General features: G+C 73.5%; 52 protein-coding genes (1 of these 52 running past the window's edge). 33 read left to right on the top strand and 19 right to left on the bottom strand.

Annotation, left to right across the window (positions count from 1 at the left end):
* From ngcE (COO58_RS28125) to COO58_RS28095, 7 genes are all read left to right on the top strand, one after another.
* Nucleotides 1-1005, top strand: partial view of an N-acetylglucosamine/diacetylchitobiose ABC transporter substrate-binding protein gene (gene ngcE, locus COO58_RS28125; RefSeq protein ID WP_091573497.1) — the 3' portion only. The gene continues 411 nt to the left of window position 1, outside the view; 1005 of the gene's 1416 nt are visible here — the last part of the coding sequence; the start codon falls outside the window, past its left edge; its stop codon occupies nt 1003-1005.
* A gap of 7 nt (nt 1006-1012) precedes the next feature.
* Entirely contained in the window at nt 1013-1921 is a 909-nt protein-coding gene (locus COO58_RS28120) for a carbohydrate ABC transporter permease (protein WP_091573498.1), read from the top strand.
* Nucleotides 1918-2823 carry a carbohydrate ABC transporter permease gene (locus COO58_RS28115; RefSeq protein ID WP_369700227.1) on the top strand — a complete coding sequence of 302 codons (906 nt, stop codon included), beginning with the start codon at nt 1918-1920 and terminating at the stop codon, nt 2821-2823. Before COO58_RS28120 ends, COO58_RS28115 begins: the two co-directional genes overlap by 4 nt.
* An 86-nt stretch (nt 2824-2909) precedes the next feature.
* On the top strand, nt 2910-3488 hold the full coding sequence (locus COO58_RS28110; protein WP_098747946.1) for a hypothetical protein: 579 nt from the start codon (nt 2910-2912) through the stop codon (nt 3486-3488).
* Nucleotides 3489-3574: 86 nt separating this feature from the next.
* Nucleotides 3575-3949 carry a VOC family protein gene (locus COO58_RS28105; protein ID WP_176559000.1) on the top strand — a complete coding sequence of 125 codons (375 nt, stop codon included), beginning with the start codon at nt 3575-3577 and terminating at the stop codon, nt 3947-3949.
* Nucleotides 3942-4262 (top strand): helix-turn-helix transcriptional regulator, encoded by a 321-nt coding sequence (locus COO58_RS28100; protein ID WP_098747944.1) that lies wholly within the window; start codon nt 3942-3944, stop codon nt 4260-4262. The genes COO58_RS28105 and COO58_RS28100 overlap by 8 nt, the downstream gene beginning before the upstream one ends.
* On the top strand, nt 4255-4686 hold the full coding sequence (locus COO58_RS28095) for an SRPBCC domain-containing protein (protein ID WP_098747942.1): 432 nt from the start codon (nt 4255-4257) through the stop codon (nt 4684-4686). Before COO58_RS28100 ends, COO58_RS28095 begins: the two co-directional genes overlap by 8 nt.
* A gap of 473 nt (nt 4687-5159) precedes the next feature.
* Here the strand turns inward: COO58_RS28095 and COO58_RS28085 are convergent, their stop codons facing one another.
* Nucleotides 5160-6149: an N-acetylglucosamine kinase gene (locus tag COO58_RS28085; protein ID WP_098747940.1), complete on the bottom strand. Its 990-nt coding sequence runs from the start codon at nt 6147-6149 to the stop codon at nt 5160-5162.
* A gap of 153 nt (nt 6150-6302) precedes the next feature.
* Here COO58_RS28085 and COO58_RS28080 point away from each other — a divergent pair, with 153 nt between their 5' ends.
* The 10 genes from COO58_RS28080 to COO58_RS28035 all read left to right on the top strand — a co-directional run bounded on the left by COO58_RS28080 (nt 6303) and on the right by COO58_RS28035 (nt 15716).
* Complete coding sequence (locus COO58_RS28080; protein WP_098747939.1) at nt 6303-7265, top strand: MurR/RpiR family transcriptional regulator; 963 nt, start codon at nt 6303-6305, stop codon at nt 7263-7265.
* The gene (locus COO58_RS28075) at nt 7262-8011 is read left to right on the top strand and encodes a sugar isomerase domain-containing protein (RefSeq protein ID WP_098747937.1); all 750 of its coding nucleotides are present in this window, start codon (nt 7262-7264) and stop codon (nt 8009-8011) included. Before COO58_RS28080 ends, COO58_RS28075 begins: the two co-directional genes overlap by 4 nt.
* Before the next feature lie 24 nt (nt 8012-8035).
* Nucleotides 8036-9448: an N-acetylglucosamine/diacetylchitobiose ABC transporter substrate-binding protein gene (gene ngcE / locus COO58_RS28070; RefSeq protein ID WP_091573505.1), complete on the top strand. Its 1413-nt coding sequence runs from the start codon at nt 8036-8038 to the stop codon at nt 9446-9448.
* Between the two features lie 22 nt (nt 9449-9470).
* The gene (locus tag COO58_RS28065) at nt 9471-10412 is read left to right on the top strand and encodes a carbohydrate ABC transporter permease (RefSeq protein WP_091573506.1); all 942 of its coding nucleotides are present in this window, start codon (nt 9471-9473) and stop codon (nt 10410-10412) included.
* A gap of 13 nt (nt 10413-10425) precedes the next feature.
* Nucleotides 10426-11382 carry a carbohydrate ABC transporter permease gene (locus COO58_RS28060; RefSeq protein ID WP_091573507.1) on the top strand — a complete coding sequence of 319 codons (957 nt, stop codon included), beginning with the start codon at nt 10426-10428 and terminating at the stop codon, nt 11380-11382.
* A 118-nt stretch (nt 11383-11500) separates the two neighbouring features.
* On the top strand, nt 11501-13204 hold the full coding sequence (locus tag COO58_RS28055) for a bifunctional 3'-5' exonuclease/DNA polymerase (RefSeq protein WP_176558999.1): 1704 nt from the start codon (nt 11501-11503) through the stop codon (nt 13202-13204).
* Nucleotides 13205-13347: 143 nt separating this feature from the next.
* A complete protein-coding gene (locus COO58_RS28050) occupies nt 13348-13941 on the top strand; it encodes an NTP transferase domain-containing protein (protein WP_091573508.1) in 594 nt (197 codons plus the stop codon).
* A 103-nt stretch (nt 13942-14044) separates the two neighbouring features.
* Nucleotides 14045-14377, top strand: a complete 333-nt coding sequence (locus tag COO58_RS28045) for a TfoX/Sxy family protein (protein ID WP_098747995.1) — start codon at nt 14045-14047, stop codon at nt 14375-14377.
* Between the two features lie 95 nt (nt 14378-14472).
* Nucleotides 14473-15192 carry a VOC family protein gene (locus COO58_RS28040; protein WP_091577270.1) on the top strand — a complete coding sequence of 240 codons (720 nt, stop codon included), beginning with the start codon at nt 14473-14475 and terminating at the stop codon, nt 15190-15192.
* Nucleotides 15193-15254: 62 nt separating this feature from the next.
* On the top strand, nt 15255-15716 hold the full coding sequence (locus COO58_RS28035; protein WP_255292799.1) for a hypothetical protein: 462 nt from the start codon (nt 15255-15257) through the stop codon (nt 15714-15716).
* Nucleotides 15717-15725: 9 nt separating this feature from the next.
* On the opposite strand, the gene COO58_RS28030 is transcribed toward COO58_RS28035, so the two are convergent.
* From COO58_RS28030 to COO58_RS28010, 5 genes are all read right to left on the bottom strand, one after another.
* Complete coding sequence (locus COO58_RS28030; protein WP_098747936.1) at nt 15726-16628, bottom strand: amidohydrolase family protein; 903 nt, start codon at nt 16626-16628, stop codon at nt 15726-15728.
* A complete protein-coding gene (locus tag COO58_RS28025) occupies nt 16625-17434 on the bottom strand; it encodes a metal-dependent hydrolase (protein ID WP_091573510.1) in 810 nt (269 codons plus the stop codon). The genes COO58_RS28030 and COO58_RS28025 overlap by 4 nt, the downstream gene beginning before the upstream one ends.
* Nucleotides 17435-17633: 199 nt before the next feature.
* Complete coding sequence (locus COO58_RS28020; RefSeq protein ID WP_098747934.1) at nt 17634-20015, bottom strand: serine/threonine-protein kinase; 2382 nt, start codon at nt 20013-20015, stop codon at nt 17634-17636.
* A 77-nt stretch (nt 20016-20092) separates the two neighbouring features.
* On the bottom strand, nt 20093-21418 hold the full coding sequence (locus COO58_RS28015) for a glycosyltransferase family 4 protein (protein WP_176558998.1): 1326 nt from the start codon (nt 21416-21418) through the stop codon (nt 20093-20095).
* Between the two features lie 127 nt (nt 21419-21545).
* A complete protein-coding gene (locus tag COO58_RS28010) occupies nt 21546-23489 on the bottom strand; it encodes an amylo-alpha-1,6-glucosidase (RefSeq protein WP_098747931.1) in 1944 nt (647 codons plus the stop codon).
* Nucleotides 23490-23531: 42 nt separating this feature from the next.
* Here COO58_RS28010 and COO58_RS28005 point away from each other — a divergent pair, with 42 nt between their 5' ends.
* Nucleotides 23532-26234, top strand: a complete 2703-nt coding sequence (locus COO58_RS28005) for a glucosidase (protein ID WP_098747929.1) — start codon at nt 23532-23534, stop codon at nt 26232-26234.
* 37 nt (nt 26235-26271) lie between these two features.
* On the opposite strand, the gene COO58_RS28000 is transcribed toward COO58_RS28005, so the two are convergent.
* Nucleotides 26272-27603, bottom strand: coding sequence for a hypothetical protein (locus COO58_RS28000; RefSeq protein ID WP_255292798.1), 1332 nt, complete (start codon nt 27601-27603; stop codon nt 26272-26274).
* Nucleotides 27604-27802: 199 nt separating this feature from the next.
* Between COO58_RS28000 and COO58_RS27995 the strand changes: the two genes are divergently transcribed.
* The 3 genes from COO58_RS27995 to COO58_RS27985 all read left to right on the top strand — a co-directional run bounded on the left by COO58_RS27995 (nt 27803) and on the right by COO58_RS27985 (nt 30370).
* A complete protein-coding gene (locus COO58_RS27995) occupies nt 27803-28477 on the top strand; it encodes an HAD family hydrolase (RefSeq protein ID WP_176559005.1) in 675 nt (224 codons plus the stop codon).
* A gap of 22 nt (nt 28478-28499) precedes the next feature.
* The gene (locus tag COO58_RS27990) at nt 28500-29285 is read left to right on the top strand and encodes a DUF4184 family protein (RefSeq protein WP_091573517.1); all 786 of its coding nucleotides are present in this window, start codon (nt 28500-28502) and stop codon (nt 29283-29285) included.
* A gap of 377 nt (nt 29286-29662) precedes the next feature.
* Nucleotides 29663-30370 carry a hypothetical protein gene (locus COO58_RS27985; RefSeq protein WP_091573518.1) on the top strand — a complete coding sequence of 236 codons (708 nt, stop codon included), beginning with the start codon at nt 29663-29665 and terminating at the stop codon, nt 30368-30370.
* Between the two features lie 21 nt (nt 30371-30391).
* On the opposite strand, the gene COO58_RS27980 is transcribed toward COO58_RS27985, so the two are convergent.
* The 6 genes from COO58_RS27980 to COO58_RS27955 all read right to left on the bottom strand — a co-directional run bounded on the left by COO58_RS27980 (nt 30392) and on the right by COO58_RS27955 (nt 32878).
* On the bottom strand, nt 30392-30673 hold the full coding sequence (locus COO58_RS27980; protein WP_253866287.1) for an SCO0607 family lipoprotein: 282 nt from the start codon (nt 30671-30673) through the stop codon (nt 30392-30394).
* Between the two features lie 74 nt (nt 30674-30747).
* Nucleotides 30748-31023: a hypothetical protein gene (locus tag COO58_RS27975; RefSeq protein WP_091573520.1), complete on the bottom strand. Its 276-nt coding sequence runs from the start codon at nt 31021-31023 to the stop codon at nt 30748-30750.
* A 47-nt stretch (nt 31024-31070) separates the two neighbouring features.
* Complete coding sequence (locus tag COO58_RS27970; protein ID WP_091573521.1) at nt 31071-31502, bottom strand: hypothetical protein; 432 nt, start codon at nt 31500-31502, stop codon at nt 31071-31073.
* Nucleotides 31503-31706: 204 nt separating this feature from the next.
* Complete coding sequence (locus COO58_RS27965; protein ID WP_098747923.1) at nt 31707-31994, bottom strand: ribbon-helix-helix protein, CopG family; 288 nt, start codon at nt 31992-31994, stop codon at nt 31707-31709.
* On the bottom strand, nt 31991-32266 hold the full coding sequence (locus tag COO58_RS27960) for a hypothetical protein (RefSeq protein ID WP_098747921.1): 276 nt from the start codon (nt 32264-32266) through the stop codon (nt 31991-31993). Before COO58_RS27960 ends, COO58_RS27965 begins: the two co-directional genes overlap by 4 nt.
* A 33-nt stretch (nt 32267-32299) precedes the next feature.
* Nucleotides 32300-32878 carry a DsbA family protein gene (locus tag COO58_RS27955; protein WP_098747919.1) on the bottom strand — a complete coding sequence of 193 codons (579 nt, stop codon included), beginning with the start codon at nt 32876-32878 and terminating at the stop codon, nt 32300-32302.
* 207 nt (nt 32879-33085) lie between these two features.
* Between COO58_RS27955 and COO58_RS27950 the strand changes: the two genes are divergently transcribed.
* The 4 genes from COO58_RS27950 to COO58_RS27935 are packed head-to-tail and all read left to right on the top strand — an operon-like array spanning nt 33086 to nt 37417.
* Entirely contained in the window at nt 33086-34369 is a 1284-nt protein-coding gene (locus tag COO58_RS27950; protein WP_098747918.1) for an ABC transporter substrate-binding protein, read from the top strand.
* Complete coding sequence (locus tag COO58_RS27945; protein ID WP_098747916.1) at nt 34366-35361, top strand: carbohydrate ABC transporter permease; 996 nt, start codon at nt 34366-34368, stop codon at nt 35359-35361. Before COO58_RS27950 ends, COO58_RS27945 begins: the two co-directional genes overlap by 4 nt.
* 1 nt (nt 35362) lies before the next feature.
* The gene (locus COO58_RS27940) at nt 35363-36199 is read left to right on the top strand and encodes a carbohydrate ABC transporter permease (protein ID WP_098747914.1); all 837 of its coding nucleotides are present in this window, start codon (nt 35363-35365) and stop codon (nt 36197-36199) included.
* A gap of 9 nt (nt 36200-36208) precedes the next feature.
* Nucleotides 36209-37417: an ABC transporter ATP-binding protein gene (locus COO58_RS27935; RefSeq protein WP_098747912.1), complete on the top strand. Its 1209-nt coding sequence runs from the start codon at nt 36209-36211 to the stop codon at nt 37415-37417.
* A 71-nt stretch (nt 37418-37488) separates the two neighbouring features.
* Here COO58_RS27935 and COO58_RS27930 read toward each other — a convergent pair whose 3' ends face one another.
* Nucleotides 37489-38592: a winged helix DNA-binding domain-containing protein gene (locus COO58_RS27930; RefSeq protein ID WP_098747911.1), complete on the bottom strand. Its 1104-nt coding sequence runs from the start codon at nt 38590-38592 to the stop codon at nt 37489-37491.
* A 379-nt stretch (nt 38593-38971) separates the two neighbouring features.
* On the opposite strand from COO58_RS27930, the gene wrbA reads away from it, so the two are divergent.
* A complete protein-coding gene (wrbA, locus tag COO58_RS27925; protein ID WP_091573528.1) occupies nt 38972-39589 on the top strand; it encodes an NAD(P)H:quinone oxidoreductase in 618 nt (205 codons plus the stop codon).
* A gap of 72 nt (nt 39590-39661) precedes the next feature.
* Here the strand turns inward: wrbA and COO58_RS27920 are convergent, their stop codons facing one another.
* Nucleotides 39662-41581, bottom strand: coding sequence for a chorismate-binding protein (locus COO58_RS27920; protein ID WP_098747909.1), 1920 nt, complete (start codon nt 41579-41581; stop codon nt 39662-39664).
* A 258-nt stretch (nt 41582-41839) separates the two neighbouring features.
* Here COO58_RS27920 and COO58_RS27915 point away from each other — a divergent pair, with 258 nt between their 5' ends.
* The 3 genes from COO58_RS27915 to COO58_RS27905 all read left to right on the top strand — a co-directional run bounded on the left by COO58_RS27915 (nt 41840) and on the right by COO58_RS27905 (nt 46328).
* Nucleotides 41840-43222 carry an FGGY family carbohydrate kinase gene (locus tag COO58_RS27915; protein WP_091573530.1) on the top strand — a complete coding sequence of 461 codons (1383 nt, stop codon included), beginning with the start codon at nt 41840-41842 and terminating at the stop codon, nt 43220-43222.
* A 122-nt stretch (nt 43223-43344) separates the two neighbouring features.
* Nucleotides 43345-45909: an ATP-binding protein gene (locus COO58_RS27910; protein WP_255292797.1), complete on the top strand. Its 2565-nt coding sequence runs from the start codon at nt 43345-43347 to the stop codon at nt 45907-45909.
* A gap of 5 nt (nt 45910-45914) precedes the next feature.
* Nucleotides 45915-46328 (top strand): roadblock/LC7 domain-containing protein, encoded by a 414-nt coding sequence (locus COO58_RS27905; RefSeq protein ID WP_218012428.1) that lies wholly within the window; start codon nt 45915-45917, stop codon nt 46326-46328.
* A 95-nt stretch (nt 46329-46423) separates the two neighbouring features.
* Here the strand turns inward: COO58_RS27905 and COO58_RS27900 are convergent, their stop codons facing one another.
* Nucleotides 46424-47911 carry a GH1 family beta-glucosidase gene (locus COO58_RS27900; RefSeq protein ID WP_098747906.1) on the bottom strand — a complete coding sequence of 496 codons (1488 nt, stop codon included), beginning with the start codon at nt 47909-47911 and terminating at the stop codon, nt 46424-46426.
* Between the two features lie 838 nt (nt 47912-48749).
* Between COO58_RS27900 and COO58_RS27895 the strand changes: the two genes are divergently transcribed.
* Complete coding sequence (locus COO58_RS27895; RefSeq protein WP_176559002.1) at nt 48750-51647, top strand: glycoside hydrolase family 48 protein; 2898 nt, start codon at nt 48750-48752, stop codon at nt 51645-51647.
* A 288-nt stretch (nt 51648-51935) separates the two neighbouring features.
* On the opposite strand, the gene COO58_RS27890 is transcribed toward COO58_RS27895, so the two are convergent.
* Complete coding sequence (locus tag COO58_RS27890) at nt 51936-52631, bottom strand: DUF3159 domain-containing protein (protein WP_098747902.1); 696 nt, start codon at nt 52629-52631, stop codon at nt 51936-51938.
* A gap of 87 nt (nt 52632-52718) precedes the next feature.
* On the opposite strand from COO58_RS27890, the gene COO58_RS27885 reads away from it, so the two are divergent.
* Nucleotides 52719-53606 carry a phosphatase PAP2 family protein gene (locus COO58_RS27885; protein WP_176558997.1) on the top strand — a complete coding sequence of 296 codons (888 nt, stop codon included), beginning with the start codon at nt 52719-52721 and terminating at the stop codon, nt 53604-53606.
* 8 nt (nt 53607-53614) lie between these two features.
* The gene (locus COO58_RS27880) at nt 53615-54286 is read left to right on the top strand and encodes a maleylpyruvate isomerase N-terminal domain-containing protein (RefSeq protein WP_098747901.1); all 672 of its coding nucleotides are present in this window, start codon (nt 53615-53617) and stop codon (nt 54284-54286) included.
* Between the two features lie 6 nt (nt 54287-54292).
* Here the strand turns inward: COO58_RS27880 and COO58_RS27875 are convergent, their stop codons facing one another.
* Nucleotides 54293-55132 carry a DUF1028 domain-containing protein gene (locus COO58_RS27875; protein WP_098747899.1) on the bottom strand — a complete coding sequence of 280 codons (840 nt, stop codon included), beginning with the start codon at nt 55130-55132 and terminating at the stop codon, nt 54293-54295.
* Between the two features lie 63 nt (nt 55133-55195).
* Nucleotides 55196-56407 (bottom strand): low temperature requirement protein A, encoded by a 1212-nt coding sequence (locus COO58_RS27870; protein WP_098747897.1) that lies wholly within the window; start codon nt 56405-56407, stop codon nt 55196-55198.
* Between the two features lie 145 nt (nt 56408-56552).
* Here COO58_RS27870 and COO58_RS27865 point away from each other — a divergent pair, with 145 nt between their 5' ends.
* Nucleotides 56553-57533 (top strand): LLM class F420-dependent oxidoreductase, encoded by a 981-nt coding sequence (locus tag COO58_RS27865; protein ID WP_091573537.1) that lies wholly within the window; start codon nt 56553-56555, stop codon nt 57531-57533.
* Nucleotides 57534-57671 lie beyond the last annotated feature (138 nt).

Below are 57671 nucleotides of genomic sequence, written 5' to 3'. Positions count from 1 at the left end.
GAGCTGCTCGCCGCGCCCAGCCTCGACACGCCCGGCAAGACGGTGAAGGACACGCTGCTGCCCGGCACCGTCGAGGTCGGCTCCTACGACGGCCGGTTCCTGGTGCTCAACTACACCTACACGGTCTACGGCATCTGGCACTCGACCAAGCTCTTCGCCGACCGCGGCTGGACCTACGCCAAGACCTGGGACGAGCACATCGCGCTCTGCCGCCAGATCAAGGCCGCCGGCATCGCCCCCTGGACGTACGCCGGCGTGCACCCCCGCTACATGAGCTGGCCGCTGATCTCCACCGCGATCAAGCTGGGCGGTCCCTCGGTCGCGCTGGCCATCGACAACCTGGAGCCCAACGCCTGGAAGTCGGACGCCATGAAGACCGCCGCCGACGCCTGGCACCAGATCGTCAAGGACAAGTTCATCCTCGACGGTTCGCCGGGCCTGGACCACAAGCAGTCGCAGACCGCCTGGTGCCAGGGCAAGGCCGCGTTCATCTCCTGCGGCTCCTGGCTGGAGAGCGAGCAGAAGGACGTCACCCCGGCCGGCTTCAACATGACCGTCGCGCCGACGCCGAGCCTGGGCAGCGGCGACAAGCTGCCGTTCGAGGCGATCCGGGGCACCGCGGGCGAGCCGTTCATGGTGCCGGCGAAGGCGAAGAACGTGGCCGGCGGGCTGGAGTACTTCCGCACCATGCTGTCGCGCAAGGGCGCCCAGGACTTCACGAAGAAGGTCGCCAGCCTGCCCGTGGTCGCCGGCGCCACCGAGGGCATCGACCTGCCGTACGGGCTCAGCACCGTGGTCAAGGCGCTGGACGCGTCCGGCTCCAACGGCTTCAACTGGGTCTACAACAACTACTACCGCAAGCTGGAGCGCAACCTGGTCGACGCGGCCTGCGGCGAGTTCTTCAGCGGCCGGATCTCCCCGGCGGAGTTCCTCGACCAGTGCCAGAAGGGCGCCGACTCGATCGCGCAGGACAGCTCGGTGAAGAAGTACAAGCGGGCCGCGTGACGCTCCGATGCGACACGGCCGATACCCGCTGATCCTCAGCTTCCTGCTGCCACCGCTGGCGCTCTACGGCATCTTCGTGCTCTCGCCGTACCTTCAGGCGTTCCAGATCTCGACCACCGACTGGCTGGGCTACTCGGCGGAGGCCGACCCGGTCGGCCTGGCGAACTTCCGCACCCTGCTGCACGACGGGTACGTCTGGAACGCGTTGAAGAACAACGCGATCCTGCTCGCGGTGGTGCCGGTGGTGACCATCGCGCTGGGTCTCTTCTTCGCCAGCATGCTCACCATGGGCGGGCGCAAGGGCCGCGCCGGTGTCACCGGGGTACGCGGGACGGCCGTCTACCGGCTCGTCTACTTCTTCCCGCAGGTGCTCTCCGTGGTGATCATCGCGTTGCTGTGGAAGGAGATCTACAGCCCGACCAGTGGTCTGCTCAACGGCGGGCTGCGGGCGGTCGGGCTGGCCACCCCGGCCTGGCTCGGCGACCCGAGGTTCGCGTTCTGGTGCGTGCTGGCCGTGATGGTGTGGAGCAACGTCGGGTTCTACGTGGTGCTGTTCGGCGCCGCGATGCAGGCCATCCCGCGCGACATCTACGAGGCGGTGCTGCTCGACGGCGCCTCCCGCGCCACCATGCTGCGGAAGATCACCATTCCGCTGCTCTGGGACACCATCCAGGTGGCCTGGATCTACCTGGCCATCGCGGCGCTGGACGGTTTCATCCTGGTGCAGCTCATGACCAACGGCGGGCCGAACTTCTCCTCCGACGTGATCGGCCTGCGCATGTACGACACCTCGTTCGGCAGCGAGAACAAGTTCGGGTACGCCTCCGCGATCGGCGTGGCCATGTTCTTCCTGACCCTCTCGGTGGCGGTGCTGGCGCTGCGGACCGCCCGGCGTGATCGGATCGAGTACTCGTGACCACAGTGGAGACCGGCGCCCCGACCGCCGTCGCGACCGGCGCGGCCACCCCGGCCGACCGTCCGCCCCGGCGTGAGCTGGGCGTGGCGAACGTCTTCTCGCACGGCTTCCTGCTGCTCTGGGCGGCGATGACGATCCTGCCGCTGGCCTGGATGGTGCTCAGCTCGCTGAAGAGCAACGGGGAGATCATCGCCGACCCCTGGGGCCTGCCCGAGGCGCTGCGGTTCGACAACTGGGGGCGGGCCTGGACCAACGCCCACATCGGCCGGTTCTTCTTCAACAGCCTGGTGGTGGTGACCGGCTCGCTGACCCTGACCATGCTGCTCGGCGCCACCGCCGCGTACGTCTTCGCGCGCTACGAGTTCCGCGGCCGTCAGGTGGTCTACTACCTGTTCGTCGGCGGGATGATGTTCCCGGTGTTCCTGGCCCTGGTGCCGCTGTTCTTCGTGGTGCGCAGCGTCGGCCTGCTCGGCACCTGGCCGGGCCTGATCCTGGTCTACACCGCGTACTCGCTGCCGTTCACGGTGTTCTTCCTGACCGCCTTCTTCCGGACGCTGCCGACCTCGATCGCGGAGGCCGCCATGATCGACGGCTGCGGGCACTTCCGGCTCTTCTTCCGGGTGATGCTCCCGATGGCGCGACCGGGACTGATCAGCGTCGGCATCTTCAACTTCCTCAGTCACTGGAACCAGTTCCTGCTGCCCCAGGTGCTCATCCCCGGCGACGGGCAGGACCGGATGCTCGCCCAGGGACTCAGTTCGCTCGCGGTGAGCCAGGGATACGCCGGCGACTACGCCCAGCTCTTCGCCGGCCTGACCATCGCCGTGCTGCCGGTGCTCGTGGTCTACGTGGCGTTCCAGCGGCAGGTCCAGGCCGGCCTGACCGCCGGGCAGCTCAAGTGAGGTCGTTGCCACAGGCAACGGGGCAGTGCGGATGACCGTGCTCCCCTAGGGTGAGCCGGCACGCTCACCTCATCGACAGGAATTCCATGTTCTTCCTCATCTACACACTGCTGTTGCTGCTCGGCGGCATCGCCATGGTCGCCCTCGGCATCGCCGTCAAGGAGCAGGGGACCGGCTCCCGGATCCTCAACGTGGTCGTCGGGCTCGCCATGTTCGCCTACGGCTTCTATCTGTTCTTCCTCTTCGAGGGCGGCCGCTACCAGATCTTCTTCTACGTCTTCGTCCTGCCGATCCTGCTGGCCGTGCGGGCGGTGAAGGCCCGCAAGGAGGCCCGCGAGCAGGCCGCGGCGCACCAGTTCGCCGGCACGCCGCAGCCCGGGATGTTCGCCCCGTCCGCGCCCGGCCAGACGGCTCCCGGCTACCCGGCTCCGGGCTACCCGGCTCCGGGTCAGGCGGGCGCCGGCTACGGCGTGGCCGGTCAGGGGCATGCGGCGGCGCCGCACGGCCAGCCGGTGGCGCCGCACGGTCCGGGCCAGCAGGGGTACCCGACCGCGCCACACGCTCCGGGCCCGCAGGGGTACCCGACCGCGCCGCACGCTCCGGGCCCGCAGGGGTACCCGACCGCGCCGCACGCTCCGGGCCCGCAGGGGTACCCGAGCGCTTGAGCAGGTACGCAGGCCGGTCGCCCGTCGTGGCGGCCGGCCTCTCCTCCGCTTGACCGGTAGGAAATTTCCTACCTATGCTGGTGGGCATGTCCGTCAACCACGTGCAGATCGTCTCCGTACCCGTCAGCGACCAGGACCGGGCCCGCGACTTCTACGTCGACGTGCTCGGTCTGGACCTGGTGCGGGACAACCCGATGGGACCCGGCGGCCGCTGGGTGCAGGTGGCCCCGAAGGGAGCCGCGACCACGCTGACGCTGGTCACCTGGTTCGAGAGCATGCCCGCCGGCTCGCTACGAGGGTTGGTGCTGGAGAGCGACGACCTCGACGCCGACGTCGTCCGGCTGCGCGAGCGGGGAGTCGTGTTCGCCGAGGACGGGATCCAGGTCGCACCCTGGGGTCGGTACGTCACCTTCGCCGACCCGGACGGCAACGGCATCGCCTTGCAGGAGACCCGTGTCTGAGTCGGACGTCTTCGCGGCCCTGGCCAACCCCACCCGGCGCGAGCTTTTGCGGCTGCTCCGCGAGGAGGGGGAGCAGCCGGTGCAGCGGCTCGCCGACCGGTTCGACATGCGCCGACCCAGCCTGTCCGAGCACCTGCGGGTACTCAAGGACGCCGGGCTGGTGACCGAGCAGCCGGTCGGGCGGCAGCGGTTCTACGCGTTGCGCCCCGAGCCGCTGCGCGAGCTGGCCGACTGGCTCACCCCGTACGAGCGGTTCTGGCGCTCCCGCCTGGCCGGGCTGCGCGAGGTGCTGGACGAGCTGCCCGATGAGTGAGCCGGCACGTATCGCGGTGGACCAGTTCCTGCCTCACCCGCCGGCCAAGGTGTGGCGCGCCCTGACCGATTCCGATCTCCTCGAGCGGTGGCTCATGCCGAACGACTTCCGGCCGGCGCTGGGGCACCACTTCACCTTCCGCACGGTCGCGCGCCCCGGTCAGCGGTTCGACGGGGTGGTCCACTGCGAGGTGCTGGAACTCGACGAGCCACGGCGGCTGCGGTGGGCGTGGCGTGGTGGCTCGCTCGACACGGTGGTCACCTGGACGTTGGTCCCCGAGGGCAGGGGCACCCGGCTGTTCCTGGAGCACGCCGGTTTCGACCCGGACGACCCGCTGCAGCGGCGGACGTTCACCCTGCTCGACGGTGGCTGGCGTACCCGGGTCTGGACCCGTCTCGCCGCCACGCTGACCGCACTGCCCTGACCCGCTGTCCCGCCGCTGCGGTGCGCGGCGGACGTTCCGTCCCGCAGTGGCCGGGCTCTGCCGGCGGCGCGGTGGGTGGAACGTCGGGGGTGTGGGCGGGCCGGTGTGGCGCTTACGGCTCCTCCGAGCCGGTGGCGCTGCGTGCCCGGCGAGTGTGGGTCGTTCACGTCATCGGCTTCTCGGTCGCGGACGGGACGTGGTCTCTCCGTCGCCTGTCGAGCTGATAACACCAACGACTCAGCGGCTGTGGGTGAGGGTGAGTCGTTGGTGTTATCAGCTCGACAGGGTGTGCGGGGGCTTATCGTCCGTCGGCGCGGGGCGCGGGGCGCGGGGCGCGGGGCGCGGGGCGCGGGGCGCGGGGCGCGGGGCGCGGGGCGCGGGGCGCGGGGCGCGGGGCGCGGGGCGCGGGGCGCGGGGCGCGGGGCGCGGGGCGCGGGGCGCGGGGCGCGGGGCGCGGGGCGCGGGGCGCGGGGTCAGGCCGGTGGCGGGACGAGGCGGGCGTGCAGCGCGGCCGGGTCGGCCACCTCGGGCAGGTCCCGGGCGGCGAGCCAGGCCGCGGCGGCGGCGCCGTCCCCGGCGCTGTGCAGCGGGGCGTCCGGCCAGCGGACGGTCAGCTCGTACCGGACGGCGGCGGCCAACGGCGTGTCGCCGGTGAGCAGGCCGCCGCCGAGCACCACCGGATCGGTCGCGTCGGCCGGGCGGATCCGGGAGACACTCTCGGCCAGCAGCGCGGCGGCCTCGCCGATCAGGGCGGCGGCGGTCGGCTCGCCCTCCCGGGCCGCCGTGACGACCAGCGGTGCGAGGCGGGCCAGGTCCACCGGAGGCCGTCGGGTCACCGCCTGTACGACCGCATCGGCGGTCGCCCGGGGTCGGGCGGCCACCTCGGTCGTGCCGGTCAGCTCCGTGAGCACGCGGCGGGCGAGCACTCCCGGGGCGTCGGCCCGGTCCAGGTCGGTCAGGAGTCGGCGGACCGCCTCGCGGCCCAGCCAGAACCCGGAGCCGGCGTCGCCGAGCAGCCAGCCGTGGCCGTCGGCGGTTCGGTCCAGGCGCAGGTCACGCACCTGGGCGGCGATCGCGCCGGTGCCGGCGATGAGCACGGTGCCCTCAGGCGCGGCGGTCCCGGAGGCGTAGGCGACCAGGGCGTCACCGTGCACGGTGTACGGGCAGGCGAGCCCCGCCTCGGCCCAGGCCCGGTCGAAGGCGTCCCGGCCGTGCGGGTCGGCGAGGAGGCGGCCGGCGCCGGCGAGGCCGATCACGCCGGCGCGTACCCGGGTCGGGTCGACCTCGGCGAGCGCCGCGCGGAGGGCGGCGAGCAGTTCGGCGGCGGCCCGCTCGGCGCCGTGACTGGTCGGGTTGCCGCCGCCGGCGCGGCCGTCGCCCAGGCGTACGCCGTCGAGGCTCAGCGCGGTGGCGCGGGTGGACGTGCCTCCGACGTCGAGGCCGACCACGACGGTGTCCGACATGGCTCCCATGCTGGTCGGCCGCGTTCCCGGACGCAAGATCGCGGCTGTGCGTCAGGTAACAGTTTGAAAACTTCGCCCACGCTCTTGACACGGAGGGGCCTTCAGTAAGAACTTTTACCACTAACAGTTAACACTCTTTCCGAAAGGCGTCCGATGGTTGATCACGAGGTGGACACCCCCGCGGGGACCGCGGTGGTCGACGCCGACGCGGTCGACCGGCGGGGTGCGGTGACCGTCTCCTCGGACGGGGTGCTGGCCAGGGTCCGGGCCGGCGCGGGGGAGCTGACGGGGGCGTTGCGTCGGGTCGCCGAGCACGTGCTTAGCGACCCGGAGGCGGCGGCCCGGGCCACCATCGTCGAGCTGGCCGAGCGCAGCGGCACGTCACCGGCGACCATCACCCGGTTCTGCCGGGCGATGGGCTTCGAGGGCTACGCCGACCTGCGACTCGGCATCGCCGCCGAGACCGGCCGGGCCCGGTCCGCCGGCTGGACCGTCGACATCGGTCGTGAGATCCAGCCCGGCGACCCGCTGTCCCGGGTGCTCGACCAGATCATGGCCGCCGACACTCGGGCCATGCACGACACCGCGGCGCTGCTCGACCTGCACGAGGTGGAGCGGGCGGCGGTGGCCATCGCCGGGGCCAGCCGGGTGAACATCTTCGGTGCCAGCGGCAGCGCGCTGGTCGGCGAGGAGATGCAGTTCAGCCTGCACCGCATCGGCGTCGCCGCCTGGGCCTGGAGCGACGTGCACGAGGGGCTGGCCAGCGCCGCGCTGCTGGGCGCCGGGGACGTCGCGCTCGGCATCTCGCACACCGGTCAGACCCGCGAGACCATCGAGCTGCTCGCCGAGGCGGGCAGCCGCGGGGCGACCACCGTCGCGCTGACCGGCTTCCCCCGCTCGCCGCTGGCCGAGCTGGCCGACATCGTGCTGGTCACCGCCAGCCAGGCGACCACGTTCCGGCCGGACGCGCTCTCCGCCCGGCACCCTCAGCTCGTCGTGCTCGACCTGCTCTACATCGCGGTGGCGCAGCGCACCCACGACCGCGCCCACGCGGCCTTCCGGCGTACCGCCCAGGCCGTCGACGGGCACAAGGCCGCGAAGGGGTCCCACACATGATCAGTGCCCAGCGGTACGCGGACGCCGTCCGCCCGGTGCTCGACCGGCTGGTCGACAGCCAGGCCGCCGTGGTGGACCGGGCGGCCGACCTGATCGCCGGCGGCCTGCGCGCCGGCGGCGTCCTCCAGGCGTTCGGCGCCGGCCACTCGGAGGCGTTCGCCGCCGAACTGGTGGCCCGCGCCGGTGGTCTGGTCCCCACCAACCGACTCTCCCTGCACGATCTCGTGCTGCACGGCGACGCGCCCCGCGACGTGCTCGCCGACCCCAAGCTGGAACGCGACCCGGCGGTGGCGCACCAGCTCTACGCCTTGGCGGCGCCGCAGCCGGAGGACGTGTTCGTGGTCGCCTCGCAGTCCGGCATCAACGGCTCCGTGGTGGAGCTGGCGACGCTGGTCAAGCGGGGCGGTCATCCGTTGATCGCGGTCACCTCGGTCGAGCACACCGCCCGGGTCGCCCCTCGGCACCCGTCCGGGCAACGGCTCGCCGACCTCGCCGACGTCGTGCTGGACAACGGCGCGCCGTACGGCGACGCACTGCTGCCGCTCGAGGGCGGCGGCGCGGTCTGTGCGGTCTCGTCGGTCACCGCGGCGCTGTTGGCGCAGCTGCTGACCGCCGAGGTCGTACGACGGTTCCACCAGGCCGGAGAGGTACCCCCTGTCTACCTCTCCGCCAACGTCCCCGGTGGGGACGAGCACAACCTCGCCCTCGAGTCGCGGTACGCCGGGCGCCTCCGGCGGACCGCCTGACCCGACACCACAAGGAGAGACAAGATGTCGGTTACCCCCGAGAAGTCCGGCGACCTCAGCCGTCGGACCCTGTTGCAGCGCGCCGCCGCGGCCGGCCTGATCGCGGTCCCGGCCGCCGGTCTGCTCAGCGCCTGCGCCGGCAGCGAGCCGAGCAAGTCCGACGGCGGCGGCGCGGCCAAGAGCAAGGACAACCCGTTCGGCGTCAAGGACGGCAGCGCCGTCAAGGTGGTCGTCTTCAACGGTGGCCTGGGTGACCAGTGGGCCAAGGAAGACAAGGTCATCTTCAACGCCAAGCACGCGAACGTCACGGTCAACATGTCTTCCACTCAGAAGATCAAGACCGAAGAGCAGCCGAAGATGGCGACCCAGCCGAGCGACCTGGTGATGAACTCGGGCGCCGACATGATGGACCGCAGCACGCTGATCAACGAGGGCGCCATCGAGCCGCTCGACGACCTGCTCACCGCGCCGGCCTGGGACGGCGAGGGGACGGTGGCCGACTCGCTGCTGCCGGGCACCGTCGCCGACGGCACCCAGAACGGCAAGTTCTACGTGGTGAACGTGGCCTACACGGTCTGGGGCAACTGGTACAACGCCGCGCTCTTCAAGAAGGAGGGCTGGACCGCCCCGACCACCTGGGACGAGTTCTTCGCCCTGGCGCCGAAGATCAAGGCCAAGGGCATGGCGCCGTACGTGCACGACGCCGCACACGGCTACTACCCCCGCTGGGCGCTGTTCGCGAGCATCTGGAAGGCCGTCGGCAAGCAGGCCGTGGTCGACATCGACAACCTGAAGGACGGCGCCTGGAAGGCCGACGGCATCGTCGCCGCGCTGGAGCCGTGGGAGAAGCTGGTCAAGGACAAGCTGCTCCTGCCGGGCAAGCTGGACCACACCCAGTCGCAGCAGGCGTGGCTGGACGGCAAGGCGGCGTTCATCCAGGTCGGCACCTGGCTGAAGAACGAGATGTCGGCGACCATCCCGCCGGGCTTCGAGCTGACCATCTCCGACTACTGGAGCAAGCCGGGCGACAAGGCCGCCAAGGACGTCTTCGCCTCCTCCGGCGAGGGCTTCGTGGTGCCCAGCAAGGCGCCGAACAAGGAGGCCGCGAAGGAGTTCCTGCGGGCCATCCTGTCCAAGGCCGGTTCGGCGAAGTTCGCCGAGCTGACCAAGTCGCTGGCCTCCACCAAGGGCTCCGGTGACAACGTCCAGGACAGCGCGCTGGCCAGCGCGAACAACCTGGTCAAGGGTGGCAGCGGAGAGCTGATCTCGGTGAAGTTCCCGGACTTCTACGCCGACCTGGACAAGGAGAGCCAGAACCTCTCCGAGGAGCTGATGGCCGGCCGGCTCACCGCGCAGCAGTTCGTCGACAAGATGCAGGTGGCCGCGGACAAGGTCGCCAAGGACTCGTCGATCAAGAAGCAGACCCGCACCGCCTGACATCGTCGAGGAAGTGAGTCCAATGCGGCACGGAGTCGCGCGTTTCGTCACGGGCTTCCTGGCCCTGCCCGTCGCGCTGTACCTGTTCTACGTGGTGTGGCCGTTCGCCCAGGCGGCGGGCTACTCGCTGACCGACTGGGGCGGGTACTCGGATTCCCAGAACTTCGTCGGGCTGGACAACTACGTCCGACTGTTCTCCGACGAGCTGATCCGGAAGGCGTTCTGGCACAACGTGTTCTTCCTGGTCACCGTGCCGCTGTTCACGATCGCGCTGGCCCTGTTCCTCGCGTTCCTGCTCAACGTGGGCGGACGCGAGGACAGGGCCGGCATCCGCGGGGTGTTCGGCTCCGGGATCTACAAGGTGATCTTCTTCTTCCCGCAGGTGCTGTCGCTGGTCGTCATCGCGGTGATGTGGCAGCAGATCTACCGGACCGACGGGCAGGGTCTGATCAACGGCCTGCTGATCAAGATCGGACTGGTGGACGCGGACAACCCGATCGCGTTCACCGCCGACCCGGAGCCGTTCCTCGGCGTACCCGCGGTGCTCTGGTGGTTGCTGCTCATCGCGGTGTGGAGCGGCGCCGGCTTCTACATGGTGCTGTTCTCCGCCGCCATGCAGTCGATCCCGAAGGACATCTACGAGGCGGCGATCCTCGACGGCGCGGGTCGGTTCCACACCTTCTTCCGGGTGACCCTGCCGCTGCTGCGGGACAGCATCTCGGTCGCCTGGGTCTACCTCGGCTTCATCGCGCTGGACATGTACGCGCTGGTCTTCGTCATGACACCGAGCCAGGGCGGCCCGAACCACGCCAGCGAGATCTTCGCCTCGGTGATCCAGTTCAACGCGTTCCAGAAGGGCCAGTTCGGCTACGCCTGCGCCATCGCCGTCGCGCTGGCCATCTTCACCATCCTGCTGGCCGCGCTCCAGTTGCGGATCACCCGCCGTGAGCGGATCGAGTTCTGAGGAGGTTTGGACGATGAGCACGGTGACACACTCCTCCGGCCGGACCCGACCCGACACGGAGCCGCCGTCCGGCCCGCCGACGGGCCGGCGGGCCAAGGGCGCCGGCAACGGCCTCGGCGGCCGGTTCTTCAACGGCTTCTCCCACCTGTTCCTCGCGGTCTGGGCGATCATGGTGGTCTACCCGCTGCTGTGGGTGGTGATGTCGGCGCTCAAGACGGACTCGGAGGTGATCCGCGAGCCGCTGTCGCTGATCCCCGACGCGTTGCAGTGGGACAACTTCGCCCGGGCCTGGACGGCCGGGATCGACAGCTTCTTCCTCAACACGCTGCTCGTGCTCGTCTTCAGCGTGTCCCTGACGATGCTGCTCGGATCCATGGCCGCGTACGCCCTGGCGCGCTACGAGTTCCGCGGCAACCGGCTGATCTACTGGATGTTCCTGTCCGGGTTGACGCTGCCGATCTACCTGGCCGCGGTGCCGCTGTTCAAGGGCGTCTACAACACCGGGGTCAGCCTCCCGCTGCTCGGCCCGAACAAGCACCTCATGCTGATCCTCGTCTACGTGGCCTGGTCGCTGTCGTTCACGATCTTCTTCATGCACTCGTTCTTCCGGACGCTGCCCGACTCGATCGCCGAGGCGGCCCAGGTCGACGGGGCGTCGCACACCCGTACGTTCTTCAGCGTGATGCTGCCGATGGCCAAGCCCGGCCTGATCAGCATCGGCATCTTCAACGTGCTCGGCCAGTGGAACCAGTGGTACCTGCCGACGCTGCTGATGCAGTCGGTCGCCGGTGAGCCGAAGCACCAGGTCATCGCGCAGGGTCTGATCGAGCTGTCGGTCAACCAGGGCTACAAGTCCGACTGGTCCGGCTTGTTCGCCGGCGTCACGATGGCGATGCTGCCGGTGCTGATCGTGTACATCGTCTTCCAGCGCCAGGTGCAGTCCGGTCTCACCGCCGGCGTCAGCAAGTAGCACCCGCCCGCCCCCTCCCGCCGCGGGAAGGAAGGGCCCCTTCTTAACCGCCGTTGTTAAGAAGGGGCCCTTCCTCTACCGGAGGCGTTAAAAGGGGGCCCTTCCTTTCCCGCACAGCGTGTCGGTGGGGCGAGGCAGAATCACCGTCGTGCTGGTGGCGGTGGTGGCGGACGAGCGGGGCGGCGGCGTGCTGCAACCCCTCGACGCCGCCGGTCGCCCGGTCGGCCCGGCCGAGGAGGTCGTCGACCTGGCCGGCGCGGTGGCCGCCCGCGAGGCCGCCGACCGGCCCCGCTGGGTGTGGGCCACCGGCGGCGGCGTCTACCCGGGGTTGCTGCGTGCCGGCGTCCGGCTCGACCGCTGCCACGACGTGGAGCTGACCGAGGCGCTGCTGCTCGGGCACGCCGGCCGCTGGGGCGAGCCCCGGGCGCTGCCCGCCGCCTGGGCCCGGCTGACCGGCGCGCCGGTCCCGCCGGATCCGGCGCCGCGCCCGCCCGAGCCGCCCGGGCACGGCCAGGCCGCGCTCTTCGAGCCGCCGTCCGGCCCCGCGGGCCCGGGCGTCCCGGCCCTGACCCGGGTGTACGCCGACCAGCTCGCCCGGATCGCCGCGACCGCCCATCCCGGCCGGTTCCGGCTCCTGGTGGCCGCCGAGTCGGCCGGTGCGCTGGTCGCCGCCGAGATGGGCGCGGCCGGGCTGCCCTGGCGGGTCGACGTGCACGACGCGATCCTGGCGGAGCTGCTCGGCGAGGCGTCCCCGGTGGGTGGGCCACCTCGCCGGCTGGCCGAGCTGCAGGCGCGGATCGCCGCCGCGTTCGGCGTACGCCGGTTGCACGCCGACTCGCCGGCGGAGCTGTTGCGGGCGTTCGCCCGGGCGGGTGTGGAACTGCCCAACACGCGGGCCTGGGTGCTGCGGGGGGTGGAGCACCCGGCGGTGCCGCTGGTCCTCGAGTACAAGGAGCTCTACCGGATCTGGACGGCGCACGGCTGGGCCTGGCGCGACGCCTGGGTGTCCGGCGGCCGGTTCCACCCGGAGTACGTGCCGGGCGGCGTGGTGTCCGGCCGGTGGGCCACCCGGGGCGGCGGGGCGTTGCAGATCCCGAAGGTGATCCGCCGGGCCGTGGTGGCCGACCCGGGTTGGACGTTCGTGGTGGCCGACGCGGGCCAGCTCGAACCGCGGGTGCTCGCCGCGGTCTCCGGTGACGAGCGGCTGGCCGCCGCGGGCGGTGCCGGCGACCTCTACGCGGCGCTGGCCCGGGACGCCTTCGGCGGTGACCGGCCCCGGGCCAAGGTGGCGCTGCTCGGCGCGATGTACGGGCAGACCGGCGGCGCGGCGGTGCCGGCGCTGGCGGTGTTGCGGAAGAACTACCCGACCGCGTTCGGCTACGTCGAGGCGGCCGCCCGCACCGGCGAGGCCGGCGGGCTGGTCCGGTCGTGGCTGGGCCGCACCTGCCCGCCCGGTTCGGTCGGTTTCGCCGACGGGGACGACCCGACGCCGGACGGCGAGGCGGATCCACACAGCCCGTCGGCCCGGGCGGCCCGGTCGCGGGGGCGCTTCACCCGCAACTTCGTCATCCAGGCCACCGCCGCCGAGTGGGCCTCGACGCTGCTGGCCACGCTGCGCACCGAGCTTGCCGGCACCGCTGCCGAGCTGGTCTTCTTCCAGCACGACGAGGTGGTGGTGCACTGTCCGGACGGTCAGGCCGCCGCCGTCGCCGAGGCGGTGACCGCGGCCGGCGAGCGGGCCACCCGGCTGTTGTTCGGCGACACCCCGGTCCGCTTCCCGCTCGACCTGTCCACGGTGGACTGCTACGCCGACGCGGCATAGTCCCACAATTTTCCGATTTGCCCCGCTACCCGGCCCTGATCGTGCTCGTTGGGTCCGGTGTGCGTACGACGGGACGGACCGGGCGCGGCTGTGCCCGGTCCGTCCCCCTGGTCGAGGGGGCACCGCTGAACCGGATCGCTGCAATGATCATCGCCGCTGGTGGCGGCCGCCGCATCGGCGGCCCCGAGGCGTTGCTGCACCAGGGTGAGAAGCCGCTGGTGAGCCAGATGATCGACACGATGACCGAGGCGGGCTGCGCGGACGTCGTTGTCGTGCTGGGCGCGGCGGCCGAGCAGGTGCGGCAGACCACCGACCTCACCGGCGCCACCGTGGTGGTCAACCGGGCGTGGGGGACCGGCGTGGGCTCCTCGATCCGGGCCGGGCTGGCCGCGTTGACCGACGACGGCATCGAGGCGGTCGTCGTGGTGCCGGTGGACATGCCCGGGCTCACCGCGACGGCGGTCCGCCGGGTGACCGCCTTGCCGTACCCGGACGTGCTGGTCTGCGCGACCTACGACGGCCTGCGCGGCTACCCGATGCTCTTCGGCCGCCGACACTGGTCCGGCATCGCCACGCTGGCCAGCGCCGACGTCGGCGCCCGGCCCTACCTGCTGGCGCACAAGGACCAGATCGTGGACATCGCCTGCGACGCGGTGGCCGACGGCAGCCGGATCGACAGCCCGGAACTGATGGCGCTCTACGGGCTGTCGATACCCGAGCAGCGCGTCGGCGCCTGAGGGGTAAGGAAGGGCCCCTTCTTAACGCCTGCGGTAGAGGAAGGGCCCCTTCTTGACAAGCGCGCCCACGGTGGGTGTCGGACCTCGGTGCCAGGATGTGACGGTGGCCTACGACGAGGACCTGGCGAACCGGGTGCGGGAGCTGGTCGGGCGCGAGCCCGGCGTCACCGAACGGCGCATGTTCGGCGGCCTGGCGATGATGCTGCGCGGCAACATGTCGGTGGTGGTGCGCGGCGCCGGCGGCCTGATGGTGCGCGTCGATCCGGCCGACATCGAGGCGGCGCTGGCCGAGCCCGGCGCCGGGGCGACCGTGATGCGCGGGCGGCCGATGCGGGGCTGGGTCACCGTCGACCCCGCCGCGTGCGAGCGCGACGCCGACCTGGCCCGCTGGGTCGACCGCGGGGTCCGCTCCGCCCGGGCCCTGCCGGCGAAGTAGCCCGCCCGATATTCGGCTGCGGCCGGCCCCGCTCCGCCCTACGCTTCCGACCTGTCGACAGACACTCGGACGGCGGATCGGAGATGGGCACCGCGATGACGAGTCACCTCTACGCGATCAGCGTCGACGCGGCGGAGCCGCTGCGGCTCGCCCGGTTCTGGTCGGGGGTGCTGGGTCGGGAGATCGTCGACGACCCGCGCGAGGGGGTCGCGCTCCTGCCCGACGGCGACCCCGGCTTCCGCGTCCGCTTCCTCCCGAACCCACATCCGAAGGCCACGCAGAACCGGGTGCACTTCGACCTGACCAGCGGATCCCCGCAGGACCAGCGGGAGACGGTGGCCCGGGCGCTGGCCCTGGGCGGGCGGCACATCGACATCGGGCAGGGCCCCGACGACGGGCAGGTGGTGCTCGCCGACCCCGAGGGCAACGAGTTCTGCGTCATCGAGGCGGACAACACCTTCCTCGCCGGCTGCGGGCCGATCGGCGCGGTCAACTGCGACGGCACCCGGGCGGTCGGCTACTTCTGGCGCGCGGCGCTGGGCTGGCCCCTGGTCTGGGACCAGGACGAGGAGACCGCGATCCAGTCGCCGGGCGGCGGCGCGAAGGTCACCTGGAGTGGCCCGCCGCTGATGCCGAGCGACGGACGGGACCGGCTGCACCTCGACGTCGTCCCGGCGGGCGGCGACCGGGACGCGGAGGTCGACCGCCTGGTCGCGCTCGGCGCGACCCGGGTCGGCACGGGCCGGCACACGGCCGACGACGTGGTGCTCGCCGACCCCGACGGCACCGAGTTCTGCGTGCTGACGCCCCGCTGACGCGAGGTTCCTCGCATTCGCTACCGTCCGCGGGGGACGACACCCGACGGGGAGGGAGCGTCGTGTTCGCTCGTCATCTGGTGGGCATGGCCACCGCCTGGCTCGTGGTCCTCGCCGAGACGGTCGCCGGCTACCTCGGCCTGCTGTCGTACGCGCTGGTCACCGACGCCGACCCGGGCGGGCCGCTGGCCGGTCCGCTGCTGGTGCTGATCGCGGCGGTGCTCGGCCTGGTCCTGCTGCCGCTGCTCTTCCTGCCCGCCGTGGCCGTCGCGGAGGCGGCCGGCCGGTGCCGGGGAGTCGTCGCGACGTCGGCGCTCGCCGGAGCCGCCGCGATCGTCCTGGCCGTCGGGTACGTCGTCGCCGCGTCGGTCGCCACGGACGTTCCCGCCGCCCGGATCCCGGTCGTGGCGGGGTTCGCCGCGCTCGCGGTCCTTCCGCCGACGGTCGCGTACGCCCTCGCCGCCCGTGGCGTCGGGCGACTCCGGAGCCGCCTCGGGTGGGCGCGGCGCGCCGTCGCCCGGTGAGGTGTCGGCTCAGGCCAGGTCGAACAGCGCGGCCGCGTTGCCCCAGCAGACCGCGCGCAGCCAGTCGTCGCCCAGGTCCAGCCGGGCCAATCCGTCGAGCTGCTCGGCGTACGGGTAGGGGATGTTCGGGAAGTCGCTGCCCAGCAGCACCTTGCCGGCCAGGCCCAGCTCGCGCAGCCGGGGCCGCTGCGCCGGCGGGAACGGCACGAACCGGTCGAAGAACGAGGTGAAGGCCATGGTGGTGTCGAGCCGGACCTCGGCGTACCGGTCGGCCAGGTCGAGGAACGCGACATAGTCGGGCGCGCCGAGGTGGGCCACGACGGTGGCCAGCCGGGGGTGCCGGGCGAGCAGCGCGGCGAACGGTTCCGGCCCGGTGTGCGCGGTGCCCACCGGTGCGTGCCCGGCGTGCACGACCACCGGCACGCCGGCGTCCGCGAGCAGGCCCCACACCGCGTCCAGGGCCGGGTCGGTGGGTCGGAAGCCGCCCACCTGCACGTGCACCTTGAACACCCGGGCGCCGGCGGTGAGGGCGTCCGCGACGTACCGGGCGGCGTCCGGCTCGGGGAAGAACGTCGCCGACGGCAGACACCCCGGGGTACGCGCGGCGAAGTCCAGCGTCCACCGGTTCAGCGACTCGGCCATGCCGGGCCGGTGCGGGTACGCCAGCGCGGTGAACGCCCGCACGCCGAGCCGCCCGAGGTACGCGACCCGGGTGTCGTCGTCCCAGCGGTAGCGGATCGGCCACTCGGTGCCGACCAGCGGGCCGGCCGCGTCGAAGTAGGCCCACACCTTGGCCAGCAGGCGGGGCGGCAGGAAGTGGGTGTGCACGTCGGCCAGGCCGGGCAGCCCGAGCCGCTGCCAGAACGCCGGCACCGCCTCGTCCTCGGCCGGCGCCGGGAAGGCCCCGGTCACACCTGGATGTCGAAGCGTTGCAGCACCGACGGCGCGACCAGGCCCACCGCGGCGAGCACGGCCAGCACGGTCAGCGCGGCCCGCAGCACGACCGTCTCGGCCTTGCTGCCGGTGCGCAACGCGATCTTGTTGGGCAGCCCGATCATGGTCCACATCCGGCGTCTGATCGGGATCGGCCAGAGGATCGGCACGCCGGCCCGGGTGATCATGTCGCCGAGGATGTGCACGAAGCAGCCCACCCCCATGGCGAGGCCGATCATCGGATAGCCCCGGTCGCCGGGCAGGTTGGCGAACGTGAACCAGGCCGCGGCGGCCGACACCAGCGTGACCACGACCCAGCCGGCCCGTTCCGCCCACTCGTCGAAGAGCCCGCGCAGCGCCAGGCCGATCATGAAGAACAGGATGCCGACCACCGCCCACTTGCCGTAGTGGGCGCAGAGCGCGGTGGTGCCCCATCCGACCAGCACGGTGAACGGGATCGTGTGGGTCAGCGTGCGGTGCCCGTTGTTGCGGCGCGGGTCCTTGCTGAGCTTGGTGGCGTAGTAGACGCCGAGGGAGATCTTCTCCATCACCTCGGCGACGAAGAGGCTGAACACGCCGAACGTCCGGGCGACGGTGGCGCCGCCCTGGTTGCGGGTGACCTTGCCGGAGAGGTCGAGGTCGGGAAAGAGCGCCCCGCCCGCGCAGACCGCGGTGCCCACCGCCAGTGCCAGCGGCGTCTGGTGGTAGTCGGCGAACTGGTCCAGCGCCCAGGAGCCGGTCAGCCACACCGCCGCGCCGGACAGCGCGTGGGATGGTCCCATCATCTCGGCTCGCCCTCCCCAGAGATCTTGATCGAGAAAACTACGCCACTGTAGTCAGGCCGTGCGACGGCGGGGCATCATCCGGACGGTCCACTGGGGAGGGGCGCCGGGGCGTCCCGGTGACGCCCGCCGGATCACCAGGAAGTATGTCGCCCCGGCCCGGCCCGCCGGCCCCGACTGTCGGTGATGAGACGCCTGCCGGTCACCCCGCGGTACGGGTGGGCCGGATCGGCCGGATGCTCTCGCGGATCAGCGCGAACTGCGCGGCGGCGGCGGTCCAGTCGGCGTCGGAGGTGGTCCACCCCAGCGTCCAGCCGGCCTCCTCGCCGGGCAGCACCCGTAACGCGTGCATGCGCTCGCCGTACGGCGCGGTCCACCGGCACTCCCACTCCGCGCCGTCGCCGTCGGCGGCCAGCCGCACCTTCTGGTAGTGGGGTAGCCGGCCGGCGGACGTCAGGTCCCGCTCGGACGACCGCAGCCGACCGACCGGGTCCCCGCCCGGGTAGGGCTCGACGCCCAGGATGCGCCGGGTGGCCGGGTCCTGGAAGCAGGTGGTGTCGCCGGAGCGCAGTTGGAGCCAGCCGGCGGGCAGGGCGATGTGGAACCCGCCGGTGTCGGCCGGCCAGACCCAGCCGGCGGGCACGGTGATCGCCGGGTCGGCCGGTGGCGGGCCCTTCTGCACGGGGGTGCCCGCCACGTCGGGCCGGATGCAGGGGAATGGCGGGGCCGGCACGCCGCCGGGCCCGCCGGGTGGTCCGGGCGGGCGGTCCCAGGGCTGGGCGGAGCCCTCGCCGCGCCGGTCGTCGTCCGGCGGGTGCGCGTGGTCGTCGGTGACGGCGAGCGCGGTGCCGACCCCGGCGGCCACGGCCAGCGCCGCGGCCGCCGCCGCCAGGCCCCAGCGTCGGGCCGCCGCCGCGCCCGCGCCGCCGTCCGTCCGTCCGCCCTCGGGAGCACCGGGAGCGGTTCCGCCGGGCACGCCGCCGCCGAGGATCGGGTCGCCGGACGTGCCGCCGTGGCCGGCCTCGCCGCCGCGCGTGGGCACCCCGCCGAGGTCGTCGGGGCGTACGGGGAGCGCGCCGCTTCCCGTACGGCCACCGCGCAGCACGCCGGTGTCCACCGGGCCGCTGTGGGTGACCGGGGCGGGACCGGGTGGCGGCGACGTCTGCCCGCCGGTGTGCACCGGGCTGAGGGCGTCGGCGCGGGCCTGAGGGCCCTCCGGCCCGGTCGGGCTGCCCGGGTCCACGAAGCTGGTCAGGACCGTGGGACCGAGGCTGCCGCTCGGACGGTCGGTGGTCTCCCGGTGCGGTCCGCCACGACCCGTCCGGGCTGACCCGTCGGGCTGGCCCGGTTCGACCGGCCCGGCCGGTTCGACCGGTTCGGTCGCCGACTCGGTGGCGTCCGCCTCGCCGGGCGGCGCCCATTCGCTGCGCAGGGCCGCCCGACTCCAGGCGCGCGCGGCGGCGGCGGGCGGCATCAGGTCGGGATAGTCGACGGGCGGACCGGCCGCGGTGCCGGTGCTGTCCCAGCCGTCCGCGTCGGTCCGGCCCGGCTCGTGGGTCCGGCCCCGCTCGTGGGTCCGGCCCGGCTCGTGGGTCCGGCCCGGCGGGTGGGCTGCGCCGGCGGACCCGGTCCGCGCCGGCACGTCCGCGCCGGCCGACCGACCGGGCGCCTCGCCGGCCGAGCCGGCCGACCGCCCGGCGGCCGGCCGATCCGCCACGTCGGCGCCCTGCACGTCGGCGCCCGGCACGTCGGCGCCCGGCACGTCGGCGTCCGGCGCGGTGGCGGCGGTGAGCAGCCGGGCGGTCTCGTCGTGGCCGAGCCGGTTGCGGGGGTCGCGGCGCAGCAACCCGACCAGCACCGGCATCAACGGACCCGCGTGCGGGGCCGGGTCCGGGGGCTGGCTGGCCAGCGCGGCCAGCGTGGCCATCGCGGTGCTGCGGGCGTACGGCGAGCGGCCCTCCACGGCCGCGTGCAGCGTGGCGCCCAGCGACCACAGGTCCGCCTCCACGCTGGACGCGCCCTCGGCGGCGCGTTCCGGGGCCACGTACTGCGGGGAGCCCAGGACCAGCCCGGGACGGGTCATGGCCCCGTCGCCGCCCTCGAACACGGCCAGCCCGAAGTCGGTGAGCAGAACCCGGCCGTCGCGGGCCAGCAGCACGTTGGCGGGCTTCACGTCGCGGTGCAGCACCCCGGCCTCGTGCGCGGCGCGCAGCGCGGAGAGCACGGCCAGCCCGATCCCGGCGGCCCGCCGGGGCGGCAGCGGGCCGTCGCTCTCGATGATCTCCTGAAGCGAGCGGGACGGGACGTACTCCATGATCAGCCACGGGTCGCCCTGGACCCGGACCACGTCGTAGACCCGCACCACGTTGGGGTGGCTGAGCCGCGCGGCCGTCCGCGCCTCGCGCAGCGTGCGCGCGCGCAGCTCGTCCCGCTCGTGCTCGGCGAGCCAGTTCGGCGGCACCACCTGCTTCACCGCCACCTCGCGGTGCAGCTCCTCGTCCCGAGCGCGCCAGACCTGGCCCATCCCGCCGCGGCCGACCAGCTCGAGCAGGCGGTACCGCCCGGCGATCACTACCTCCCGCACCGCACTCCTCACCGCTGGTCGTGGTCCACAATAGCCAACGGATCGGACGGTACCTATCGTTCGTCGGGGCGGCGTCCCTAGCTCGCCGCGCCGGCCAGCAGATTTCCGTCCGGAATGGCGATGGCGGACCGGTTCCCGGCCAGCAGCGCGGCGGCCCGGCGGGCCTGGAACGTGTGGTGCTCCCGGCGGGCGACGGCGTAACTCCCGGCGGTGCGGGCGGCGATGGCCGACCAGGCGTAGCGCCGGGTCACCATGGTCCGCGCCCGGCGCGCCACCCGGCGGGCGAAGACCTCGTCGCCGAGCAGCCGGTCGACCGCGCCGGCCAGCGCGTCCGGGTCGCCGTGCGGGAAGGTCACCCCGGTCACGCCCGGTTCGACGATCTCGGCCAGCCCGCCGGTGCGCGCCACCGCGAGCGGCGCGCCGGCGGCGGCCGCCTCCAGCGCGATCATCCCGAACGGCTCGTAGAGGCTGGGGATCACCGTGGCGTCGGTGGCGGCGAGCACCGCCGGAAGCTGGGTGGCGTCCAGGAAGCCGGCGAACCGGACCGTGCCGCCCAGGCGCAGCCGGTCGACCTGGTCGACCAGCTCGTCCCGGTACGGGCCGTCCCCGGCGATCACCACCCGCAGCCCCGGGTGCCGGTCGGCCAGGTGCGGCACGGCGTGCACCAGGTGCTGCACGCCCTTCTCGTAGACCAGGCGGCCGGCGTACCCGATCAGCGGCCCGCCGGCGGCGAAGCGCGCCCGGGCCGAGGCGACCGCGTGCGGACGGGCCCGCCAGGCCCGGTCGTCCACACCGTTGGCGACCACGTCGATCCGGCCGGACGGCACGTCGAACAGCCGGGCCACCTGCTCCCGCATGTAGCCGGAGCAGGCGATCACCCGGGCCGAGGCGTTGCTCAGCCAGTGCTCGACACCGTGGATGGTGCGGTTCATCTCCGCCGGCAGCCAGCCCTGGTGCCGGCCGGCCTCGGTCGCGTGGATGGTGGTCACCAGCGGCACGTCGAGGTGCTCGGCCAGGGTGACGGCGGTGTGCGCGACCAGCCAGTCGTGGGCGTGGATCACGTCGTAGCCGCCGGAGCCGGCGGCGCGCAGGGCGGCCCGGGTGAGCGTGTGGTTGAACGCCATCGTCCAGGCCAGCAGGGAGTCGGTGGCCAGCGGGAACCGGACCGGGTCCTCGGCCGCGCGGACGATGCGGACGCCGTCGGCGTACTCCTCCAGCCCGACGCCCTCAGCGTGCCGGGTGACCACGGTGACCTCGTGCCCGGCGGCGGCCAGGGCGACGGAGAGCGCGTGCACGTGGCGGCCGAGCCCACCGACGAGCACGGGTGGGTACTCCCAGGAGAGCAGCAGCACCCGCAGGTGCCGGGCGGGCTGGATGTCGATCACTTCGGCGTCAGCTGACACGCGGCCCCCTTTGAGTTGTGGTGTCCCCGCCCCACGGCGTCGCCGCGGGGTTCCGGTGGGATCGCCACCCATCCTGCCCAGGGGTCGATAACCAGCGGCGACGCGCCGGTTGCCGGTCTGTAACGCGTTACCGGCGGGCGCGCCGCGCGCGCAGCAGCTCCGCCACCGACCACGCCTGGAACGGGCAACCGGTGGCGGCGTGCGGCGCGGCGCCGTCGGCGGTCTCGCTGACCGAGCCGAGGCCCACCTCGGCGAGGTGGCCCTCCAGGCCCACCAGCAGGTCGTCGGTGGGCAGGCCGGCCCGGCGGTACGCGTCCAGCAGCGGCCCGGTCAGCCAGGGCCAGACCGTGCCCTGGTGGTAGGCGGAGTCCCGCTCGGCCGGACCGCCCCGGTGCCGCCCGACGAAACCGGGGGAGTCGGGGGCGAGGCTGCGCGGCCCGAGCGGGGTGACCAGCGCCTCGGCGACGCGGCGCAGCGTGGCCTCGTCCGGCTCCAGCGGCGCGTACGGCAGGGACCAGGCGAGCAGCTGGTTGGGGCGCAGCAGGTCGTCGTCGTGGTGCGCCGCGCCGCCCAGCGGGTAGGCGGGCGCCGGGGCGTCCACCACGTCGTGCAGCCAGCCGGCCGGCGCGGGGAAGCGGGAGCGGAACGACGTGGTGGCCCGGGAGTGCAGGTCCCACAGCGCGCCGGCGTCCCGACCCGCCAGCTCGGTCAGCTCGGCGAGCCCGGCCAACCCGTTGACCCACAGCGCGTTGACCTCGACCGGCTTGCCGGTGCGCGGGGTCACCGGCACGCCGTACACCCGGGCGTCCATCCAGGTCAGCGCCACGTCCGGCGGGCCGCCCTGGGTGAGCAGCCCGTCGGCCGGGTCGACGCCGATGCCGTAGCGGGTGCCGGCCACGTGCGCCTCCACCACGCCGTGCAGCGCGGGCAGCAGCTCGTCGCCGAGGTCGGTGTCGCCGGTGACCGTCACGTGCCGGGCGACCGCGTGCAGGAACCACAACGTGCCGTCGACCGTGTTGTGCTCGACCCGGCCGGTGTCGGCGGTGTTCGCCAGCATGCCCTCCGACAGCGTGCCCGCGTACGCCCGCAGCAGCTCGCGGCCCTCGTCGGCGCGGCCGGTGCAGAGGAACAACCCCTCGTAGGAGATCATCGTGTCCCGCGACCAGGCCCCGAACCAGGGGTAGCCGGCCACCACGTCCGGGCCGGTGGCGGCGCGCACCACGAACGCGTCGGCGGCCAGCGCGAGCGTCGCCTCGACCGCGTCGTCGGGCTTCGCCGCGGCCACCACCGCGCGGTGGCGCCGCCGGGCCGCCTCGACGACGGCAGTGGCCGGCGGAGGCTCCTCGGCCAGGTCGTCCGCCCAGGCCAGCACCGTCACCGTCGCCCCCGGCTCGTCCAGCGCGCCGGAGAACCGACCGGCGTACCAGAGGTCCTCGTCCGGGTGCAGGCCGCGGACCGCCTCCTCGCGGTGGCGCACCCCGTGCCACCACTGGCCCTCCGGCGTCCAGTCCGGCCCGGCGAGCCGGAACGCGCCGTCGACCACCGCGCCGCCGGCCGCCGGCTCCAGCCGGGGCGCCGGCCCGTCGGCCCGCCGCTCGCCGTGGGCGTCCCGCCAGGTGCAGGCCGCGGCCAGGTCCAGCCGGACCGGGCCGCCGGAGACCAGCCGGTGCACCACGGCGACGCACGACCGGCCGTACGTCATGGCGATCTCCCGCTCGATCACCACCTCGCCGATCCGCCACCGCCAGCGCGGCAACCCGTCGGCCAGGTCGAAGCGTTCCAGCAGCTCGAAGCCGCGCGGGTCGACCACCCCGGAGGACCACTCGTGCGCGCCGAGCCGGACCTGCCGCCCCGACGGCAGGGTCACCGCCGGGTCGAGGCTGGCCAGTCCCACCTTGCGGGACGCCGGCGTTTCGCCCGCCACCACGAGCAGGCCGTGGTAGCGGCGGGTGCGCAGCCCGGCGACGGTGCCCATGGCGTAGCCGCCGCGCCCGTCCGTGACCAGCCATTCCCGGCCGGCGGACGCGGACAGGTCACCACAGACCTGCGGGCCGAAGCGGATGTCGATCAACTTTCCTCCACCGGCAGCGAGGTGTGACATGCCACGGCGACAATGGCCGCTGTGGAGAAGTACCCCGGAGGCGTCGAAGATGTGCGGGTGATCACCGACCGCCCGACCTCCGCGACCTCCGACCCCGAGCGGCACCGGCTCGCCCAGGCCGACGCCGGGGAGCAGGACTGGCGCGCATGGGGCCCCTATCTGTCCGAGCGGGCGTGGGGGACGGTACGGGAGGACTACAGCGAGCACGGCACGGCCTGGGACTACTTCCCCCACGATCATGCGCGGTCCCGAGCCTACCGGTGGAACGAGGACGGCATGGCGGGCGTCTGCGACGACCGGCAGACGTTCTGCTTCGCGCTGGCGCTGTGGAACGGGCGGGACCCGATCCTCAAGGAGCGCATGTTCGGCCTCGGCGGCGACGGCGGCAACCACGGCGAGGACGTCAAGGAGTACTGGTGGTACGAGGACTCCACCCCCACCCACTCCTTCATGCGGTGGCGCTACCACTACCCGCAGGCCGCCTTCCCATACGACGAGCTGGTCGCGGTGAACGCGCTGCGCGGCCGGGACGACACCGAGTACGAGCTGGTGGACACCGGCATCTTCGACGACGACCGGTACTGGGCGGTCACCGTCGACTACGCCAAGGCGTCGCCGACCGACATGTGCCTCCTGGTCACCGTCGCGAACCGCGCTGACGAGGACGCCACCCTGCACGTGCTGCCCACGCTCTGGTTCCGCAACACCTGGGCCTGGGGGCTGCCCGGCGGCGAGCGGGTCCCGCGGCTGGTCGGCTCCGGCTCCCGGCTGGTCGGCGAGCACTGGGTGCTCGGCCAGCTGCTGCTCGAGGGCGACGGCGACCCGACCCCGCTGCTCTGCGACAACGAGACCAACGCCGAGCGGCTGTGGGGGCTGGCCGGGCGGTCCGCGTACCCGAAGGACGGCATCAACGACCACGTGGTGGCCGGCGCCGCCACCGTCAACCCGGAGCGCACCGGCACCAAGGGCGCGCTGCACTACGTGCTCGACGTGCCGGCCGGCGGGCAGCGGCAGATCCGGCTGCGGCTGACCCGCACCGCGCCGCCGCCGGCCGGCGACCCGCCCGCCCCGGCCGACCTCGGCGACGGGTTCGACACCGTGCTCTGGGCCCGGCGGGCCGAGGCGAACCGGTTCTTCGACAGCGTGATCCCGGCCGCCGCCACCGCCGACGAGGCCCTGGTCGCCCGCCAGGCGATCGCCGGGCTGATGTGGGGCAAGCAGTTCTACCACTTCGACGTCAAGCGGTGGCTGGAGGGCGATCCCGGCTCGTCACCGCCGCCGGCCGGCCGCCGGCACGGGCGCAACAGCGCCTGGTGGCACATGAACAGCTTCGACGTGATCTCCATGCCGGACCCGTGGGAGTACCCCTGGTACGCGGCCTGGGACCTGGCCTTCCACTGCGTCACCATCGCCCGGGTGGACCCGGCCTTCGCCAAGGAGCAGCTGCTGCTCCTGCTCCGCGAGTGGTACCTGCACCCCAACGGCCAGATCCCGGCGTACGAATGGGCGTTCGGGGACGTGAACCCGCCGGTGCACGCCTGGGCCGCGCTGAAGGTGTTCGAGATCGACGGCTCCCGGGACCACGAGTTCCTCGCCCGGGTGATGCACAAGCTGCTGCTCAACTTCACCTGGTGGGTCAACCGGAAGGACACCGGCGGCAACAACGTCTTCGAGGGCGGCTTCCTCGGGCTGGACAACGTCGGCCCGTTCGACCGCTCGGCCGCGCTGCCGGTGGCCGGGGTGCTGGAGCAGTCCGACGGCACCGGCTGGATGGGCATGTACGCGCTCAACCTGCTCGACATGGCGATCGTGCTGGCCGAGCACGACCGGGCCTACGTCGACACCGCGACGAAGTTCTTCGAGCACTTCGCGTACATCGCCGCGGCCGCGTACGACCAGGGGCTGTGGGACGACGAGGACGCGTTCTTCTACGACGTGCTGCGGCTGGCCGACGGCACGCAGGTGCCGCTGAAGGTGCGCTCGGTGGTCGGGCTGCTGCCGCTGGCGGCGGTCACCCGGCTCACCGCCCGCACCATGCGCCGCCTGCCCGAGCTGGGCGCCCGGCTGCGCTGGTTCCTCACCAACCGCCCCGAGTACGCCGAGGTGATCGGCGCCCGCCGGCTCGGCCCGGACGGCCGTCAGCAGCGCCTGCTGTCGATGGTCGGCCCGGAGCAGGTGGTGCGGCTGCTGGCCCGGATGCTCGACACCGACGAGTTCCTCTCCGAGTACGGCCTGCGCACGCTCTCCCGCGCCCACCTGGACAAGCCGTTCACGGTCACGCTCGGCGGGCAGGAGTTCAGCGTCGGCTACGAACCGGCCGAGTCCACCAGCGGGCTGTTCGGCGGCAACTCCAACTGGCGCGGCCCGATCTGGATGCCGACGAACTTCCTGCTGATCAGCGCGCTGCGCGACTACGCCGCGTTCTTCGGTGACGACCTCCAGGTGGAGTATCCGACCCGGTCCGGGGTCAAGCGCACCCTCGACGAGATCGCCGACGACCTGTCGGCCCGGCTGATCTCGCTGTTCACCCGGGACGGGTGGGGCCGGCGGCCGATCTACGGCGCCGCGCAGCTGTTCCAGACCCACCCGGACTGGCGGGACCTGATCTGCTTCCCGGAGTACTTCCACGGCGACAACGGCGCCGGTCTGGGCGCCTGGCACCAGACCGGGTGGACGGCGTTGGTCGCCGACCTGATCCTCACGCTGCGCCGCTGAGCGCGGGACGCGCCGGCTCCGGCGCGCCCCGCACCGCCTAAGGCAGCGGGAGGAACGCCACCCGGGCGTGGTACTCGCGGGCGAACGTCTCGGTGTCGCTGCCCACCCACAGGCCCCGGTCGGTGGCGTACAGCTCGGCGGTGCCGACGCCCCGCGCCTTGGTCGGGTTCCACGGCAGCGCCCGGCCGGTGGTCGGGTGGATCGCGCCGATGCCGGGCCGGGACACCGCGCCGGCGCCGGCGGAGTTGCGGCCCAGGGGGTTGTCCAGCCAGCGCTGGTGCCCGCCCACGTAGACCGCGGCGCCGGTGACCGCCACCGAGAGCAGCGTGTCGCCGCCGGTGTAGTTGGCCCAGGTCGGCTGCTTGCCGGCGGTGGCGGCGCCGAACTCGAACCGGGCCGCGGTGTCGCAGAGCGTGCCGGGGAACGGCCCGCCGGTGGTGACCACGACGAACCAGCTGCCGTCCGGCGCGATGTCGACGCCGCGCAGGTAGGCGGGCATCGTCCTGGCGCACGGCGGCTGGTAGCGGTCGGTGGACCAGCCGGAGAGCGTGGCCCCGGCGGCGGTCAGGTCGGCCACCGCGAGCTGGTGCCGCGCCACGCCCGCCACGGTGCTGAAGTTGCCGGCGAGGACCAGCTTCCGGCCGTCGGGGGAGACGTCCAGCGCCTCGACCTTGACCGGCGCGGTCGCCCCGGAGCTGGTCACCCGGGGCCCGGCCAGGCGCAGGTCCACCGACGGGTCCGCGGCGCCGGTGGTGGCGTCCACCGCCGCCAGGCCACGCCGGGTCACCCCGCCGACGGTCTGGAACGCGCCGCCGACGACCAACCGGCCGCCGACCAGGCGTACGTCGTTGACCTGGTTGTTGAGGGCCGGCGGGGTGAACCCGGCGACCCGGGCGCCGGTGGCCGCGTCGATCCGGGCCAGCCGGGACGCGGCCACGCCGCCGACAGTGGTGAACGCGCCACCGACGTAGAGCGAGCGGCCGTCCGGGGCGGCGGCCAGCGCCCGCACCGCGCCGTTGACCCGCGGCCGGAACGTGGTGTCGATCCGGCCGGTGGTCGCGTCGAGGGCCACCAGCCGCGGCATCGCCAGCTGGGCCGACTGCCCGGCGTTGCGGACCGTGGTGAAGGTGCCGGCGAGGTAGACCCGGTTGCCGATCTGCAGGATCCGGTTCACCGTGCCGTCGAGCGCGTGCGGGGTCCAGTCGACCGGGTCGGCGCCGACCACGGTGGTGTGCGGCGCGTTGACGGCGAGGGCCGGGGCCGTCGGGAGCGCGCCGCCCACGGCGGCGATCGTGGCCGCCACGGCGACGACCGCGCGTCGCCGGCGACGGGTGCGGGACGGTGGTGCTGGGGCGGATGCGGTCGTCATCGCCGAAGCATGCCGCCCGAGCAGGCGTTCCGCAGTCGGGTAGCCGCCCCTGACCGGCCGCCGAACGGCCGGTCCGCGTGCCCGACCGGTGGTGGGGCGAGGCCCCGCTCAACTCGGGTGTGGCCCGGGGTGGGCCGGAGTAGGGTGTGCGGGTCCACGAGGGGAGGGTGGTGTGACGCGACCGCGCCGGGAGGCCGCCGTGCTGGTCTTCGACGCCGACGACACGCTCTGGGAGAACAACGTCCTCTTCGAGCGGGTGATCGACGACTTCCTCACCTGGCTCGACCACCCCACCCTGGACCGGACGCAGATCCGGGCGGTGCTCGACGACATCGAGCGGGCCAACGCCGTGGCGCACGGCTACGGCAGCAAGGTGTTCCTGCGCAGCCTGGGCGAGTGCCTGGAGAAGCTGCGCGAACGCCCGGCCACCGGGCCGGAACGCGCCGAGATCGAGCAGCTCGCGGCGGCGCTGGTCGGGCACCAGATCGAGCTGATGCCGGGCGTGGCGGAGACGCTGGACGACCTGGCGACCCGCCACGACCTGCTGCTGCTGACCAAGGGCGAGCGGGAGGAGCAGCAGCGCAAGCTCGACGCCTGCGGGCTACTGCACCACTTCCGGGCGGCGCACATCGTGGCGGAGAAGGACGCGGACACCTACCGGTGGCTGGCCCGCGAGCACGCGTTCGACCCGACGGCGGCGTGGATGATCGGCAACTCCCCGCGCTCGGACATCCTGCCCGCCCGGGCCGCCGGGATGAACGCGGTCTTCATCCCGAACGAGAACACCTGGGTGTTGGAGCACGAGGAACTCGACCCGACCGACCCCGGGGTGATTCGGCTGGCCGCGTTCGGAGACCTGGTCCGGCACTTCTGATCCGGCCGGTAACGTCCGACAGGTGCCGCTCACCTTCCCGTCGCACCTCGCGCCGGTGCTGCCGCTGAAGCGGTGGCGGCCGCACTGGTTCGACGGGGTGGCGCTGGCCACCGGCGCGGTGGCGCCGGACGTCGCCTACCTGTTCAGCGGCACCCGCCTCGACCTCGGCCTGCGTACGCACACGCTCGGCGGGCTTCTCTGGTGGTGCCTGCCGGTCGCGCTCGCGTACGCCTGGATCGTCCGCCGGGTGGTCGCCGGCATCGCCGCGCACCTGCCCGCGCCGAGGTTCTTCGGCTGGCCGCAGTACGCCGCGTTGGCCGGCGTACGGCATCCCTGGCAGGTCACCGTCTGCTCGGCCCTGATCGGCGCGTTCAGCCACGTCGCCTGGGACCGGATCAGCCACACCGAGCGCCTGCCCCGCCTGTTCGGCGTCGCCGACTTCCACGCCCTGACCGGGATGTACTGGTGGCAGTTCGCGGACGTGTTCGCCAGCCTCGGCGGCGGCCTGCTGGTGGTGGTCCTGGCGCTGTACGACGCGCGTCGCGGCGCGATCTTCGACGGCGTGCCACCGCCCGCGCCGCCGACGAACCGGCTCGTGTTCTGGCGGGTGGCCCTGGCGGTCACCGGTCTGGGGGCGCTGCTGCTGCCCGGGCTGCCGGCGGCCACCATCCCCGCCCCGGCCGGCGTCCGCGTGCTGCACCTGGGGGCGCTCGCCCTCGTCGCCGGCGCGGCGGCGGCCCGGTCCGCGCCGCCGCGGCGGGCCGATCGCGGTCGGCGTCTCGAAGACGAACAGCGCCCGGTCGGCTGACCCTGTTACGTCGACATGCCGCATTTCGGCATTGACATCAATCACAGCCGCGGGGGTGCGGTCGAAGCTTGTCCGACCTGCGCCGACCTGCCTAACCTGAGCCGGCGTCCACGCCTCGTCGGGGTGAGTCGGGGGCGCACCGGAGTCCGGTGGTGTGAGCACCGTGGAGCTGAGTGCGGGCAGACCGGCTCGCCGTGCGGAGCCCGGCGTGGGCGGCGTGCCACGCCCGTCGTGTTCCCACGGCGTAGACCGTTACCACGCCGGACGGCCGGGGTCAGGGCCGGGGAGTTGCGGACCCGGTCCTGACCCGTCCGGCCGACCGGAATCCGGGCGGGACGCCTCTGGTGCGCGCGCCGGTCACGGAGCGACACTGAGTCATGACACCTCAGCGCGTACCGCTGCTCGCCGGGCTGGTCGTGCTGCTCGCGGCGGCCTGCACCTCGACCGGCCACGACGGCGCGACCCCGGCGCCCCCGGCGACGTCCGCCACCGCGGCGCCGCCGGTCACGACCGCCGCCGCGACCCCTCCCGCGGCGACCACCGCACCCACCGCGACCGACCCGTCGGCGACCGCCGGTTCCTGGCGGGTGACCTGGGGCTGGGCGGTGCCCGGCTCGCCCGCCCGGGTGACGCATCCGGTGCGCGTCCCGGTGACCCCGGCCCCCGGCGAACCGCTGCCCGTGCTGGTGTCGGTGCAGACCGGCGACCACCCCGCGGAGGGGTTCAGCCGGATCACCTTCGCCTTCCGCGGGCCCACCCCGTCCTACCAGGTCGGCTACGTCCCGCAGGTGGTGACCGAGGGGCGCGGCGCGCCGGTCACCCTGCCCGGCACGGCGTACCTGTCGGTGCGGTTCGAACCGGCGCAGGCGCACGACGCCCGGGGCGGTGGGACGGCCGACGTGCCGCCGGCGGCGATCGGCTACCCGACGCTGCTCGGATGGGCGGCGGCCGGCGACTTCGAGGGGCACCTGAGCTTCGGGCTCGGCCTGCGGCCACCGGATGGTGGGCGGTTGCCGGTGCGGCTGGGCGAGTCGACCCGGCCGGACGGCACCCACGTCGTCTCCGTCGACGTCCGGCGGGCCTGACCGCCGGACCCGCCGGTCGGCTCAGGTCTCGATGACGGCGCCGTTCTCGTCGATGCCGTGGGTCCGCCAGTAGACGTCCCACTCGTCGTCGACGTGCCGCGGCACCTTGTCCGGCGGGAAGCGCACGTACGGGGCGGTCGGCTCCTCCCCGTCGGGGAGGCAGGCCCGGCCGCCGCCCGGGCCGACCGCGATGACCGGGTACTCACCGTCGGCGCAGATGCTCTCCCGGTAGGAGCACCCGGTGGTGAGCATGAGCCCGCTCAGCCCGACGGTGGCGAGGACGACCACGATTCGAGTTCGCACGCGGAGAATTCTCGTCGCCCCGCGCGCGTCCGCCATCGGTACGCGTACTCACCTTCGCCGGCGGGACCGCCGGCTCAGCCGACCTCGCCCCGGACGATCGCCACCGCGACCCGACAGAACTCGTCCATGTCGGGCTGGAAGCCGGCGGCGATGTCCGGGTGCAGGCCGGCGCGGGTCTCGTCGAGCAACCGACGGCAGACGTCCTCGACCGGCTCGCCCGCGTAGCTGGCACGGACCCGGTCGGCGGCCGCCTGCAGGGCCGAGGTCAGCTGATCCTCCAGCGGGCCGCGCAGCTTCTGCTGCACAGGGTCGAGCCCGCTCGGATCGAGCGTGACATGTGGCTCCGACATCGGCGCTCCCTTCGTCGGCGTCCGCGGTACCCCACCGCGGGCGTCGGTCAAACCATCGTCGGTACGGCCGCGACCCGGACCTGGTAGGAGAACTCCTCCGCCGGCTCCTCGGCGTACGACAGCCGGCGGATCTGCCGGTCGTCGGCCCAGAGGGCGACGTCGACCAGCACCCCGAGGTGGGCGAGGCCGATGTTGGCCACCCGCTTCTTGTCCTGCAGCACCGCGCACACCCCGCCGAGCAACGTGCTGGCGTCGGAGGTGCGGTGCCCGGGCGGGCAACGCAGGGTCAGGTCCACCTCGATCGGACCGGCGAGCGGGGTCCACCCGGTGCGCTGGGCCGCCGTGCAGGCGGCCTGGAGCAGCGCGCGGACCCTCGTCGCCTGCCGGTGCCCGGCGGCGAAGATGGACAGGGCCTCGGTCTTGACCGGGGGCAGGCCGCTCACCTCGAACGTCAGGGCGAGAGCGCGGGTGTCCTGCACGACGGCACCTCCTCGGGGGAATCCTGCCCAACCGGTACGCGAGCAGACGGCAGTTCCCGCGAGAACCAACCGATCGGGCGGGCGGTGGGGGACGGCCGGCGGCGTATCGACATCGGCGGCGACGCGCTGGCTACGGAGCTAGGGAAACGCTAGTCGAGTCGACTGACGCTGGGTAGTCTCCCCGCTCACGGAGTGGGACGGCGGTCAGGCCGCCTCGCCGGTGTGCCGGGCCAGGTACTCGTCGATCGCCCTGCGGATCAGACCGGAGCGCCCGCCCTTGTCGTTGCCGGCGAGTTCGTCGAGCCGTCGGACGATCGTCGAGGGAAGCCTGACCCCGGTCACCACCATCGGCACGCTCTCCGGCGTGGGCGCCGGCCCGAGGTCAGGTCCCCGGGTCGCGTCCCGCAGCAACTCGGAGATGTCACCGCCCCGGTCGAAGTAGGCCACCAACTCCTCACGGCTCATCGTCCGCGGATCACGGTCGGCGCTCATCGCGTTCCCTCCATCCACTGCTTGACCTCATCGGGGGTGGCCAACCGCACGGCCAGGATCCCGTAACTGTTGACCTTCCCGATCCGCTCGCAGAGCACCATGATCACTCGGGCGGTGTCCGCCAGGCCGGCTACGGCGAGCAGCAACGTCCCGATGTGGTTCTCGATCCGTTGCGGCGAGTAGAGCGCTTCGATCGCCTCCTGCTCCGAGACGTCGTGGCGGGCGGCGCTTGCCTTGCCAGCGTCGGTCCACGCGTACTCACGCTCCATCACAGGAGCAGCGTACAACGCGTAAAACGGCGGCGGTCAGCGGCGCGCGCGCTTCAGCTCGTGGAACGTCTCCAGACGCAGCAGCGGCAGCATCGAGTCCCAGATCGTCACGGCGTCCTCGACGCCGGGGACCTCGGTCAGGATCGGGCCGTGGATGCCCCGGCGGGCGTCCGGCACCATCAGCACCGGCGAACCGATGTCCGGGCCGGCCGAGGCGTACGCCAAGGCGTGCGACGCGTGGACCGCCTCGTCCCAGCTCTCGTCGTCCAGCGCGGGCGCCGCGTCGGCCAGGCCGGCCGCGTCCACCGCCGCCGCGACGACGCGGTCGCCGAGCGGGTCGCCGGCGTCATGGCTGCGCGTGCCCAGCTCCGTGTACAGGCGGCCCGCGTCGTGGTGGCGGCCCTGCGCGCGCAGCGCCTCCACCAGCCGCAGCACCCGCCCGGAGGCCGCCATCGCCTCGGCGTACTCGGGGGCGACCTGCCCGTCGTTGAGGATGGCCAGGCTGAACGCCCGCCACTCGACGCCCAGCCCGCGCGCCTCGGCGACGGCGACCAGCCAGCGCGAGGTGCGCCAGGTCCACGGGCAGACCGGATCGAAGAAGAAGGTGGCGTCCATCACCACAACCTAGGCCGGGGAGCGGCGGGGCGCAGCGCGCGGTCACCGTCACGTGACCGTGATGTTTCGCTTCGTCGCAGGTCGGGCACGTTCAGCCGCACGAAACGCCCGGGGCGTCGGGCGGACAGGCCGGTGCCTCGACCGTCTCGCCGTGCGCCGGGGCACGGGTGACCTCCCCGGTTCTTCGCCGAAGAGAGGGGGAGGGTGATGACGACAGTCCCCGACACGGCCGCACGGCGGCCGGTGAGACGCGCGGCGGCTGCGGCCGCCGCGCTGGCGTTGGTGGCCCCGCTGGCCGCCTGCGGGTCCGGCGGCGACGGCGGCACGCCCACGATCAACCTGTACTACCCGCCCGAGCAGAACCTGCAGAAGGTGGTCGACGACTGCAACGCGCAGGCGCAGGGGCGGTACCGGATCTCCTACCGGGTGCTGCCGCGGGAGGCCGACGAGCAGCGGGTGCAGATGGTGCGCCGGCTCGCGGCGCAGGACACCGGCATGGACGTGCTCGGCCTGGACGTCACCTGGACCCAGGAGTTCGCCAGCGCCGAGTGGATCCGGGAGTGGACCGGCCAGGACAAGGCCGAGGTGGAGCAGGGCACGCTCGGCGGCCCGCTGGACACCGCCCGGTACGAGGACAAGCTCTACGCCGCGCCGAAGAACACCAACGTGCAGCTGCTCTGGTACCGGTCCGACCTGGTGTCGCAGCCGCCGAAGACCTGGGACGAGATGATCTCCGCGGCCCAGCAGCTGAAGCAGCAGGGCAAGCCGTACCAGGTGCTCACCATGGGCGCCCAGTACGAGGGACTGGTCGTCCTCTACAACACGCTGGCCGAGAGCGCCGGCGGGAAGATCCTCAGTGACGACGGCAAGAAGGCGGTGATGGACGCCGGGACCGTGCGCGCGCTGGAGCAGCTGAAGACGTTCGCGACCGCCGGGGTGACCTCGGCGTCGTTCAGCAACGCGGTCGAGGACCCGGTGCGGCTGGAGTTCCAGTCCGGCCGCGGCGCGTTCCAGGTGAACTGGCCGTTCGTGTATCCGGCCATGCAGGAGGCCAACCCGGAGCTGGCGAAGAACGTGAAGTGGGCGCGGGTGCCGGGGATCGAGGCGGGCACCCCGAGCAAGGTCACCATCGGCGGGGTCAACCTGGCGGTCAGCACCTACTCGAAGCACCCGACCGAGTCGTTCGAGGCGGCCCGGTGCCTCCGCAACGCCGAGCACCAGAAGTTCTCCGCGGTCAACGACGGCGTGCCGCCGACCATCGAGGCGGTCTACGACGACCCGGAGATGGCTGAGGCGTACCCGATGAAGGAGACCATCCTGGAGGAGCTGAAGGAGCCGGCGGTGCGACCGCTGACCCCGGCGTACCAGAGCATCTCCACGGTGATGTCGGCGATCCTGTCGCCGCCCTCGGGCATCGACCCCGAGCGGACCGCGGACGAACTGCGCGAGGCGATCGCCGACGCGCTCGAGTCGAAGGGGGTCCTGCCGTGAGCGTGAACGCGACTCCGGCCGGCGCCGAGGCCGCCGTCGAGGCGGAGGAGTCGACCGGCCGGCACGCCGCCGTCCCGGCCCAGCGGGCCCGGCGGCGCGCCACCGCCCCGCTGAGCGAGAACAAGCGGGCCGAGCGACGCCTCGGCTGGCTGCTGTGCGCGCCGGCCGCCCTGGTCATGGTGGCGGTCACCGCGTACCCGATCCTCTACTCGGTCTGGCTGTCGTTGCAGCGGTTCGACCTGCGGTTCCCGGACGAGCGGAAGTTCGTCGGCCTGGAGAACTACGTCACCGTGCTGACCAACGACTTCTGGTGGACCGCGTTCGGCGTGACCGCGCTGATCACGGTCGTCACGGTCGCGATCGAGCTGGCGCTCGGCATGGGCCTGGCGCTGATCATGCACCGGACGCTGGTCGGCCGGGGCATCGTGCGCACCGCGGCGCTGATCCCGTACGGCATCGTCACGGTGGTCGCGGCGTTCTCCTGGCGGTACGCCTGGACGCCGGGCACCGGCTACCTGGCGAACCTGTTCGACGGCAGCGCGCCGCTGACCGAGCGGGCCAGCTCGCTGGCGATCATCATGCTGGCGGAGATCTGGAAGACCACCCCGTTCATGGCGCTGCTGCTGATGGCCGGGCTGGCGCTGGTGCCGGAGGACCTGCTCAAGGCCGCCTCCACCGACGGCGCGACCGCGTGGCAGCGGTTCACCAAGGTGATGCTGCCGGTGATGAAGCCGGCGATCCTGGTCGCGCTGCTGTTCCGCACGCTGGACGCGTTCCGGGTCTTCGACAACATCTTCGTGCTCACCAACGGCGGCAACGAGACCTCCTCGGTGTCGATGCTCGCCTACAACAACCTGATCCGGGGCCTGAACCTCGGCATCGGCTCCACGATGTCGGTGCTGATCTTCATCACCGTGGCGATCATCGCCTTCGTCTTCGTGAAGCTGTTCGGCACCGCTGCCCCCGGCAGCGACGATGGGGAGAGGCGCTGACATGGCCGTGGAAACCACCACACGGGCGAAGCTGCGCTGGGGCGTGCTGGACGTCGTGGTCGTCGTCTTCGCGCTGGTGCCGGTGCTCTGGATCGCCTCGCTGTCGTTCAAGACCCCGGCCACGCTCACCGACGGCAAGTTCTGGCCGCGCGAGTGGACGCTGGAGAACTACCGGACGATCTTCGACACCGACCAGTTCGTCCGGGCCCTGATCAACTCGATCGGCATCGCGCTGATCGCCACCCTGATCGCGGTGGTGCTCGGCACGATGGCCGCGTACGCGATCTCCCGGCTGGACTTCCCGGGCAAGAAGCTGCTGGTCGGGGTGTCCCTGCTGATCGCGATGTTCCCGCAGGTGTCGCTGGTGTCGCCGCTGTTCGAGATCGAGCGTCAGCTCGGCCTCTTCGACACCTGGCCCGGCCTGATCCTGCCGTACATCACGTTCGCGCTGCCGCTGGCGATCTACACGCTGTCGGCGTTCTTCAAGCAGATCCCCTGGGACCTGGAGAAGGCGGCGAAGATGGACGGCGCCACCCAGGGACAGGCGTTCCGGCGGGTGATCGCACCGCTGGCCGCGCCGGGCGTGTTCACCACGGCCATCCTGGTCTTCATCTTCTGCTGGAACGACTTCCTGTTCGCGATCACGCTCACCTCGACCGAGCGGTCCCGCACGGTCCCGGTGGCCCTGCAGTTCTTCACCGGCGAGTCGCAGTTCGAGGACCCCACCGGGGCGATCTGCGCCGCCGCCGTGGTGATCACCGTGCCGATCATCCTGTTCGTGCTCTTCTTCCAGCGCCGCATCGTCTCCGGTCTGACCTCCGGCGCAGTCAAGGGATAGGTGGTAACAGTGGCTGACATCGTGCTGGACAAGGTGAGCAAGCGGTTCCCGGACGGGACCACCGCGGTGCGGGACGTCGACCTGGAGATCGCCGACGGCGAGTTCGTCATCCTGGTCGGCCCCTCGGGCTGCGGCAAGTCGACCACCCTCAACATGATCGCCGGGCTGGAGGACATCAGCTCCGGTGAGCTGCGCATCGCGGGGCAGCGGGTCAACGACAAGGCGCCCCGGGACCGGGACATCGCCATGGTCTTCCAGTCGTACGCGCTCTACCCGAACATGACCGTGCGGGAGAACATGGCGTTCCCGCTGCGGCTGGCGAAGATGGACAAGGAGACCATCAACCAGAAGGTCGACGAGGCCGCCAAGGTGCTGGAGCTGACCGCGCTGCTGGACCGCAAGCCGGCCAACCTCTCCGGCGGCCAGCGGCAGCGGGTCGCGATGGGTCGGGCGATCGTCCGCCAGCCCAAGGCGTTCCTGATGGACGAGCCGCTGTCCAACCTGGACGCGAAGCTGCGGGTGCAGATGCGGACCGTGGTGTCCCGGCTGCAGAAGCAGCTCGGCACCACCACGGTCTACGTGACCCACGACCAGACCGAGGCGATGACCCTGGGCGACCGGGTGGTCATCATGCGCGGTGGCGCGGTGCAGCAGGTCGGCCCGCCGCAGGAGCTGTACGACAACCCGCGCAACCTCTTCGTCGCCGGGTTCATCGGCTCGCCGTCGATGAACTTCCTGCACGCCGCGGTGGAGGAGGGACGGCTGCGCACCGCCCTGGGTGACGTGCCGATCGGCGAGCGGATCCGCCGCGAGCTGGAGGCCGGCGACGCGCCCCGCGAGCTGATCCTCGGCGTCCGGCCGGAGCACTTCGAGGACGCCACGCTGGTCGACGACGAGACCCGGGCCCGGGGCCTGGAGTTCGAGGCGCCGGTCGACATCGTCGAGTCGATGGGGTCGGACAAGTACGTCTACTTCACCGTCGAGGGGGAGCGGGCCAGCGCCGCCGAGCTGGAGGAGCTGGCCGCCGACGCGGGCGCCTCCGACTTCGCCGGGGCCGGGTCGAGCCTGGTGACCCGCCTGTCGGCGGAGTCGCCGGTGCGCGAGGGCGAGACCCGCCGGGTGTGGTTCAACCTGGAGAAGATCCACCTGTTCGACCCGGGCAGCGGCCGCAACCTGACCCTGCACGAGGGCCGGGCGGCCGGCGCGCTCGCCGACTGAGCACGCTCACGCGCAGGGGCCGGTGGCGTACGCGCCGCCGGCCCCTGCGCTGCGCCGCCACCCGGGCCCGGTCACCAGGAGTGGCGCAGCTCCAGCCCGAGGAAGCGGGCGTAGCCGGCCAGGGCCGTGTCGACCCGGGCGCGCAACGCGACGTCGAACGGCACGAGCTGCCGTACCGTCACGGTCACCGCGCTCTTGCCCAGCGTGCGCTTCCAGGTGCCGACCACCCGGCCGTCGCGCACGACCGTGGACTGGAACATCCCGTTGTTGCCGGGCACCACGGCGTCGGCGTGCGCCGGGTCGAGCATCAGCGAACGGTCCTTGAAGCCGAGCAGGTACTCGTCGAAACCGGGCAGCGTGTGCACGTCGTCGACCGGTGTGCGGGGCGCGTCGAGCAGCGCGGCGTCGACCACCGCCGCCTCGCCGTCGACCTCGACCGGGGCGAGCCGGTCACCGGCCAGCGCGAGGGCCCGGGTGGCGTCGGTGACGGTGAGCCCGCTCCAGCGGGCCAGCTCGTGCCGGGTCACCGGACCGTGGCCGCGCACGTAGCGGTGGGCCAGCATCGCCAGCGCCTCGTCCCGCTCCGGGCGGTGCGGGTCGGGCACCCACTCGTCGAGCAGCACGAACGTCTGCTCGGCGCCGACGTGCGGGGCGATGCAGGTGATGCCGCGCTGGCTGGCGTACCAGAGCAGGTGGTAGCCGCGCTGGCCGGTGGTGTCCAGCCCGGCGTCGCGCAGCGCGGCCAGGCAGTCGGTGCGGCTGAGCCGACCGCCGCCGGACAGCGCCTCGCCGAGCACGTCGCCGGCCTGGTCGCCGTCGGCGACGGTGAGCCCGAGCTGACGCCAGCGGCCGGCGACGGTGGCCAGCGCCCGCACGCCGGTGACCGCCAGCATCCAGTGCGCGTCGCGCGCCGGCACCAGGTGCACCGTGCCCCGCATCGGCCAGGTGCGCAGCGCCTCGCGCCGCTCCAGCGCCGCCCGTACGTCGTCCTGGGTCCGGCCGGGCAGGCGTGCGCCGAGCGACCACAGCCCGCTGGCGGCGTCCTGTGCCTGCATGGCGCCGAACCACTCGACCACGTCGGCCACGCGAGCGAGCCGGGCGACGGGATGCGGGCGCAGCAGCAGGCTGGTCATCCGCAGGGCGAGGGCCTCGGCGCGGCTGAGACGTAAGGGCACGGGCGCCTCCCGTCGGCGGGTGGACGGTCAGCATAGGCCCGGCGTCCGACAGCACCGGACGGACCGGACCGCCCCTGATCGCGCTGCGCCGGCCACGCTGCCGACGGAGCGCGATCCCCCGTTCAGGTTCCCGGCGCGGGGGCGGCGGTCGGCCGGCGCCGGTGCGACCAGGATCCCCGGCGCGCGCGGGCGGAAGGCCGGTTGCCCACGGAACTTGCGCAAATCTTGAGCCGGGTCGCGCCCGGTCCGGCCGCCGGTCCGGGTACCGGAGGTCTCCGGCCCGGCCGGTCGGCGGCGGGCGGCGCGGCCCGCCCGGAGTTTGACGCGACAAGTAACGGGTAGTCGCCGGAGCTGACCCGAATCGAGGAGGAAACGTCTGATGGATGGCCAGGTCAAGGTCGCGGTGATCTACTACAGCGCGACCGGCATCACCTACCAGATGGCGCAGTCGGCGGTCGAGGCGGCCGGGGAGGCCGGCGCCGAGGTGCGCCTGCGCAAGGTGCGTGAGCTGGCGCCCGACGAGGCGATCCGCTCCAACTCGGGCTGGCAGGCGCACCGGCTGGAGACGCAGGACGTGATGGAGGCGCAGCCGGACGACCTGTCCTGGGCGGACGTCGTGATCATGGGCTCACCGACCCGGTACGGCATGATCGCCGCGCAGCTCAAGCAGTTCATCGACACCACCGGCCCGCTCTGGGCGCAGGGCGCGCTGGCGGACAAGGTGTACACCGGCTTCACCTCGACCGCGACCTCGCACGGCGGCCAGGAGGCGACGCTGCTGTCGCTGTACACGGTCTTCTACCACTGGGGCGGCATCGTGGTGACCCCCGGATACACCGACCCCAGCCAGTTCGTCGCCGGCAACCCCTACGGCGCCTCGCACACCAGCAACAACGGCGAGGTCGCCCCGGACCACGTGGCCCTGGCCGCCACCGCGCTGACCGCCAAGCGGGCCGTGCTGATGGGCGCCGCGCTGAAGAAGGGCATGGCCGGCTGACCGACCCGGGTGGGCGGCCGGTGGCCGGACGGGGGCTCTCGAACCCGTCCGGGCCACCGGCCGTCCTTCGCCCTACCCCCGATCGACCGCCCCATGCGCGCTCAGCGCCGGCCGGTCCAGCAGATGCCCGAGCAGGTCCGCCAGGACCGCCGTGCCGTCCTGGCTGAGCACCGACTCCGGGTGGAACTGCACCCCGGCGAAGCCCGCGCCGCGCAGCGCGTGCACCGCGCCGTCGCCCGGGTCGCGGGACAGCTCGACCGGGCCGTACGGGCCGGACACCCGGTCGGCGTCGGCGCGGGCGGTGAAGCTGGCGTAGAACCCGACCCGTCGGGTCACCCCGAACACCGGCACGTCCTGCGGCAGCCCCTGGTAGGGCGCGTCGCGGCGGTGCAGCGGCAGCCCGAGCAGCCCGGCCAGCAACTGGTGGCCCAGGCACACCGCCAGGGTCGGGCGGCCCGAGGCCAGCAGCTCGGCCAGGAGCGTCCGCAGCGCGGCCATCTTCGGCGCGGTCACGTCGCGCGGGTCGCCCGGGCCGGGACCGACCACCACCAGGTCGTACCCGTCGAGCGGGCCCGGATCCGGCCAGTCGCGCCGGCTGACCGACAGGCCGAGCGCGCCGAGCTGGTGGGCGAGCATGCCGGTGAACGTGTCCTCCCCGTCGACGATGAGCGCCCGGCGGCCAGCCAGCCCGCGCAGCGCGATCGCGCCCGGCTCCCGCTGCTCCAGCCAGAACCGCGCCAGCGGGGTGTTGCGGGCGGCCAGCGCGGCCCGTACCTCCGGGTCGTCGGCGTGGCGGACGGCCGGCTCGACGCCCGGGTGCGGCGCCTCCGGGCCGAGACCCAGCGCGGCCAGCACACCGGCGGCCTTGGCGTGCGTCTCGGCCACCTCGCCGGCGGTGGTGGAGTGCCGGACCAGCGTGGCGCCGACCGGCACCCGCAGCGCGCCCTCGGGCGAGAACTCGGCGGTGCGGATGAGGATCGGCGCGTCCAGCGTCTGCCGGCCCTGCTCGTCGCGGCCGAGCAGGGCGAGCACCCCGGCGTAGTAGCGGCGGCCGGTGCGCTCGTGCCGGGCGATCACCCGGCAGGCGTTCTCCATCGGGCTGCCGGTCACCGTGGGCGCGAACATGGTCTCCCGCAGCACCTCCCGCACGTCCCGGGAACAGCGCCCGGCCAGCAGGTACTCGGTGTGCGCCAGGTGTGCCATCTCCTTCAGGTACGGCCCGACCACCTGCCCGCCGTGCTCGGCGACGACGGCCATCATCTTCAGCTCCTCGTCGAGCACCATGTACAGCTCCTCCACCTCCTTCGGGTCGTGCAGGAAACGCAGCAGCGCGTCCCGGTCCACGGTCTCGCCCCGGTGCCGGAAGGTGCCGCTGATCGGGTTCATCTCGACCAGGCCGTCGGCGACGCTGACGTGCCGCTCCGGGCTGGCCCCGACCAGGATCCGGGTGCCGGTGTGCACCAGGAACGTCCAGTAGGCGCCGCGCTCGCGCACCAGCAGCCGACGCAGCGCGGCCAGGGCCGTGGCCAGCGGGTCGCCCTCCACGGTGGCCCGCAGGGTGCGGTGGATGACGAAGTTCGCCCCCTCGCCGTGACCGATCTCGTCGGCCAGCACCCGCTCGACGATCGCCGCGTACTCGTCGTCGGCGATGTCGAAGCCGGCGTCGCGGGTGCGCACCGGCGCGTCGGGCAACGCGTCCAGCACCTCCGCGAGCGGTATCCGCCGGTGCCGCTCGACCGCCAGGTATTCCAACGGCAGGCCGTCGTCCACGCAGTCGAAGCCGCGCTCGGTGATCTGTCGGAACGGCACCAGGGCCAGCGTGCGCGGGCCGGCCGCGCCCTCGGGCACGGGCAGGTCGGCGAGCTGGTCGGCGGTGCGTACCGGACCGGCGAACAGGTCGACGTGGTCGGCGCCCTCACGGCGGACGAGCGCGAAGGGGCCGGGGTCGAGGCCGGCGGCGACAGCGGCGAGCGGGTCGGACGGGCGGGTCATCGGGTCTCCTCGGTGGGCCGGTGGCCGCCGGTGAGGCGGCCCGGGTTGCCGGGGGAGACCGGCGGCCGCCTCGTGGGGCGGCCGCGTGGGGAAGCTACGCGCGGGGGTGGGCCGCCGGGTCGGCGGGCCACCAGCAGTTCGGGTGCGCGGGCATGGCGATCACTGTACGCGATCGGTCGGCGTCGGGGAACCCGATCGCGCGGGAGCGCGTACGGATCTTGGCTTCGCCGCCGGTCCCGCCGGGTAGGTTGACCGGCGATGGACATTCTCGCTCTGGACCTGGGCACCTCCTCGGTACGCGGGCTGGTGCTGGACGCGGACGCCGTGCCGCGCCCGGGCGCGCTGGCCCGTCGCAAGGTGCACCTGGCCACCGGCGACGACGGCACCGGGACGCTGGACGCCGCCACCTACCTGGCGTGCCTGGTCGAGTGCCTGGACGAGCTGGCCGCCGGTGGGCACCTGCGGCGGGTCGGCCTGGTGGCGACGTCCGCGCAGTGGCACTCGGTGCTGCCGCTGGCCGCCGACGGCACACCGTCCGGTCCGGTGCTGACCTGGCTGGACACCCGGGCCGCGCCGCCGGACGGCGACGGCGGTCCGACCGACCCGGAGGACTACCACCGGCGTACCGGCACCTGGTGGCACCGCTGTTACTGGTCGGTGCGGCTGCCCTGGCTGCGGGAGCGGTGCGGGGACCGGACGGTGCGGTTCGCCGGGCTGGCCGAGTACGTCCTCGGCGAGCTGCTCGACGCGGCGCCGATGTCCATGTCCCTGGCCTCCGGCACCGGGCTGCTCGACCTGCGGGACCTGGACTGGGACGCGGAGGCGTGCGCGCTGGCCGGCGTCCGTCCGGACCAGCTCCCGCCGCTGGCCCCGCCGGGCTGGTACGGCCGGCTGGGCGCCGGCTACGCGAGGCGCTGGCCGCAGCTGGCCGAGGCGCAATGGTCCGCGCCGATCGGCGACGGGGCCGCCTCCAACGTCGGGTCCGGCTGCGTCGACCCGTCGCGCGCGGCGGTCACCATCGGCACCTCCGCCGCGGTCCGCATGATCCAGGCGGTGCCGGCCGGTACGGAGCTGCCGCCGCTGCCCGACCAGCTGTGGCGCTACCGGGTCGACCACGACCACGTCGTCACCGGCGCCGCGTACTCCAGCGGCGGGAACCTGTTCGCCTGGGCCGACCGGGAGCTGCGGCTGCCCACGGGTGCGGAGCTGGAGGCCGCGCTGCACCGGGCCGCCGCCGACCTGGTCGTGCGGGCCAATCCCCGCTTCGGCGGCGACCGGCCACCCGGGACGGCGCCGGCCGGCTCCGGTGAGCTGCGCGGGCTGAGCTTCGGCACCACCGCCGTCGACATCCTCGCCGGGCTGATGGCCGGCCTGTGCCGGCTCGTCGCCGACGACCTGGCCCAGCTCGAGGCCGGCGTGGGCGAGCCGATGGAGGTGGTGCTCGGCGGCGGGGCGTTGACCGCCTCACCCTGGTGGCGCGGGGCGTTCGCCGACGTGCTCGCCCCGCGTACGGTCCGGTGGCAGCGCAACCCGGAGATCGGGGCGACCGGCGCCGCGCTGGTGGCGCTCGGTCGGGTCGCCGAGGCGATCGACATCGGCGGCATCGGCCGGACGGACGAGGGCGCCGCGCCGAACACGTGACCGCCCACCCGCCACGCTGACCGTCCTGCTCATGCCGCCCGGGCGGCCGTTGACACCGCCTCCGGGCCTGGTTGGATGGACTCCGCTCCCCGCCGTGGTGGAGTCGGAACGAGGAGGCAAGTGTGGGCGCAGCTCCCGACCCGGCCCGCGGTGCGGCCCCACCGCCGCACCGGCGGCGCTCGGGGTTCCGGCTGCGGGACTGGCGGATGGGCACCAAGCTCGCCACCGTCCTGGTGATCCCCACGCTGGCGTTCCTCGTCCTGGCCGGCATCCAGACCCGGGGGCTGGTCGGGCAGACCACGGCGCTGAGCGACTTCGCGCAGCAGGTCGGCATCGGCCGGCAGATCGCCGCCACGGTGGACCGGCTCCAGCAGGAGCGGGACCGTTCCGCCGGCGAGCTGGCCGCGTTGCGCCGCGCCGGCACCGGCGCCGACCGCGACGCCGCGGTCGCCGCGTTACGGCCGTTGCAGGAGGCCACCGACCGGGCGGTGGACGAGCTGCGCGTCGCGGCCGAGCCGCTGGCCGACGCCGACGCCGCCTGGCGGGTTTCCTACTCCGAGGCGCTGGAGGCGTACGACCAGGTGGTGAACATCCGGGCGGCGGTGCCGCCCGCGGTGCTCTCCAGCGACACCGTGCTCAGCAACTACCACCGGGCCGTGGCGGCGCTGCTCAACCTGCTGGCCGAGCCGTCGCCCGGCGACGACCAGCAGGCGTTGACCGAGTCCGTGCTGCGCTACGTGCAGCTGTCCCGGGTCAAGGAGCTGTCCTCCCGGATCCGCGGCGAGCTGTACGCGGCGTCCCGCGCCGGGCGGTACGAGCAGGACGACCAGGTGAGCCTGAGCGACCTGCGGGCCCAGCAGCTCACCGCGCTGGGCGCGTTCCGGGTCGCGGCGACCGCCGAGCAGGTCCGCCGCTACGACCGGACCTCGGTCGACCCGGCCTTCGTCACGGCCACCCGGCTGGAGGAGCGGACCCTGCCCACCGGCGCGGCGGAGCCCGCGCTGCTGTCCGCGCCGCAGTGGTGGGCGGCCAGCGAGCAGCGGCAGGAGCTGTTCCGCCAGTTGGAGGGCGAGCTGCTCGACGACGCGGTGCGCCGGGCCGACGACGCCAGCGCCCGGCAGCTGCGCGAGACGCTGCTGGTCGCCGGCGGCATCGTCTCGGTGCTCCTGGTCGCCGTGCTGATCTCGCTGCTGGTCGGCCGGTCCGTCGCCCGCGCGATGCGGCAGCTGCGCGGCCAGGCGCTGCGCATCGCGCAGGTGGAGCTGCCGCTCACGCTGGAACGACTGCGCACGGTGGACCGGCCGGTGGGCGCGATCGACGTGCCACCGGCGGTGGTCGACTCGCAGGACGAGATCGGCGAGCTGGCGGAGGCGTTCGTGGCGGTGCACCGCAGTGCCGTCGACGTGGCGGTCGAGCAGGCGATGATGCGCCGCAACGTCAACGCCATGTTCGTCAACCTGGCCCGGCGCAGCCAGGTGCTGGTCGAGCGGCAGCTGGAGCTGCTCGACGACCTGGAACGCGAGGAGAGCGACCCGGAGCAGCTGGAGAACCTGTTCAAGCTCGACCACCTCGCCGCCCGCATGCGCCGCAACGACGAGAGCCTGCTGGTGCTCGCCGGCACCGAGTCCACGCGACGGTGGAACCGCCCGGTCGGGCTGGGCGCGGTGCTGCTCGCGGCGAGCGCGGAGATTGAGCAGTACCAGCGGGTCCGCCACCAGAACCGCACCGACCTGCACGTGGTCGGGCACGCCGTGGGTGACCTGGTGCACCTGTTCGCCGAGCTGCTGGAGAACGCCACCGCGTTCTCCCGCCCGGAGACCGTGGTGCGGGTGGTGGTCGAGGCGGACGGCCCGGGCGCGCTGGTGGAGATCGTCGACCTGGGGCTCGGCATGAGCCCGGGCGCGCTGGCCGAGGCGAACGCCGTGCTGGCCGAGCCGCCGGCCGCCGACGTGGGCGCCTCGGAGCGGATGGGCCTGTTCGTGGTGAGCCACCTGGGCGCTCGGCACGGCGTGCGGGTGCAGTTGCGCCCCGGCCGGGAGGGCCTGGTCACCCGGGTCCGGATCCCGGCCCACCTGCTGGCCGAGGCCCCCGCCCCCGGGCTGGAGCCGCCCGCTCCGGCGCGGATGCTGACCAGCCAGGTGGCCGCGGCGTCCCGGGCGTTGGGCGCGGCCACCGCCGAGCTGCCGGTGGCCGGGCGGCACCCGGTGCCGCAGCCGGGCCCGCCGGCGGCGCTGCCGGTGTCGCCGCTGACCGGCCGGCCGCTCGGTGACGTGGCGGAGGTTGCGCCGACCGGCCCGCCGACGCCCACCGGCCCGCCCGTCGCGGTGCCCCGACCCCGTCCGGTGCCCGGCCGGGCCGAGGACGTGCTCACCCCGGGGGCCGCGGCGGCGGCCGGCGGCGGCTGGTTCAGCCGGCAGGGACCGACGTCGTCGGTGCTCGGTGTGACGCCGGCGCCGGCCCCGACGCCGGTGACCGGGGGGACCAACGAGCGGGGTCTGCCGGTACGCGTGCCGATGGCCCAGCTCACCTCGGTCACCTCGGCCGCCCGCCCCGCCGTGCGGCAGGAGCCGGACCCCGAGGCGGTCGGCGGTATGCTGTCCCGCTTCTACGGCGGGGTGCGGCGGGCCGAGGCCGAGGAGACCACCGAGATGTATCTGCCGCGCGACGAAGGGGGACGACGACAGTGACGACGTTGAGCCAGGAGGCACGGGACCTGAGCTGGCTGGTGAACGCGTTCGCCGAGCGGGTCCCCGGGGTGGCGCACGCCGTCGTGGTGTCCTCCGACGGGCTGCTGGTGGCGATCTCCGCGCACCTGCCGCGCGACCACGCCGACAAGCTCGCCGCCGTGACCTCCGGCCTGATGAGCATCACCGCGGGCGCGGCGCAGATGTTCGACGGCGACATCGTCAAGCAGACCGTGGTCGAGATGGGACGGGGCTACTTCCTCGTCATGCAGATCCGGGACGGCTCGATCCTGGCGACGCTGGCCGGCGCGGACGCCGACATCGGCGTGGTCGGCTACGAGATGGCCCGGCTGGCCAAGCAGGCCGGCGAGATGCTCACCCCGGCGCTGCGCGCCGAGCTCCAGCAGGCGCTGCCGCGCTGAGCGGCCATCACGCGCTGCCGCGTTGAGCGGCCATCACGCGCTGCCGCGCTGGGCGCGGGTGCCCGGCCGGCGGTCCGCCGGCCGGGCCGTCCCGGTCAGAGCCCGTTGCGGCGGATCACCTCGCGGTACCAGTGGGCGCTGCGCTTGAGCACCCGCCGCTGGCTCGCGTAGTCCACGTAGACCAGGCCCCAGCGCTGGTCGTAGCCCTCGGCCCACTCGAAGTTGTCCAGCAGCGACCACACGTGGTAGCTCTCCAGCGGCACGCCGTCGCGCACCGCGCGGTGGGCGGCGGCGAAGTGGTCGCGCAGGAAGCTGACCCGGCCGGCGTCGTCGACGGTGCCGTCCGGGCCGGGGGTGTCCGGGCAGGGCAGGCCGTTCTCGGTGATGGTGATCGGCACCCGCCCGTAGTCGCGGGTGACCCGGGTCAGGATGTCGTACATGCCCTCAGGGTAGATCTGCTGCCACTCGGCCTCCGAGGTGGGCCACTTCCGCACGGTCCCGCCGCCGCCGGTGACGTAGATCGGGGTGTAGTACTGCACCGCGAGCAGGTCGACCGGGCTGGAGATGATCTTCAGGTCGCCGTCCCGGACGCCGCGGACCATCCGGCTGTCCGACCCGAGGTCGGCCAGCACGTCCTGCGGGTACGCGCCCTTGAAGACGGAGTCGAGGTAGAGGCGGTTCTCGTAGCCGTCGTAGAGGCGGGTCGCGGCGGCCGCCTCGGCGCTGTCGTCGGCCGGGTAGCAGGGGTGCAGGTTGAGCGCCGGGCCGATCCGGCCGGACGCGCCGGAGGCGCGCAACGCCTGCACGGCGAGGCCGTGGGCGAGCTGGAGGTGGTGCGCCACCAGGTAGGCCGCCGCCTCGTCCCGGTGGCCGGGCGCGTGGTGGCCCCAGATGTAGCCGTTCTGCACCACGGTCTTCGGCTCGTTGATCGTCAGCCACGCCGGCACCCGGTCGCCGAGCGCCCGGAACACGGCGTCGGCGTAGTCGGCGAAGCGCTCGGCGGTGTCGCGGTTCTCCCAGCCGCCGTCGTCCTGCAACGCCTGCGGCAGGTCCCAGTGGAACAGCGTGGCCATCGGCGCGATGCCGCGCTCGTGCAGCCCGTCCAGCAGCCGGCGGTAGAAGTCCAGCCCACGCTGGTTGGGGCGGCCGGACCCGTCGGCCTGGATCCGGGGCCAGGAGATGGAGAACCGGTAGCTGCGCAGCCCCAGCTCGCGCATCAGGTCGAGGTCCTGGGCGTACCGGTGGTAGTGGTCGGCCGCGACGTCGCCGGTGTCACCGTTGCGGGTGCGCCCCGGGGTGTGGCTGAAGGTGTCCCAGACGGACTCGCCCCGTCCGTCCTCCTTGGCCGCCCCCTCGATCTGGTACGCCGAGGTCGCCGCGCCCCAGCCGAAGCCGTCCGGGAACCGCAGCCCGCCGTCCGGGTCGGCGTCGGTGTTGCGCTCGGGTGGGCTGTCGCAGCCGCTGACGGCGACGGCTGCGGTCCCGGCCAGGGTGGCGCCGGTGAGCCCGGTCCGGGCCGCGCCGGCGGCGGTGGCGGACAGGGCGGCGCGGCGGAGCAGGCGCCGTCGGGTGAGTAACGACATGGGACTTCTCCTCGAAGTGACGGGCCGCCCTGGGGCCGGGAGCGCTCCCAGCATAGGTCAGGGGCGGCCGGCCTCGATCCGGCGGTCGCGGCGGGAGGCGGCGCGGCCGGCGGGCGGCCGGAGGTGGGGTGGGCGGGTGTCGCTCGGGGGCTGGGGCGAGCGGCGAGGGTGGGGCAGATAGCGAGAAAGGCCGTCCGGGTGGCGTGTCACGCCTGTCCCGTCGGCCTCTTTTGCCGTCGACAACGGGGGTTTAGTGTGGGGACGGGGGAGGGCAACCCCCGTCCCCACCGGTGATGCACACACGCACGAAGTGGAATTGGCGTCCGTCGTGCGTGTCGCGCGGGAGCCGGGCCACGCGAGTGGCTCTGGTTCCACCTCCCTCCGTCTGGCGGGTGATGGCCGGCGGCGGTGTCCGGGCTGGTCCGCCGTCGGCCACAGGGCCGACGCGTCGGGCACGAGTGTCCCCGACGATCCAGTACTTACATCTCCGTCGATGGAAGCGCTCCCATCGGCGATGCTGCGACTGTAACGCCCGTCACGGCTTTGGAAAAGCCCCTAAACGAGATCGAAACATGGACGTGGGTATCTGCCCTGGCCGTTGTGGTGGGAGCGCTTCCATGTCACACTCTCGACACACGCGACGTTGGAGCCAGCTCGCGAGCGCGGGCCGCCGAGGGCACCCGGTGAGAACCGGTGCGGCGCCCGATCCCCGGCACGGCCGGGACGACCCCTTTCCGGACGCCTCCGTCCCCCCGCGTACGCCCGTCGACGCGTGGAGGCGCCCCGCCGGGACCCCGGTCCCGGCCCGGTCCGAGGAGACACCGCCCACATGAGACTTCTGGCCAGACGTCGCCGTACGGCGATGGTCGCCGCCACCGCCCTCGCCATCGGCGGGGTGGCCCTGCCCGCGAGCTCCGCGCAGGCCGCACCGGCCTGCGACGTGACCTACGCGACCAGCGACTGGAGCACCGGCTTCACCGCCACCGTCACCATCAAGAACCTGGGTGACGCCCTGAACAACTGGTCGCTGAAGTTCGCCTTCCCGAACAGCAGCCAGCGGGTCACCCAGGGCTGGTCGGCGAAGTGGAGCCAGTCCGGCAGCGAGGTCACCGCGACCAACGAGTCGTGGAACGGCAGCCTGCCCACCGGCGCGTCCACCAGCATCGGCTTCAACGGCAGCTACAGCGGCAGCAACCCGAAGCCCACCGCCTTCACGCTCAACGGTGTCGCCTGCAACGGCGCCACCACCAACCAGCCGCCGACGGTCTCCCTCGGCGTGCCGGCCGGCCCGTTCGAGGCGCCGGCGGACGTCCCGCTGACCGCGACCGCCAGCGACCCGGACGGGACCATCAGCAAGGTCGAGTTCTACCGCAACGGCCTGCTGGTCAACACCGACACCACCGCGCCGTACGGCTACGACCTGCTCGACCTGCCAGCCGGCAGCTACACGGTGCAGGCCAAGGCGTACGACAACGCCGGCGGCAGCGCGACTGCGGAGAAGTCGTTCACGGTCAGCGCGGCCACCGGGCCGAAGCTGGTCGCCACCCCGTCGGCGGTGAGCGTCGAGGAGGGCGGCAGCGCCACGGTGCGGTACACCCTCAGCGCGGCGCCCAGCGCCAACGTCCCGGTGACCCTCGCCGTCACCGGGGACAGCGACATCACCGTCTCGCCGGCCACGCTGACGCTCACCCCGAGCAACTGGAGCACCGGCGTCACCGCCACCGTCTCCGCCGCGGAGGACGCCGACACCGCCGGCGGCACCGCCACGGTGACCGCGTCGGCCACCGGCTTCGCCCCGGTCGCGGTGGTCGCCACCGAGGTCGACAACGACACCCCGGGCGGCGACAACGCCTACATCAAGAAGTTCCTCGACCAGTACGGCAAGATCAAGAACTCGGGCTACTTCAGCCCCGAGGGCGTGCCGTACCACTCGATCGAGACGCTGATCGTCGAGGCGCCCGACCACGGGCACGAGACCACGTCCGAGGCGTTCAGCTTCTGGCTCTGGCTGGAGGCGCAGTACGGCCGGGTCACCCAGAACTGGGCCCCGTTCAACAACGCCTGGACCGTGATGGAGAAGTACATCATCCCCAGCCACGCGGACCAGGCGACGGCGGGCGCGCCGGGCACCCCGCAGTACGCGGCCGAGCACAACCTGCCCAGCCAGTACCCGTCGGCGCTGGAGGCCAGCGTCCCGGTCGGCCAGGACCCGCTGCGCTCGGAGCTGCAGTCCACCTACGGCACCGGTGACATCTACGGCATGCACTGGCTGCTCGACGTGGACAACACCTACGGCTTCGGCCGCTGCGGCGACGGCACCACCAAGCCCGCGTACATCAACACGTTCCAGCGGGGCACCCAGGAGTCGGTGTGGGAGACCGTGCCGCAGCCGTCCTGCGACACGTTCAAGCACGGCGGTCCGAACGGCTACCTGGACCTGTTCGTCAAGGAGTCCAGCGCCCCGGCCAAGCAGTGGAAGTACACCAACGCGCCGGACGCCGACGCCCGGGCCGTGCAGGCCGCCTACTGGGCGCTGACCTGGGCCAAGGCGCAGGGCAAGGAGGCCGACGTGGCGGCCACCGTGGCCAAGGCCGCGAAGATGGGCGACTACCTGCGCTACGCGTTGTTCGACAAGTACTTCAAGAAGATCGGCAATTGCGTCGGGGCGTCCACCTGCCCGGCCGGCAGCGGCCGCGACTCGGCGCACTACCTGCTCTCCTGGTACTACGCCTGGGGTGGCGCGTACGACGCCTCGCAGAACTGGTCGTGGCGGATCGGCTCCAGCCACAACCACTTCGGCTACCAGAACCCGTTCGCGGCGTGGGCGATGACCAACGTCGCCGAGCTGAAGCCGAAGTCGCCGACCGCGGTCTCCGACTGGCAGAAGAGCCTGGACCGGCAGCTGGAGTTCTACACCTGGCTGCAGTCCGCCGAGGGCGGCATCGCCGGTGGCGCCACCAACAGCTGGGACGGCAGCTACGCCCAGCCGCCGGCCGGCACCGCCACCTTCTACGGCATGTTCTACGACGTCGACCCGGTCTACAACGACCCGCCGTCCAACCAGTGGTTCGGCATGCAGGCCTGGTCGATGCAGCGCATCGCCGAGCTGTACCTGCAGACCGGCAACGCCAAGGCCAAGGCGCTGCTGGACAAGTGGGTGCCGTGGGCGATCGCCAACACCACGACCGGCGCCAGCTGGTCGATCCCGTCGGACATGAAGTGGACCGGCCAGCCGGCCAACTGGAACCCGACCAGCCCGCAGCCGAACACCAACCTGCACGTCGAGGTGACGGTCAAGGGCCAGGACGTCGGCGTCGCCGCCGCCTACGCCCGCACGCTCATCGCGTACGCGGCCAAGTCCGGCAACACCGCGGCGAAGACCACCGCCAAGGGTCTGCTGGACGCGCTGTCGGCGGCCGCCGACAGCAAGGGCGTCTCGATGCCGGAGAAGCGCGGCGACTACAAGCGCTTCGACGACGTCTACAACGCCGCCGACGGGCAGGGCCTCTACGTGCCCTCCGGCTGGACCGGGAAGATGCCCAACGGCGACGCGATCGCCAGCGGCAAGAGCTTCCTGGACATCCGGTCGTTCTACAAGAACGACCCGGACTGGCCCAAGGTGCAGGCGTACCTGGACGGCGGCGCGGAGCCGGTCTTCAACTACCACCGGTTCTGGGCCCAGGCGGACGTCGCGATGGCGTACGCCGACTACGGCACCTACTTCCCGCAGGGATGAGATGACCCCTCCTCCGTGGGCGGGGTCCGCCCCGCCCACGGAGGAGGCCGCCCCGGCCGATGGGGGAACGGAGCGGCCGGGTCGGCGGACGGCCTGACGCCCACGGTCAGGCCGGGTGGGCCGGCCGTCCGGACGACGCAGCGGACGGACCGGCCCACCACTCCGCCCGGGGACCACCCATGGCGCGAAAAGGCACGGAAAAATCAGCGCTCCACGGGATCACATCAGTGGCGCGGACGGAGTAACGTATTTCACGGAGAGGCCGCTCCCCCCGTGGCGGCCTCTCCACTACTTTTCCGGGGACGTCGCCGGCTCCCCGTCCGGGTCGGGCGCGACCACCGGGTGTCGTGGCCCCGGGTGTCCGGGCGGCAGCGACCGGCTGACCACCACCCAGCTCGCCGCCAGCGCCGCCGCGATCAGCGGCCAGGTCAGCGCCGCCCGCGTCACGGTCAGCGCCACCACCCGCCCGTCCAGCCAGAGCGGCACGAAGACCGCCACCCGCAGCACGTAGGTGGCCGTCCACACCCAGCTGCCCCGGCCGTACGCCCGCAGCAGCGCCGGGTCGCGGCGCCACCGGGATCGCTGGCGCAGCGCCACCCCGACCACCACGCCGAGCAGCGGCCAGCGCACCACGATGCTGACCGCCCAGGCCAGCGCGCTGGCCGCGTTGGAGGCGATCTGGAGCAGGAAGAAGTCGGCGGCCCGGCCGGTGCGCACCGCGATCAGCGCGGCCACGCAGACCGCGAGCAGACCGATCAGGACCGAGCGCGGGCGGTCGCCGCGCCGCCACCGCCAACCGGCCACGGCGCCGCCGGTCAGCACCGCGGCGAACACGCCTCCCCACAGCCCGCCGAGCACCCAGCCGAGCCCGAACGCGAGCGGGGGCAGCGTCGCGTCCACCGCGCCCCGCCGCCCGCCGAGCAGGTCGGCCAGCGACTCCGGGCGCGGCTCGGCGGGCCGTTCCCGTTCCGGTCCGCCGGTCACCTGCCACCTCCTCCGATCGCCCCGCCTCAACCTACGCCGGGATCCGGGGCGCTCCCGCGCGCGCCGGACCGGGCCGACCGCTAAGTTGTGCGGGTGCGGGAGACGGCGAGGGGTTGGACGGCGGTCTGGTTGGTCGTACTGGCCCTGACCCAGACAGCGATGTTCGTGCTGGTGTGGCGGTTCGCCGTGCACAGCGAGCTGGGCCAGTGGCTGGACACGGTCGCGTTGACCGGCAACCGGATCGGCCAGGACCGCATCGACGGTCCGGTGGACACGCTCCTCAACGCCATGTCGGTGGTGTCGCTGCTGGTCGCGACCGCGGTGATCGGCTTCATCGCGTTGATCCGTGGCCGCAAGGCGCTCGCGGTCACCGCCACACTGCTCATCGCCGGGGCGAACGTGAGCACCCAGCTGCTCAAGTACTACCTGGTCCGACCGGACTTCGGTGTCGACCCGGAACGGGCCGCCGCCGGCAACAGCCTGCCCAGCGGGCACACCGCGGTGGCGGCGTCGGTGGCGATCGCGCTGATCCTGGTGCTGCCGCGGCAGGTGCGGGTGGCCGGCGCGTTCCTCGGCGCCGGGTACGCGGCCGCCGCCGGGGTCGCCACGCTTTCCGCCGGCTGGCACCGGCCCAGTGACGCGGTCGCCGCGTACCTGGTGGTGGGCGCGTGGGCCGCGGCGGCCGGGCTGGTGCTGCTGTTCTTCCAGCGGGAACAGGCGGTGGTGGAGCCGGGCGACGCGCACCGGCTGGGCGCCGCCGTGCTCGGCGTCGCCGGCGCGGTGGCCCTGCTGGGCTCCGCGCTGGCGCTGTCCTGGTTGGTCGACCGTTCCACCGTCGCCGTCGAGGACCTCGGCCGCCGTCCGCTCTTCATCGGGTACGCGGGCAGCGCGGCCGGCATCGCCGGCACGATCGCCGTGGTGGCCGCGCTGGTGCTCGCCGTGGTGCACCGGCTGGTGCCCCGGTGGAAGGGCTGAGTACGCCGGTGGAACCGGCACGGGCGGCGTTCCGGGACGAGTGCGCCCGGCTGGAGCGGGTGCTGCACGGCCTCGACGAGGCGGCGCTGGACCGGCCCACACCGTGCCCGCCCTGGCTGGTGCGGGACCTGCTCGCGCACGTGGGCACCGGGGCCGGCCGGCTCGCCGGGATGCTCGCCGAGCCCGCGCCACCGCGCGCCGAGGTGGACGCGGCCGGCTACTTCGGCGCGGCCAAGTTCAGCCCGCCGGTCGACCGGGAGCGGATCGACGGGGCGCGGCGGGCCGCCCGGGAGCTGCCCGACGTGACCGAGGTGGCGCGGGAGTTCGGCCGGGCCTGGCGGGCCACCGACACGGCGGTGGCCGACGCGCCCGTCGGCCGGGTGGTGCGGACCCGGCACGGTGACGCGATGGCGGTGGGCGAGTTCCTGCGTACCCGGGTGGTGGAGGTCGCGGTGCACGGCCTGGACCTGGCCGATGCGCTCGACCGGTCGCCCTGGACCACGCTGGCCGCGGCGGCCGTGGTCGTCGACGTGCTCACCGGCGGGCGGCCGGTGCCGGCCCGGCTCGGCTGGGACGCGCTCACCGTGCTGCGCAAGGCCACCGGCCGGCTGCCGGTGACCGACGCCGAGCGGACGGCGCTGGCGGAGGCCGGCATCCGCCGGCTGGCGTTCGGCGGCTGACGCCGGTCAGGCCGCCGCGGCACGCCGCAGGTGCTCCAGCACGATCGGGTCGATCCGGCCGGGCACGAACCGTTCCTCCAGGTTCTCCAGGCCGGACCAGGCGGCGAGCGCGTCGTCCAGGCCCGCCGGGCCGACCGGGTGACCGGCGGCGGCGAGCAGGTCCGCCACCTCGACGGCGAGCGGGCCGGTCAGGTCGCGCAGGGTGGCCGGGTCGGGGCGACCGAAGATCATGGTGTGGATGCCGAGCAGGCGACCCAGCTCGGCGACCGGGTCCGGGTGGTCGTCCACCCGCAGGTCGACCAGTTCGTCGCCGGTGCCCGCGTAGCCGCCGTGCCGCTGCACGACGAGCAGGGCGGCGCTCTGCCGGCCGCGTCGGTCGCCGCCGGCCCGGTCGCCGGCGGTGAGCGCGGCGAACAACCGCTGCGGAAACGGCAGGTCGGTGTCGGTGAGCCAGGCGTCGCGCAGCGCGTCGATCACCTGCGGGCCGGTCAGGATGTTCCCCTGCGCGGCCCACCCGTCGCCGGCCTGACCGCCGGCCCACGGGTGGCAGCGCGGCCCGGTCCAGGTGGCCCCGACGCCGGTCGCCCCGACCACGCCGAGCTGCCGGTCGTCGCGTCCCGGGTCGGCGGCCACCAGACCGGCCACCACGTCCACGGCGGGGACGCCGGTGCGCAGCAGGGCGAGCGCCTGCGCCCGGTAGGCGAGGTTGGCGTGCGCCTGCGTGGCCACCGCCCCGACCTGCGCCTCGGCGGCCGGCACCAACGCCCCGGCGGCGAGGAACCGGCTGGCCACGGCCACGCCGTAGAGCTGCCCGTCGGCGGATCGGGCGACGAGCGAGAAGGTCACGCGCGGATCGTAGCCCGCGGGTGGGGGCGTCGTCCCGCACCGACCGAAGCGCGTGGGCGACGGTCAGAACGGCGGCGCGGCGGCCTCCGGCGGCCGGCCCCAGGCGCGCCGGGCGTCGGCCACCGCGACCGCCACCAGCACCACGACCGCGACGCTCGCCGCGACCAGCGGCGCGGTCCGCAGCAACAACGGCACGGGCAGCAGCAACGCGGCGATCGCCACCAGCCGGGACGGGGACACGCGGCCGAACACCTCGTACTCGAACCGGGCCCGGCCGGCGAGGAACAGCGCCGGGCCGCCCAGGATCATGGCCAGCCAGGGCAACTCGTTGTGCCCGGTCGGGTGTTCGATGACCAACTCGTAACCGATCGCGGTGGCCACCACGCCGATCACCATGACCAGGTGGGTGTCGGCGGCGGAACGGCCGATGGTGGCCGGGTGCGCGGCCCTTGTCACCGCCTCGCCGAGGATCTGCCCGGCCCGCTGCACGTAGATCCGCCACAGCAGGATCGAGGTGGCCAGCGCGAACGCGAACGCCGCGACGGTGGTCGGCCGGGTCGGCACGCCGGTGAACGTCCAACCGGCGAGCAGGATCGTCTCGCCGAGCGCGACCAGGAAGAACTGCTGGTAGCGCTCGGACAGGTGCTCGCCGTGGATGTCCCACCGGGAGAGCGTCGAGCGGCCCAGGCCGGGCACCGGCCAGCCGAACCGGGCGGCCAGGTATTCCACCAGCAGCGCGAGCGTCCAGAGCACCACCCGGGCGTCGACCGGCAGCACCGCGCCGGCGAGCCAGAGCACGCCCGTGGCGCAGAACGTGATCAACATGCGCAGCTTCAACCGGCGGTACTGGAGCTTGCGCAGCACGAGCATGAGGATCGCCGGCCGGCTCACCTGCGCCACCACGTACGCGACGGCGAACGGCAGGCCGTTCTCGCTGAACGCGCGGGGGATCGCCACCCCCATCACCATCGCCGAGAGCAGCGCGGTGATCACGATGATCTGCAACCACAGGTGGTACGGGTCGTACCGGCTGGTCGTCCACGCCGTGCCCTGCCAGACCGCCCAGAGCGCGAACAGCAGCAGCAGCGTCTTGCCGCCACCGGTCACCGCGGACCAGTTCGTCTGGCCGCCCTCCAGCGCCAGGTCCTCGAAGGCGCGTGCGGAGATCCGGGTCAGCGCGAACACGTAGACCAGGTCGAAGAAGAGTTCCAGGAAGGTCGCCCGGCCCCCGTCACCGTCGGTCGCGCGCAACGCGGCGGGCTCGGCGACCTTCACCGTCGTCTCCCGTACCCGATCCCGCTCACCCGGCAGTCGTAACACTCTTTCCGGGCGTCATGGTGCGGATCGGTCGTATCGGTGGAGGATCTTGCTCCCGGCGGTGGTGGACGGGCACGATCGACAGGTGACGAACCGATGGGGTATGACCGTACCGCTGGGCGGCATCCCGCTCGCCGACCACGCCGCCGTCTACGCGGCCCTCGACCACGCCGGGTTCACCGACGTCTGGTCGTCGGAGGTGGCCGGGACCGACGCGTTCACCCCGCTCGCGCTCGCCGCCGCCTGGGCGCCCCGGCTCCGCCTCGGCACCGCGATCACCCCGGCCTTCACCCGGGGGCCGGGGCTGCTCGCGATGAGCGCCGCCGCCCTGGCCGAGGCCGCGCCGGGCCGGTTCGCGCTCGGCGTCGGCGCCTCGTCGCCGGTGGTGGTGCGGGACTGGAACGCGGTGGCGTACGACGAGCCGTTCAAGCGGACCCGAGACGTGCTGCGCTTCCTGCGGGCCGCGTTGCGCGGCGAGACCGTCGACGGGGCGTTCGACACGTTCGCGGTCCGGCGGTTCACGCTGGAGCGTCCGCCGGCCGTGCCGCCGCCGGTCCTGCTGGCCGCGCTGCGCCCCGGCATGCTGCGACTCGCCGCCGCCGAGGCCGACGGGGTGATCCTCAACTGGCTCGCCGCCGAGGACGTGCCGACCGCCGTCGCCGAGCTGGGCGAGCGCCGTCCCGGCTTCGAGGTCGCCGCGCGGATCTTCGTCTGCCCCACCGAGGACGCCGGGTACGCCCGCGCCCTGGGCCGCCGCCTGATCACCGGCTACCTCACCGTGCCCGCGTACGCCGCCTTCCACCGCTGGCTGGGTCGGCAGGAGACGCTGGGCCCGATGTGGCGGGCGTGGGAGGCGGGGGACCGCCGGGGCGCCGCCGCCGCGGTCCCGGACGAGGTGGTCGACGCGCTCGTGCTGCACGGCTCGCCCGAGCAGTGCGTGGCCGGCGCCCGCCGGTACGCCGCGCACGGCGTCGACGTGCCGGTGCTGGCGGTGCTGCCCACCCCGGAGACGACCGAGGGCGGGGCGGACGCCTGGGCCGGTCTGCTGCCCCGGCTCGGCGTCGACGCGACGGAGGTGGCCTGAGATGAACCTGACCGACCGGGTGGTCGTGATCACCGGTGGGGCCGGCGGGATCGGCGCGGCGCTGGGCCGGCGGTTCGCCGCCGAGGGCGCCGCCGCCGTCGTGCTGGCCGACCTGGCCGCCGACGCGGCGCGCGCGGC

Source organism: Micromonospora sp. WMMA1996 (assembly GCF_002573675.1).
GTDB classification, from domain to species: domain Bacteria; phylum Actinomycetota; class Actinomycetes; order Mycobacteriales; family Micromonosporaceae; genus Micromonospora; species Micromonospora sediminicola.
This window is presented reverse-complemented; position numbering and strand designations above follow the sequence as displayed.

What these genes read in the sequence shown, in the direction of transcription:
- COO58_RS28120 (WP_091573498.1), top strand. Translation starts at nt 1,013, where the DNA reads ATGCGACACGGCCGATACCCGCTGATCCTCAGCTTCCTGCTGCCACCG.
- COO58_RS28110 (WP_098747946.1), top strand. Translation starts at nt 2,910, where the DNA reads ATGTTCTTCCTCATCTACACACTGCTGTTGCTGCTCGGCGGCATCGCC.
- COO58_RS28105 (WP_176559000.1), top strand. Translation starts at nt 3,575, where the DNA reads ATGTCCGTCAACCACGTGCAGATCGTCTCCGTACCCGTCAGCGACCAG.
- COO58_RS28095 (WP_098747942.1), top strand. Translation starts at nt 4,255, where the DNA reads ATGAGTGAGCCGGCACGTATCGCGGTGGACCAGTTCCTGCCTCACCCG.
- COO58_RS28085 (WP_098747940.1), bottom strand. Translation starts at nt 6,149, where the DNA reads ATGTCGGACACCGTCGTGGTCGGCCTCGACGTCGGAGGCACGTCCACC.
- COO58_RS28080 (WP_098747939.1), top strand. Translation starts at nt 6,303, where the DNA reads ATGGTTGATCACGAGGTGGACACCCCCGCGGGGACCGCGGTGGTCGAC.
- COO58_RS28075 (WP_098747937.1), top strand. Translation starts at nt 7,262, where the DNA reads ATGATCAGTGCCCAGCGGTACGCGGACGCCGTCCGCCCGGTGCTCGAC.
- ngcE (WP_091573505.1), top strand. Translation starts at nt 8,036, where the DNA reads ATGTCGGTTACCCCCGAGAAGTCCGGCGACCTCAGCCGTCGGACCCTG.
- COO58_RS28065 (WP_091573506.1), top strand. Translation starts at nt 9,471, where the DNA reads ATGCGGCACGGAGTCGCGCGTTTCGTCACGGGCTTCCTGGCCCTGCCC.
- COO58_RS28060 (WP_091573507.1), top strand. Translation starts at nt 10,426, where the DNA reads ATGAGCACGGTGACACACTCCTCCGGCCGGACCCGACCCGACACGGAG.
- COO58_RS28050 (WP_091573508.1), top strand. Translation starts at nt 13,348, where the DNA reads ATGATCATCGCCGCTGGTGGCGGCCGCCGCATCGGCGGCCCCGAGGCG.
- COO58_RS28040 (WP_091577270.1), top strand. Translation starts at nt 14,473, where the DNA reads ATGACGAGTCACCTCTACGCGATCAGCGTCGACGCGGCGGAGCCGCTG.
- COO58_RS28025 (WP_091573510.1), bottom strand. Translation starts at nt 17,434, where the DNA reads ATGATGGGACCATCCCACGCGCTGTCCGGCGCGGCGGTGTGGCTGACC.
- COO58_RS28005 (WP_098747929.1), top strand. Translation starts at nt 23,532, where the DNA reads ATGGCCGCTGTGGAGAAGTACCCCGGAGGCGTCGAAGATGTGCGGGTG.
- COO58_RS28000 (WP_255292798.1), bottom strand. Translation starts at nt 27,603, where the DNA reads ATGACGACCGCATCCGCCCCAGCACCACCGTCCCGCACCCGTCGCCGG.
- COO58_RS27985 (WP_091573518.1), top strand. Translation starts at nt 29,663, where the DNA reads ATGACACCTCAGCGCGTACCGCTGCTCGCCGGGCTGGTCGTGCTGCTC.
- COO58_RS27975 (WP_091573520.1), bottom strand. Translation starts at nt 31,023, where the DNA reads ATGTCGGAGCCACATGTCACGCTCGATCCGAGCGGGCTCGACCCTGTG.
- COO58_RS27965 (WP_098747923.1), bottom strand. Translation starts at nt 31,994, where the DNA reads ATGAGCGCCGACCGTGATCCGCGGACGATGAGCCGTGAGGAGTTGGTG.
- COO58_RS27955 (WP_098747919.1), bottom strand. Translation starts at nt 32,878, where the DNA reads ATGGACGCCACCTTCTTCTTCGATCCGGTCTGCCCGTGGACCTGGCGC.
- COO58_RS27950 (WP_098747918.1), top strand. Translation starts at nt 33,086, where the DNA reads ATGACGACAGTCCCCGACACGGCCGCACGGCGGCCGGTGAGACGCGCG.
- COO58_RS27940 (WP_098747914.1), top strand. Translation starts at nt 35,363, where the DNA reads ATGGCCGTGGAAACCACCACACGGGCGAAGCTGCGCTGGGGCGTGCTG.
- wrbA (WP_091573528.1), top strand. Translation starts at nt 38,972, where the DNA reads ATGGATGGCCAGGTCAAGGTCGCGGTGATCTACTACAGCGCGACCGGC.
- COO58_RS27920 (WP_098747909.1), bottom strand. Translation starts at nt 41,581, where the DNA reads ATGACCCGCCCGTCCGACCCGCTCGCCGCTGTCGCCGCCGGCCTCGAC.
- COO58_RS27915 (WP_091573530.1), top strand. Translation starts at nt 41,840, where the DNA reads ATGGACATTCTCGCTCTGGACCTGGGCACCTCCTCGGTACGCGGGCTG.
- COO58_RS27900 (WP_098747906.1), bottom strand. Translation starts at nt 47,911, where the DNA reads ATGTCGTTACTCACCCGACGGCGCCTGCTCCGCCGCGCCGCCCTGTCC.
- COO58_RS27865 (WP_091573537.1), top strand. Translation starts at nt 56,553, where the DNA reads ATGACCGTACCGCTGGGCGGCATCCCGCTCGCCGACCACGCCGCCGTC.